At 72.0% G+C, this 55397-nt stretch carries 53 protein-coding genes, 1 tRNA gene and 4 pseudogenes (2 of these 58 running past the window's edge); 33 read left to right on the forward strand and 25 right to left on the reverse strand.

Annotated elements, in window-relative coordinates:
- The 12 genes in view from ABT137_RS19340 to ABT137_RS19395 are tightly spaced (at most 7 nt apart) and all read left to right on the forward strand, a layout consistent with a single transcriptional unit that may run on beyond the window.
- On the forward strand, positions 1-929 hold the 3' portion of the coding sequence (locus ABT137_RS19340; protein ID WP_351710338.1) for an O-antigen ligase domain-containing protein. 307 nt of this gene lie to the left of the window's left edge; 929 of the gene's 1236 nt are visible here — the last part of the coding sequence; the start codon falls outside the window, past its left edge; its stop codon occupies positions 927-929.
- 2 nt (positions 930-931) lie between these two features.
- Entirely contained in the window at positions 932-2173 is a 1242-nt protein-coding gene (locus ABT137_RS19345; protein WP_351710340.1) for a glycosyltransferase, read from the forward strand.
- Positions 2170-3405: a class I SAM-dependent methyltransferase gene (locus ABT137_RS19350; protein WP_351710342.1), complete on the forward strand. Its 1236-nt coding sequence runs from the start codon at positions 2170-2172 to the stop codon at positions 3403-3405. Before ABT137_RS19345 ends, ABT137_RS19350 begins: the two co-directional genes overlap by 4 nt.
- Positions 3402-4196 carry a sugar phosphate nucleotidyltransferase gene (locus tag ABT137_RS19355; RefSeq protein WP_351710344.1) on the forward strand — a complete coding sequence of 265 codons (795 nt, stop codon included), beginning with the start codon at positions 3402-3404 and terminating at the stop codon, positions 4194-4196. The genes ABT137_RS19350 and ABT137_RS19355 overlap by 4 nt, the downstream gene beginning before the upstream one ends.
- The gene (locus ABT137_RS19360; protein WP_351710346.1) at positions 4193-4840 is read left to right on the forward strand and encodes a PIG-L deacetylase family protein; all 648 of its coding nucleotides are present in this window, start codon (positions 4193-4195) and stop codon (positions 4838-4840) included. Before ABT137_RS19355 ends, ABT137_RS19360 begins: the two co-directional genes overlap by 4 nt.
- 3 nt (positions 4841-4843) lie before the next feature.
- Positions 4844-5869 carry an NAD-dependent epimerase/dehydratase family protein gene (locus tag ABT137_RS19365; RefSeq protein WP_351710348.1) on the forward strand — a complete coding sequence of 342 codons (1026 nt, stop codon included), beginning with the start codon at positions 4844-4846 and terminating at the stop codon, positions 5867-5869.
- Entirely contained in the window at positions 5857-7140 is a 1284-nt protein-coding gene (locus ABT137_RS19370; RefSeq protein WP_351710350.1) for a DUF4910 domain-containing protein, read from the forward strand. The genes ABT137_RS19365 and ABT137_RS19370 overlap by 13 nt, the downstream gene beginning before the upstream one ends.
- Positions 7137-8444, forward strand: a complete 1308-nt coding sequence (locus ABT137_RS19375) for a hypothetical protein (RefSeq protein WP_502984539.1) — start codon at positions 7137-7139, stop codon at positions 8442-8444. The genes ABT137_RS19370 and ABT137_RS19375 overlap by 4 nt, the downstream gene beginning before the upstream one ends.
- Positions 8441-9388: a glycosyltransferase family 2 protein gene (locus ABT137_RS19380; RefSeq protein ID WP_351710354.1), complete on the forward strand. Its 948-nt coding sequence runs from the start codon at positions 8441-8443 to the stop codon at positions 9386-9388. The genes ABT137_RS19375 and ABT137_RS19380 overlap by 4 nt, the downstream gene beginning before the upstream one ends.
- Complete coding sequence (locus ABT137_RS19385) at positions 9385-10617, forward strand: polysaccharide pyruvyl transferase family protein (RefSeq protein WP_351710356.1); 1233 nt, start codon at positions 9385-9387, stop codon at positions 10615-10617. The genes ABT137_RS19380 and ABT137_RS19385 overlap by 4 nt, the downstream gene beginning before the upstream one ends.
- Positions 10614-11165: a dTDP-4-dehydrorhamnose 3,5-epimerase gene (rfbC, locus tag ABT137_RS19390; RefSeq protein ID WP_351710358.1), complete on the forward strand. Its 552-nt coding sequence runs from the start codon at positions 10614-10616 to the stop codon at positions 11163-11165. Before ABT137_RS19385 ends, rfbC begins: the two co-directional genes overlap by 4 nt.
- A gap of 7 nt (positions 11166-11172) precedes the next feature.
- A complete protein-coding gene (locus ABT137_RS19395; protein WP_351710360.1) occupies positions 11173-12498 on the forward strand; it encodes a glutamate-1-semialdehyde 2,1-aminomutase in 1326 nt (441 codons plus the stop codon).
- A 7-nt stretch (positions 12499-12505) separates the two neighbouring features.
- Here ABT137_RS19395 and ABT137_RS19400 read toward each other — a convergent pair whose 3' ends face one another.
- From ABT137_RS19400 to ABT137_RS19420, 5 genes are all read right to left on the reverse strand, one after another.
- Positions 12506-13228 (reverse strand): phosphatase PAP2 family protein, encoded by a 723-nt coding sequence (locus ABT137_RS19400; protein ID WP_502984540.1) that lies wholly within the window; start codon positions 13226-13228, stop codon positions 12506-12508.
- A 91-nt stretch (positions 13229-13319) separates the two neighbouring features.
- The gene (locus ABT137_RS19405; RefSeq protein WP_351710362.1) at positions 13320-16535 is read right to left on the reverse strand and encodes an NACHT domain-containing protein; all 3216 of its coding nucleotides are present in this window, start codon (positions 16533-16535) and stop codon (positions 13320-13322) included.
- 85 nt (positions 16536-16620) lie between these two features.
- Entirely contained in the window at positions 16621-17955 is a 1335-nt protein-coding gene (gene dacB / locus ABT137_RS19410) for a D-alanyl-D-alanine carboxypeptidase/D-alanyl-D-alanine endopeptidase (RefSeq protein WP_351710364.1), read from the reverse strand.
- A gap of 219 nt (positions 17956-18174) precedes the next feature.
- Positions 18175-18465, reverse strand: coding sequence for a methylated-DNA--[protein]-cysteine S-methyltransferase (locus tag ABT137_RS19415; RefSeq protein ID WP_351710366.1), 291 nt, complete (start codon positions 18463-18465; stop codon positions 18175-18177).
- A 200-nt stretch (positions 18466-18665) separates the two neighbouring features.
- A complete protein-coding gene (locus ABT137_RS19420; RefSeq protein WP_351710368.1) occupies positions 18666-19037 on the reverse strand; it encodes a MerR family transcriptional regulator in 372 nt (123 codons plus the stop codon).
- Positions 19038-19156: 119 nt separating this feature from the next.
- Between ABT137_RS19420 and ABT137_RS19425 the strand changes: the two genes are divergently transcribed.
- Genes ABT137_RS19425 through ABT137_RS19435 form a run of 3 tightly spaced genes read left to right on the forward strand, consistent with a single transcriptional unit; the run spans position 19157 to position 20600 of the window.
- Positions 19157-20248, forward strand: coding sequence for an alkene reductase (locus tag ABT137_RS19425; protein WP_351710370.1), 1092 nt, complete (start codon positions 19157-19159; stop codon positions 20246-20248).
- Positions 20249-20274: 26 nt separating this feature from the next.
- A complete protein-coding gene (locus ABT137_RS19430) occupies positions 20275-20412 on the forward strand; it encodes a hypothetical protein (RefSeq protein ID WP_351710372.1) in 138 nt (45 codons plus the stop codon).
- Positions 20412-20600, forward strand: coding sequence for an NIPSNAP family protein (locus ABT137_RS19435; protein ID WP_351710374.1), 189 nt, complete (start codon positions 20412-20414; stop codon positions 20598-20600). Before ABT137_RS19430 ends, ABT137_RS19435 begins: the two co-directional genes overlap by 1 nt.
- 60 nt (positions 20601-20660) lie before the next feature.
- On the opposite strand, the gene ABT137_RS51040 is transcribed toward ABT137_RS19435, so the two are convergent.
- Entirely contained in the window at positions 20661-20831 is a 171-nt protein-coding gene (locus ABT137_RS51040) for a hypothetical protein (protein WP_502984541.1), read from the reverse strand.
- A gap of 96 nt (positions 20832-20927) precedes the next feature.
- Here ABT137_RS51040 and ABT137_RS19445 point away from each other — a divergent pair.
- Together ABT137_RS19445 and ABT137_RS19450 are read left to right on the forward strand one after the other, a co-directional pair.
- Positions 20928-21005: transfer RNA gene (locus ABT137_RS19445), tRNA-Met, on the forward strand.
- A gap of 878 nt (positions 21006-21883) precedes the next feature.
- The gene (locus tag ABT137_RS19450; RefSeq protein ID WP_351710376.1) at positions 21884-23743 is read left to right on the forward strand and encodes a GNAT family N-acetyltransferase; all 1860 of its coding nucleotides are present in this window, start codon (positions 21884-21886) and stop codon (positions 23741-23743) included.
- A 15-nt stretch (positions 23744-23758) separates the two neighbouring features.
- Here the strand turns inward: ABT137_RS19450 and ABT137_RS19455 are convergent, their stop codons facing one another.
- Positions 23759-25654, reverse strand: a complete 1896-nt coding sequence (locus tag ABT137_RS19455) for an AMP-binding protein (protein ID WP_351710378.1) — start codon at positions 25652-25654, stop codon at positions 23759-23761.
- Between the two features lie 134 nt (positions 25655-25788).
- Between ABT137_RS19455 and ABT137_RS19460 the strand changes: the two are divergent.
- Together ABT137_RS19460 and ABT137_RS19465 are read left to right on the forward strand one after the other, a co-directional pair.
- Positions 25789-26290 (forward strand): annotated as a pseudogene (locus ABT137_RS19460) (transposase); the annotation flags it as partial.
- Between the two features lie 81 nt (positions 26291-26371).
- Positions 26372-27340 (forward strand): hypothetical protein, encoded by a 969-nt coding sequence (locus tag ABT137_RS19465; protein ID WP_351710380.1) that lies wholly within the window; start codon positions 26372-26374, stop codon positions 27338-27340.
- A 209-nt stretch (positions 27341-27549) separates the two neighbouring features.
- On the opposite strand, the pseudogene ABT137_RS51045 reads toward ABT137_RS19465, so the two are convergent.
- Positions 27550-27705, reverse strand: a pseudogene (locus ABT137_RS51045) (IS701 family transposase); the annotation flags it as partial.
- On the opposite strand from ABT137_RS51045, the gene ABT137_RS19470 reads away from it, so the two are divergent.
- Both ABT137_RS19470 and ABT137_RS19475 read left to right on the forward strand, forming a co-directional pair.
- A complete protein-coding gene (locus ABT137_RS19470; protein WP_351710382.1) occupies positions 27700-28302 on the forward strand; it encodes an alpha/beta hydrolase in 603 nt (200 codons plus the stop codon). The pseudogene ABT137_RS51045 and the gene ABT137_RS19470 sit on opposite strands and share 6 nt — an antisense overlap.
- Before the next feature lie 24 nt (positions 28303-28326).
- Positions 28327-29064 (forward strand): MBL fold metallo-hydrolase, encoded by a 738-nt coding sequence (locus ABT137_RS19475; RefSeq protein WP_351710384.1) that lies wholly within the window; start codon positions 28327-28329, stop codon positions 29062-29064.
- 24 nt (positions 29065-29088) lie between these two features.
- Here ABT137_RS19475 and ABT137_RS19480 read toward each other — a convergent pair whose 3' ends face one another.
- The 10 genes and pseudogenes from ABT137_RS19480 to xylB form a co-directional block, all read right to left on the reverse strand.
- Complete coding sequence (locus tag ABT137_RS19480; RefSeq protein WP_351710558.1) at positions 29089-30177, reverse strand: SAM-dependent methyltransferase; 1089 nt, start codon at positions 30175-30177, stop codon at positions 29089-29091.
- 60 nt (positions 30178-30237) lie between these two features.
- Positions 30238-30708 (reverse strand): annotated as a pseudogene (locus ABT137_RS19485) (ABC transporter substrate-binding protein); the annotation flags it as partial.
- A 461-nt stretch (positions 30709-31169) separates the two neighbouring features.
- Positions 31170-32693, reverse strand: coding sequence for an acetaldehyde dehydrogenase ExaC (gene exaC, locus ABT137_RS19490; RefSeq protein WP_351710386.1), 1524 nt, complete (start codon positions 32691-32693; stop codon positions 31170-31172).
- Between the two features lie 96 nt (positions 32694-32789).
- Entirely contained in the window at positions 32790-34046 is a 1257-nt protein-coding gene (locus ABT137_RS19495) for a GAF domain-containing protein (RefSeq protein ID WP_351710388.1), read from the reverse strand.
- 102 nt (positions 34047-34148) lie between these two features.
- A complete protein-coding gene (locus ABT137_RS19500; protein ID WP_351710390.1) occupies positions 34149-34751 on the reverse strand; it encodes an N-acetylmuramoyl-L-alanine amidase in 603 nt (200 codons plus the stop codon).
- A gap of 52 nt (positions 34752-34803) precedes the next feature.
- On the reverse strand, positions 34804-35817 hold the full coding sequence (locus tag ABT137_RS19505; RefSeq protein WP_351710392.1) for an acetamidase/formamidase family protein: 1014 nt from the start codon (positions 35815-35817) through the stop codon (positions 34804-34806).
- Positions 35814-37301 carry an APC family permease gene (locus ABT137_RS19510; protein ID WP_351710394.1) on the reverse strand — a complete coding sequence of 496 codons (1488 nt, stop codon included), beginning with the start codon at positions 37299-37301 and terminating at the stop codon, positions 35814-35816. Before ABT137_RS19510 ends, ABT137_RS19505 begins: the two co-directional genes overlap by 4 nt.
- A gap of 161 nt (positions 37302-37462) precedes the next feature.
- Positions 37463-37954 carry an NUDIX hydrolase gene (locus ABT137_RS19515; RefSeq protein ID WP_351710396.1) on the reverse strand — a complete coding sequence of 164 codons (492 nt, stop codon included), beginning with the start codon at positions 37952-37954 and terminating at the stop codon, positions 37463-37465.
- Positions 37955-38055: 101 nt separating this feature from the next.
- Positions 38056-39264: an ROK family protein gene (locus tag ABT137_RS19520; protein ID WP_351710398.1), complete on the reverse strand. Its 1209-nt coding sequence runs from the start codon at positions 39262-39264 to the stop codon at positions 38056-38058.
- Between the two features lie 44 nt (positions 39265-39308).
- Entirely contained in the window at positions 39309-40754 is a 1446-nt protein-coding gene (gene xylB / locus ABT137_RS19525) for a xylulokinase (RefSeq protein ID WP_351710400.1), read from the reverse strand.
- A gap of 227 nt (positions 40755-40981) precedes the next feature.
- Here xylB and xylA point away from each other — a divergent pair, with 227 nt between their 5' ends.
- Both xylA and ABT137_RS19535 read left to right on the forward strand, forming a co-directional pair.
- The gene (gene xylA, locus ABT137_RS19530) at positions 40982-42148 is read left to right on the forward strand and encodes a xylose isomerase (protein WP_351710402.1); all 1167 of its coding nucleotides are present in this window, start codon (positions 40982-40984) and stop codon (positions 42146-42148) included.
- Positions 42149-42556: 408 nt separating this feature from the next.
- Positions 42557-42874: a hypothetical protein gene (locus ABT137_RS19535; RefSeq protein ID WP_351710404.1), complete on the forward strand. Its 318-nt coding sequence runs from the start codon at positions 42557-42559 to the stop codon at positions 42872-42874.
- Positions 42875-42892: 18 nt separating this feature from the next.
- Here ABT137_RS19535 and ABT137_RS19540 read toward each other — a convergent pair whose 3' ends face one another.
- Complete coding sequence (locus tag ABT137_RS19540) at positions 42893-44011, reverse strand: alpha/beta hydrolase family protein (protein ID WP_351710406.1); 1119 nt, start codon at positions 44009-44011, stop codon at positions 42893-42895.
- A gap of 40 nt (positions 44012-44051) precedes the next feature.
- Here ABT137_RS19540 and ABT137_RS19545 point away from each other — a divergent pair, with 40 nt between their 5' ends.
- Both ABT137_RS19545 and ABT137_RS19550 read left to right on the forward strand, forming a co-directional pair.
- Positions 44052-44183 carry a hypothetical protein gene (locus tag ABT137_RS19545; protein WP_351710408.1) on the forward strand — a complete coding sequence of 44 codons (132 nt, stop codon included), beginning with the start codon at positions 44052-44054 and terminating at the stop codon, positions 44181-44183.
- Between the two features lie 277 nt (positions 44184-44460).
- On the forward strand, positions 44461-44643 hold the full coding sequence (locus tag ABT137_RS19550) for a tail-anchor membrane protein (RefSeq protein ID WP_181809683.1): 183 nt from the start codon (positions 44461-44463) through the stop codon (positions 44641-44643).
- 64 nt (positions 44644-44707) lie between these two features.
- On the opposite strand, the gene ABT137_RS19555 is transcribed toward ABT137_RS19550, so the two are convergent.
- The 3 genes from ABT137_RS19555 to ABT137_RS19565 all read right to left on the reverse strand — a co-directional run bounded on the left by ABT137_RS19555 (position 44708) and on the right by ABT137_RS19565 (position 46720).
- Positions 44708-45553: a hypothetical protein gene (locus tag ABT137_RS19555; RefSeq protein ID WP_351710410.1), complete on the reverse strand. Its 846-nt coding sequence runs from the start codon at positions 45551-45553 to the stop codon at positions 44708-44710.
- A gap of 161 nt (positions 45554-45714) precedes the next feature.
- On the reverse strand, positions 45715-46026 hold the full coding sequence (locus ABT137_RS19560; protein ID WP_502984542.1) for a hypothetical protein: 312 nt from the start codon (positions 46024-46026) through the stop codon (positions 45715-45717).
- A gap of 118 nt (positions 46027-46144) precedes the next feature.
- On the reverse strand, positions 46145-46720 hold the full coding sequence (locus tag ABT137_RS19565; RefSeq protein WP_351710414.1) for a PadR family transcriptional regulator: 576 nt from the start codon (positions 46718-46720) through the stop codon (positions 46145-46147).
- Positions 46721-46724: 4 nt separating this feature from the next.
- On the opposite strand from ABT137_RS19565, the pseudogene ABT137_RS19570 reads away from it, so the two are divergent.
- Positions 46725-47018, forward strand: a pseudogene (locus tag ABT137_RS19570) (alpha/beta fold hydrolase); the annotation flags it as partial.
- On the opposite strand, the gene ABT137_RS19575 reads toward ABT137_RS19570, so the two are convergent.
- Positions 47015-47614 (reverse strand): class I SAM-dependent methyltransferase, encoded by a 600-nt coding sequence (locus ABT137_RS19575; protein ID WP_351710416.1) that lies wholly within the window; start codon positions 47612-47614, stop codon positions 47015-47017. The pseudogene ABT137_RS19570 and the gene ABT137_RS19575 overlap by 4 nt on opposite strands.
- Before the next feature lie 150 nt (positions 47615-47764).
- Between ABT137_RS19575 and ABT137_RS19580 the strand changes: the two genes are divergently transcribed.
- The 5 genes from ABT137_RS19580 (at position 47765) to ABT137_RS19600 (ending at position 52763) form a co-directional block, all read left to right on the forward strand.
- Positions 47765-48538, forward strand: coding sequence for an MHYT domain-containing protein (locus ABT137_RS19580; protein WP_351710418.1), 774 nt, complete (start codon positions 47765-47767; stop codon positions 48536-48538).
- A 36-nt stretch (positions 48539-48574) separates the two neighbouring features.
- Positions 48575-51103 (forward strand): sensor histidine kinase, encoded by a 2529-nt coding sequence (locus tag ABT137_RS19585; RefSeq protein ID WP_351710420.1) that lies wholly within the window; start codon positions 48575-48577, stop codon positions 51101-51103.
- Entirely contained in the window at positions 51100-51537 is a 438-nt protein-coding gene (locus tag ABT137_RS19590) for a roadblock/LC7 domain-containing protein (protein WP_351710422.1), read from the forward strand. Before ABT137_RS19585 ends, ABT137_RS19590 begins: the two co-directional genes overlap by 4 nt.
- Positions 51538-51555: 18 nt before the next feature.
- Positions 51556-51969, forward strand: a complete 414-nt coding sequence (locus ABT137_RS19595; protein ID WP_351710424.1) for a DUF742 domain-containing protein — start codon at positions 51556-51558, stop codon at positions 51967-51969.
- A gap of 188 nt (positions 51970-52157) precedes the next feature.
- A complete protein-coding gene (locus ABT137_RS19600) occupies positions 52158-52763 on the forward strand; it encodes a GTP-binding protein (protein WP_351710560.1) in 606 nt (201 codons plus the stop codon).
- 3 nt (positions 52764-52766) lie between these two features.
- On the opposite strand, the gene ABT137_RS19605 is transcribed toward ABT137_RS19600, so the two are convergent.
- Positions 52767-53195 carry a PPOX class F420-dependent oxidoreductase gene (locus ABT137_RS19605; protein WP_351710426.1) on the reverse strand — a complete coding sequence of 143 codons (429 nt, stop codon included), beginning with the start codon at positions 53193-53195 and terminating at the stop codon, positions 52767-52769.
- 95 nt (positions 53196-53290) lie between these two features.
- On the opposite strand from ABT137_RS19605, the gene ABT137_RS19610 reads away from it, so the two are divergent.
- On the forward strand, positions 53291-53704 hold the full coding sequence (locus tag ABT137_RS19610) for a roadblock/LC7 domain-containing protein (protein ID WP_351710428.1): 414 nt from the start codon (positions 53291-53293) through the stop codon (positions 53702-53704).
- A gap of 126 nt (positions 53705-53830) precedes the next feature.
- Positions 53831-54703 carry a DUF6397 family protein gene (locus ABT137_RS19615; protein ID WP_351710430.1) on the forward strand — a complete coding sequence of 291 codons (873 nt, stop codon included), beginning with the start codon at positions 53831-53833 and terminating at the stop codon, positions 54701-54703.
- Positions 54704-54749: 46 nt separating this feature from the next.
- Here ABT137_RS19615 and ABT137_RS19620 read toward each other — a convergent pair whose 3' ends face one another.
- A protein-coding gene (locus ABT137_RS19620) for an acyl-CoA thioesterase (RefSeq protein WP_351710432.1) crosses the window boundary here: on the reverse strand, positions 54750-55397 show its 3' portion. It continues 219 nt past the right edge of the window; the window shows 648 of its 867 coding nt (coding positions 220-867); its start codon lies beyond the right edge, outside the window; it ends in the stop codon at positions 54750-54752.

Below are 55397 nucleotides of genomic sequence, written 5' to 3' on the forward strand. Positions count from 1 at the left end.
GCTGCTTCCGGCTGACGCTCTTCGTCGGCACCCTGTGGCTGCTCAGCCGCTGGTGGGACGGCAGCCTGACGTTCGTCCGGTACCACATCCGGGCGTACTTCGCGGTGCTCGGATCGGTGGCCGCCGGCCTCGTCGTCTCACCGGGCGCGGCCCTGCCCGACCTCTACGGCGGCCGCCTGGTCGGCGCGCTGTGGCCGCTCACCCCGCCGCAGATCGGGCAGTACGCGGCGGTCATCATCGGGCTCACCGCGCTGCTCCTGCTGGGCCGCCGGACCGACCGGATGAGCGCCGCGGTGGTCATCGTGCCGTCCTTCGTGCTGCTCGCGCTGACCCATACCCGGACGGCCACGCTCGGCCTGCTCCTCGGGCTGGCACTGGCGATCGGCTCGCTCGTCCTGACCAGCGCGGCCGCCCGCCGGTTCTTCACCTGGGCGGTGCTGGTCGGCGCGGTGGCCGCGGTCGGGTTCGCCTCCGCCCTGCAGACGTGGTTCCTGCGCGGACAGAGCAAGGAGAACTTCTCCAGCCTCACCGGCCGGGCCAAGGTCTGGGACGCCCTGCTTTCCGCGCCCCGGACGACCTCGGAGAAGTTCCTCGGCGTGGGCCTGGGCGACAAGTCGTACGGCGGGCTGCCGATCGACAACAGCTGGCTGGCCGTCTACAACGAGCAGGGTCTGGTCGGCGTCACCCTCGTCGCGGTGATCATCCTCGTGCTGGGCGGCGTCGCGTTGCTGCGGCCGCCGTCGCTGCAGCGGGCCTGCGCGATCTTCCTGATCAGCTACTGCGCCATCGCCTCGTACACCGAGGCCGGTCTCGGCGACGCCTCGCCGTATCTGCTGCACCTGGCCCTGGCCGCCTCGCTGCTGGCGGCACCCGCCGCGGCGACACCCCTCTCGACGCCCGAACTCCCCAGACGATCGGAGGTGACCTGACCATGCACGTCCTCGTGGTGCACAACCGCTACGGCTCCGCACAGCCGAGCGGGGAGAACAAGGTCGTCGACCAGGAGGTGGAGCTGCTGCGCGCGGCCGGTCACCGGGTCGGCGTGTTCGAGCGGCGCAGCGACGACATCGCCGCCCGGTCCCTCCTCGGCAAGGTCGCGGTGCCGCTCCTGGTGCCGTGGAACCCGGCGGTCCGTACCGAACTCGCCGCCCGGCTGCGCACCGAGCGGCCGGACGTGGTGCACGTCCACAACGTCTTCCCGCTCCTGTCGCCCGCGGTCCTCGCCGCGTGCGCCGACGCCGGGGTGCCCGCCGTCGCCACGCTGCACAACTACACGCAGGTCTGCCCGCCCGGCACGCTGCAGCGGGACGGCCGGCCGTGCACCGAGTGCGTCGGCTCCGCACCACTGCCCGCCGTCCGGCACGGCTGCTACCGCAACTCCCGCCTCGCGACGGTGCCGCTCGCGGTCAGCCTGTCGGCCAACCGGCGGCGGTGGTGGTCCGGCGTGGAGCGGTTCCTCTGCATCTCCGCGGCCCAGCGCGACGTGCTGGTGCGGTCCGGCATGCCGGCCGAGCGGCTGGCGGTGAAGCACAACTTCGTTCCCGACCCGGGCAGGTGCCGGGAAGGCGGGGGAGAGCAGGTGCTGTACCTCGGCCGGCTCGCGGAGGCCAAGGGCGTACGGCTGCTCATGGCCGCGTGGGACGAGATCGCCGCGAGCGGCGGTGTGGGCGTACCGCTCGTGATCGCCGGCACGGGCCCGCTGGAGGCGGAGGTGACCGCCTGGGCGGCGGGCCGGGACGACGTGCGCTACGCCGGCCTGCTGGACACGGCGGAGTGCCGGAAGGCCGTCGCGCGGTCGGTCGCCGTGGTGGCGCCCTCGACGTGGCTGGAGGCGTTCGGCCTGGTGGTCGTGGAGGCGATGGCGGCCGGGGTCCCGACCGTCGCCGCCGGTCACGGCGCCTTCGTCGAACTCGTCGAGGACGGGGTCACCGGGCTGCTGCACCGGCCCGGCGAGGCGGGCTCGCTCGCGTCCTGTATACGCCGGATCGCGGCCGAACCGGACCGCAACCGGGAGATGGGCCAGGCGGCCCGCCGCCGCTACGAGCAGGGATTCAGCCCGGCCGTCGGCCTGGAGCGCCTGGAGGAGGAGTACCGCACCGCGATCGCGGGGCGGTCGGCACAGGCTCGCGGCGGGGATACCCGCGCGGGCAGGGGGGATGGGGACAGCACATGACACGATGCCGACTCTGCGGCTCGCAAGCGATGGCGAGCGTCGTCGACCTGGGGGCGACGCCGCCGTGTGAGAGCTTTCTCGCCGCGGACCAACTGGACGATCCGGAGCCGGCGTACCCGCTGCACCTGCGGGTCTGCACCGACTGCTGGCTCGCGCAGATCCCTCCGCTGATCACGCCGGAGGAGACGTTCAAGGAGTACGCGTACTTCTCCTCCTACTCGACCTCCTGGGTGGAGCACGCGCGCACGTTCGTCGCCGACGCCGTACAGCGGCTCCCGCTCGGCCCCGACGCCTTCGTGGTCGAGGTGGCGAGCAACGACGGGTACCTGCTGCGGCACGTGGTGGACCAGGGGATCCGCTGCCTCGGCATCGAACCGTCGGTGAACGTGGGCGGCGCGGCACGGGCGGCGGGCGTGCCCACGCTCACGGAGTTCCTCTCCCCGGAGACCGGCGCGGCCGTCCGGGCCGAGCACGGCCCGGCGGACCTGGTCGTGGCCAACAACGTGTACGCGCACATCCCCGACGTGGTCGGGTTCACCCAGGGGCTGCGCGCCCTGGTCGCCGACGACGGCTGGGTCTCCATCGAGGTGCAGCACCTGCTGACCCTGATCGAGGAGAACCAGTACGACACGATCTACCACGAGCACTTCCAGTACTACACGGTGGCTTCAGCGATCCGAGCCCTTGCGAGCGGCGGACTCGCGCTCGTGGACGTCGAGTTGCTGCCCACGCACGGCGGCTCCATCCGGCTGTGGGCCCGTCCGGCCGAGGCGGCCGGCGAGCCGACGCGGCGGGTGGCCGAGGTCCTGGACCGGGAGAAGGCCGCCGGGCTCCAGGAGCTGTCCGGGTACGCCGAGTTCTCCGCCCGGGTGGCCAAGGTGCGCCGGGACCTGCTGCGGTTCCTCATCGAGGCGGCCGAGCGCGGTGAGACGGTCGTCGGCTACGGCGCCCCGGGCAAGGGCAACACCCTGCTCAACCACTGCGGCATCCGCCCCGACCTGCTCGCCTACACCGTCGACCGCAACCCGTACAAGCACGGCAGGTTCACCCCGGGCACCCGCATCCCCATCCTGCCGCCCGATCGGATAGCCGCCGACAAGCCGGACTTCGTCCTCGTCCTCCCGTGGAACCTGCGGGCCGAACTGGTCGAGCAGCTGTCCTTCGTGCACGAGTGGGGCGGCCGGCTCGTCTTTCCCATCCCGGAACTGAGCATCGTCGAGGTGAAGTCATGAAGGTCGTCCTGTTCTGCGGCGGTTACGGGATGCGGATGCGCAACGGAACCTCCGACGACGTGCCCAAACCGATGGCGATGGTCGGCCCGAGACCGCTGATCTGGCATGTCATGCGCTACTACGCGTACTTCGGGCACAAGGAGTTCATCCTGTGCCTCGGGTACGGGGCCCACCACATCAAGGACTTCTTCCTCAACTACGAGGAGACGACGTCCAACGACTTCGTCCTGCGGGGCGGGCGGACCGAGCTGCTGTCCACCGACATCGCCGACTGGACGATCACGTTCGCGCAGACCGGCATCGAGTCGCCGATCGGGGAGCGGCTGCGCCGGGTGCGGCACCACCTGGACGGCGACGAGATGTTCCTCGCCAACTACGCCGACGTGCTCACCGACGCCCCGCTGCCGGAGATGATCGACCGGTTCGCCGCGCGCGACGCCGGGGCGTCGATGATGGTGGTGCCGCCGCAGTCGTCGTTCCACTGCGTGGAGCTGGGCGAGGACGGCCTGGTGGGAGGCATCACCGCGGTGAGCGAACTGCCGCTGTGGGAGAACGGCGGCTACTTCGTGCTCCGCCAGGAGGTCTTCGACCACATACCGGAGAACGGGGACCTGGTCGCCGACGGGTGCGCCCAACTGGCCAAGCGGGGGCGGCTGGTGGCGCACCAGCACCGCGGCTTCTGGAAGCCGACCGACACCGTGAAGGAGCGTGCCGCGCTCGACGCCGCCTATGTCCGGGGCGACCGTCCGTGGGCCGTGTGGGAGCGGGACACCGCCGGAGCGAGAGCGTGATCCGGCTCGGGGCCGGTCGTCCTGACCGGATCGTCGCGGTGGGCGCGCACTGCGACGACATCGCCATCGGCGCCGGCGGCACGCTGCTGACGCTGTGTCAGGCATGGCCCGGTGTCCGGGTCGACGCGCTGGTGCTCACCGGCGGTGGCAGCGAGCGCGAGCAGGAGGAGCAGGCCGCGCTCGCCGCCTTCTGTCCGGGCGCCGACCTGCGGCTGACCGTGCACAAGCTGCCGGACGGCCGGTTCCCGGCCCACTGGGAGGAGGCCAAGTCCGCGGTCGAGGAGCTGCGCGAGCGGACCGACCCGGACCTGGTCCTCGCGCCGCGCACCGACGACGCCCACCAGGACCACCGCGGCCTGGCCAAGCTGATGACCACCGCGTTCCGTGACCACCTCGTGCTCGGCTACGAGATCGTCAAGTGGGACGGCGACCTCGGCCGGCCGGCGGCCTACCAGCCGCTGGCGACGGAGACCGCCGAGCAGAAGGTGCGGCTGCTGCAGGAGCACTACCCCTCGCAGCGGCACCGGCCCTGGTACGACCGGGAGGCCTTCCTCGGCCTGGCCCGGATCCGCGGCATCGAATGCCACGCGCGCTACGCCGAGGCGTTCGCCGTCGCCAAACTCACGCTCAACCTGGGGGGTTGAACCTTGCGCGTACTACTGACCGGACACCAGGGCTATCTGGGCACCGTGATGGCCCCGGTCCTCGCGGCCGCCGGGCACGAGGTCGTCGGCCTCGACGCCGGCCTGTTCGCCGACTGCGTCCTCGGCCCTCGGCCCGAGGACCCGCCGGGGCACCGGGTGGACCTGCGGGACGTCACGGCCGAGCACGTGGCCGGGGTGGACGCGGTGATCCACCTGGCCGCGCTCTCCAACGACCCGCTCGGCTCACTGGCGCCGGAACTCACCTACGACATCAACCACCACGCGTCCGTGCGCCTTGCCCGGCTGGCCCGCGACGCCGGAGTACGGCGCTTCCTGTACGCGTCGACCTGCTCGGTCTACGGCGCCGCCGGCGGTGACGATCTGGTGGCCGAGGACGCCCCGCTGCGCCCGGTGACGCCGTACGCGGAGTCCAAGGTGCGCGTGGAGGACGACCTGCACGCGCTGGCCGACGACGACTTCACCCCGGTGTACATGCGCAACGCCACCGCCTTCGGCTTCTCGCCCCGGCTGCGCGCCGACATCGTGCTGAACAACCTGGTGGGGCATGCCCTTTTGTCCGGCGAGGTCCTTGTGCTCTCCGACGGCACCCCCTGGCGGCCGCTGGTGCACGCCGCCGACATCGCGCGGGCCTTCACGGCGGCGCTGGCCGCGCCGCGCGAGGCGGTGCACGACCGGGCGTTCAACATCGGCAGCGAGGTCAACAACGTCACGGTCGCCGAGATCGCCGGACAGGTCGCCGAGGCGGTGGCCGGCTCCAAGGTGGTGATCACCGGGGAGACCGGCGCCGACCCGCGGTCCTACCGGGTGGACTTCGCCCGGTTCCGCGCCGCGATTCCCGGCTTCGACTGCGAGTGGACGGTGAAGCGGGGCGCGCTCGAACTCGCCGACGCCTACCGGAAGTTCGACCTGACCCGGGAGGACTTCGAGCAGCGCTACACCCGGCTCGCCGTGCTGCGCGCGGCGTCCGACGCCGGCACCGTCGACGACACCCTCAGGTGGCGCCGGTGACCGACGTGAGCGAGGAGATGTACGCGCTGGTGGAGCGGATGTACCCGCTCTGCCGGAGCATCACCGGCGACGGTGTGCGCGCCACCCTGGACATCGTCGGGGAGTACATCCCGCTGCAGGTGCACGAGGTGCCGACCGGGACGCAGGTGCTCGACTGGACGGTGCCGCAGGAGTGGAACATCCGGGACGCGTACATCGCCGACTCCGCGGGCCGGCGGGTCGTCGACTTCGCCGCGTCCAGCCTGCACGTGCTCGGCTACAGCGTGCCGGTGTCGGCGACCATGCCCCTCGCGGAGCTCCGCGGACACCTGCACACCCTGCCCGACCACCCGTCCTGGGTGCCGTACCGCACCAGCTACTACAAGCCGGACTGGGGGTTCTGCCTGGCCCAGGAGACCCTGGACGCCATGCCGGACGGCGAGTACGAGGTGCGCATCGACTCCACCCTCGCCGACGGCCACCTCACCTACGCCGAGTACGTGGTCCCCGGGCAGGTCCCCGACGAGGTGATCGTCTCCTGCCACGTCTGCCACCCGTCGCTGGCCAACGACAACCTGGCCGGCATCGCGGTGGCGACGTATCTGGCCCGGGCCCTTGCGGAGCAGCCGACGTACTACACCTACCGGTTCCTGTTCGCGCCCGGCACCATCGGGGCGATCACCTGGCTGGGACGCAACGCGGAGCGGGTGGACCGCGTCAAGCACGGCCTTGTGCTGGCCTGCGCCGGGGACCCCGGCCAACTGACGTACAAGCAGAGCAGGCGCGGCGACGCGGAGATCGACCGGGTGCTGCAGCATGTGCTGACCGCGTCCGAACGCCCGCACCGCGTCTCCGAGTTCACTCCGTACGGCTACGACGAGCGGCAGTTCTGCTCACCCGGGTTCAACCTGGGCGTGGGCTCGCTCACCCGGACCCCGTACGCCGGCTACCCCGAGTACCACACCTCGGCGGACAACCTGGACTTCGTCTCCCCGGCGGCGATGGCGGACACCCTCGCCGTCTGCCGGGAGGCGTTCGCCGTCCTCGACCGCAACCGGCGGTACGTGAACCTCAGTCCCTACGGCGAACCGCAGCTGGGCCGGCGCGGGCTGTACGACGCGCTCGGCGGCCGCAGCGACACCAAGCAGGCCCAGATGGCCATGCTCTGGGTGCTCAACCTCTCCGACGGCGAGCACAGCCTGCTGGACGTCGCCGAGCGGTCCGGGCTGCCGTTCGACACCGTCGCCGCCGCGGCCGATGCCCTGCGCGGCGCCGACCTGGTCAAGGAATGACGCCCATGACCACCCAGGGGGAGAATCAGCGGACAACGGCGCCACCGGCCCGGTCCGCCAAGCGGGCCCTCGTCGGCCGGCTGTCCTGGGGGCTGGCCGACCAGGCGGCCTCCAGCATCAGCAACTTCGCGGTGGGCATCTACGTGGCCCGGTCACTGGGGGTCACCGCGTTCGGCGTGTTCAGCCTGGCCTGGGTGACCTACGGCGTGGTGCTCAACGTCTCCCGCGGCCTGGCCACCGACCCGCTCGTGGTGCGCTTCAGCGGCGTGCCGGACGCGTCCTGGCGCGGGGCGGTGGCCCGCTCGACGGGCACCGCCCTCGGCGTCGGCGCGGCCCTCGGCGTGGTGTGCCTGGCGGCCGGGTTCGGCCTCGGCGGCCGGGTCGGGCCCGCGTTCGCCGCCCTGGGTCTCATGCTGCCGGGGCTGCTGCTCCAGGACGCCTGGCGGTTCTCGTTCTTCGCCGCCGGCGCCGGGCGGAAGGCGTTCGTCAACGACGTCGTGTGGGGCATCGCGCTCGTCCCGGCCATGGTGGTGGCGGCCCACGTGGACAGCGTGGCCGCCTTCGTGCTCGCCTGGGGCGCGTCCGCCACGGTGGCGGCGGGATACGGCTACCTCCAGTCCGGCATCCGGCCCCGGATGACCCAGGCGCGCGGCTGGCTGCGCGAACAGCGCGACCTCGGCTACCGGTACCTGGTCGAGAACGTCAGCCTCAGCGGCGCCAGCCAGGTGCGGGCGTACGGGCTCGGCGTGATCGTCGGGGTCGGCGCGGTGGGCGCGGTGCGCGGCGCCGAGCTCCTGCTCGGCCCGTTCCTCGCCGTACTCATGGGACTTTCGCTGGTCACCGTCCCCGAGGCGGCCCGGGTGCTGCGGCAGGCCCCGCACCAACTGGGCAGGTTCTGCCTCCTCCTCGGCGGCGGGCAGGCCGCCGGCGCGCTGCTCTGGGGCTCGGCGCTGCTGCTGATGCCGGACCGGCTCGGCGAACTGGCGCTCGGCGACGTCTGGCGCTCCTCCTCGCACCTCATCGTGCAGATCACCCTCAGCGTCGCGGGAGCGGGCCTCGGCACCGGCGCGGCGGCCGGGCTGCGCGCGCTCGGCGCGGCCCGGCGCAGCCTGCGCTGCCAGCTGTTCGCCTCCGCCTGCTACGTCGGCGGCGGGCTCGGTGGCGCGGCCGTCGCCGGCACGGCCGGCTCCGCCTGGGGTGTCGCCGCCGCGACCCTCAGCGGCTCGGCCGTGTGGTGGCTGCAACTGCGGTCCGCCCTGCGCGAGCGCCACCGCAATCCCATCCCCGAAGTGAGGACCGCATGACCGACCGACCCAGGCTGAGCATCGGCCTGCCCGTGTACAACGGCGAGGAGTACCTGGCCGAGTCGTTCGACGCCCTGCTCGGCCAGACCTACGAGGACTTCGAACTGGTCGTCTCCGACAACGCCTCGACCGACGGGACCGAGGACATCTGCCGCAAGTACGCCGCGCAGGACTCCCGCATCCGCTACCACCGGCTGCCCCGGAACATCGGCGCCACGCCGAACCACAACCATGTGTTCGCCGAATCCCGCGGCGAACTGTTCAAGTGGGCCTCGCACGACGACCTCTACGGCCGCGACCTGCTGCGGCGCTGCGTGGAGGCCCTGGACGAGCGCCCGGAACTGATCCTCGCGCACACCGGCCAGGCGGTCATCGACGGCGACGGCCAGGTGACGGTCCCCTACGAGTACACGCTCGCCACCGACTCGCCGCACGCGCCGGAGCGCTTCCGCAGCCTGCTGTTCGAGCCGGGCGGCGACGACTTCTACGGGGTGATGCGCGCCGACATGCTGCGGCGCGTGAAGCCGATGGACAGCTACCACCACGCGGACCGCACGTTCGTCGCCGAGATCACCCTGCACGGGCCCTTCCACCAGGTCCCGGAACTGCTCTACTTCCGCCGCGACCACCCCACCCGCGCCGAGCGGGCCAACCCCTCCAAGCGCTCCCGGTGCGTCAACCTGGACCCGCGCCGGGCAGGCCTGCTGCACCCGACGCCCCGGCTGCTCGCCGAGTACGTCTGGGGCTTCGCCTCGGCGATCCGGCGGGCGCCGCTGTCCGCGGCCGACCGGCGCGCCTGCTACCGCCACCTGGCCGCCTGGATGACCAGCCGGGTCCGGCCGGGCGCCGGCGAGCGGGTCGAGGACCGCGCCCCGGTCGACCCGGCCCTGCTCACGGTCTCCGTCGACGCCCTCGTCGCCGGCCGTGAGGGGAGGCAGCGATGACGTCCGCGGACGGAACGCCGGTGCGCGTCGGGGTGTTCGGCCTGCTCGGCTCCGGCAACCTCGGCAACGACGGGTCGCTCCAGGCCGTCCTCGGCTACCTTCGTGCCGAGCACCCGGACGCGGCCGTGGACGCGCTGTGCGGCGGGCCCGAGGCCGTGACGGCCCGGTTCGGGATCCCCGCCACCCGGCTGCACTGGAACCGCACGGAGTACCGGACCGCGTCACGCGCGGGCGCGATCGCGGCGAAGGGGCTCGGCAAACTCGTCGACGTCTTCCGCACCGCCGCCTGGGTGCGCCGGCACGACGTGGTGATCGTGCCGGGCATGGGCGTCCTGGAGGCCACCCTGCCGCTGCGGCCCTGGGGCTTCCCGTACTCCCTGTTCCTGCTCTGCGCGAGCGGCCGGCTGCTCGGCACCCGGGTCGCGCTGGTCAGCGTCGGCGCCGCCGAGATCCGCAACCGGCCCACCCGGGCCCTGGTGCGCTGGTCGGCGCGGCTCGCCGCGTACCGGTCCTACCGGGACGCCCAGTCCCGGGACGCGATGCGGGCGATGGGCGTGGACACCGCGCGTGACGAGGTCTACCCGGACCTCGCCTTCTCCCTGCCGACGCCGCCGGTGAGCACGCCGTCGAGCTCGCCGGGCCCGGTCTGCGTCGGTGTCATGGACTTCCACGGCGGCAACGACGACCGCGCCCGGGCGGACGAGATCTACCGGCGCTACCTCGACGGGACGATCCGGTTCGTCCGCGTGCTGGTCGAGGAGGGCAGGCCGGTCCGGCTGCTCACCGGCGACCGGTGCGACGCCACCGTGGTCGAGGCGATCCTCGACGCGGTGGACTCACCGCTGGTCACCGCCGCCGAACCGACGTCACTCGCCGACCTGATGACGGAGATGGCGGCCGCCGACACCGTGGTGGCGGTCCGCTACCACAACCTGATCTGCGCGCTGAAGACCGGAACGCCGGTGCTCGCCCTCAGCTATGCGGCGAAGAGCGACGCGCTCATGGCCGGGATGGGCCTCGGCGCGTACTGCCACCCGGCGCGCGAGGTCGACGCCGACCGGCTCCTCGAACAGTTCCGGACGCTGGAGAAGCGATCGGCCGAACTGCGGGAGACCCTTGTCGAGCGGAACCTGGCCGCCGCCCGCCAACTGGAGGACCAGTTCGGCTCGTTGACCACGGCCGTGTTCCCCGCCACCCACCACACCCATGCCCGGCAGGAGTCTCCATGAAAGCGACCGAAGTCCCGGAGATCGCGGGCGCGTTCCTGTTCGAACCGACGCCGTACGCCGACGAACGCGGCTTCTTCTGCCGCACCTTCGACGCCGACGTGGTCCGCTCGGTGGGCCTCGACCCGAACGCCTTCGTCCAGGACAGCGTGTCCCGCTCGGTCCGGGGTGTGCTGCGCGGCCTGCACCTGCGCTCCGGCGCCGGCGAGGCCAAGCTGGTGCGGTGCTCGTACGGGCGGATCTTCGACGTCGTCGTGGACCTGCGGCCGGATTCTCCGACCTACCGCAATTGGGTTTCCTTTGAACTCACAGGAGAATCACAACCAACTCTTTACATTCCCGCGGGATGCGCGCACGGTTTTCAGGCACTGACCGACACCGCCGACACCTCCTACCGGATCGACCGCCCGCACGATCCGGCCGAGGACGTGACCATCGCCTTCGACGACCCCGAGCTCGCCATCCCCTGGCCGCTGCCGGTCGCCTTGATGTCCCAACGGGACCGGGAGGCGCCGAGCCTCGCCCAGGTCCTGAAGCACAGAGAAAGCTGAGGTCCCCGTGGACACCGAAGTGCTTGACCTGCCCCTGTCGCGGACAGCCAACGAGCGGCTGCACGCCATGATCCCCGGGGGTGCGCACACCTACGCCAAGGGCGACGACCAGTACCCCGAGAACCTGGCCCCGGTCATCAGTCACGGCAGCGGTGCCCACGTGTGGGACGTCGACGGCAACCGGTACATCGAGTACGGGTCCGGCCTGCGGTCGGTCAGCCTCGGCCACGCCCACCCGCGCGTGCTCGAGGCGGTGCGGCGGGAACTCGGCCGCGGCAGCAACTTCGTCCGGCCGTCCATCGTCGAGGTCGAGGCCGCCGAACGCTTCCTGGCCACCGTGCCCACCGCCGACATGGTGAAGTTCGCGAAGAACGGCTCCGACGCCACCACCGCCGCGGTGCGCCTCGCCCGCGCGGTCACCGGACGCCCGCGGGTGGCCCTCTGCGCGGACCACCCGTTCTTCTCCGTCGACGACTGGTTCATCGGCACCACACCGATGAACGCCGGCATCCCGGCGGCGACCACCGAGCTCACCGTGTCCTTCCCCTACGGCGACCTGGCGGCCACGGAGGAGCTGCTCACCCGGTACCCGGACGAGATCGCCTGCCTGATCCTGGAACCCGCCACCCACTCCGAGCCGCCGCCCGGGTACCTCGCCGGCCTGCGCGAGCTGGCCGACCGGCACGGCTGCGTACTGGTCTTCGACGAGATGATCACCGGCTTCCGCTGGTCCGAGGCGGGTGCCCAGGGCCTGTACGGCGTCGTCCCCGACCTCTCCACGTTCGGGAAGGCGCTGGGCAACGGGTTCGCCGTCTCCGCGCTGGCCGGGCGCCGCGACCTGATGGAGCGGGGCGGGCTGCGCGACTCCGGCGACCGGGTGTTCCTGCTGTCCACCACGCACGGTGCGGAGACGCACTCCCTGGCGGCCGCGATGGCCGTGCAGACCACCTACGTCGAGGAGGGCGTCACCGCGCGGCTGCACGCCCTCGGCGAACGGCTCGCCGCCGGGGTCCGCGACGCCGCGGCCGCCATGGGCGTGGGCGACCACGTCGTCGTCCGGGGCCGGGCCAGCAACCTGGTCTTCGCCACCCTCGACGAGCACCTGCAACCGTCGCAGCGGTACCGCACGCTGTTCCTGCGCCGGCTCCTCGCGGGCGGGGTGCTCGCCCCGTCGTTCGTGGTGAGCAGCGCACTCGACGACGCGGACATCGACCGCACCGTCGACGTGGTGGCCGAGGCATGTGCGGTGTACCGGAAGGCACTCGATGCCGCCGACCCCACCGCCTGGCTGGCCGGGCGAGCGGTGAAGCCCGTGTTCCGGCGCCTGGCGTGATCTGACGTCAGCGGGGCGCCCGCTGCGCCACGTCGGACCTCCGCGCGGCCGTCCGGTCGGCCGTCCGGTCGATCAGCCAGGCGGTCGCCGGTACCACCGCCAGCGCGGTGCACCAGCCGCCCAGGGCGTCGGTCGGGTAGTGCGCGCCCAGGCCGACCTCCGCCCAGCCCATGGTGGCGCCGGCGACCAGCGCCGCCATGAGCACGAGTGACGCGCCGGCCGCCCTGCCGAGGCCGAGCCGGCCGGTCGCGAGGAGCGCCGCCATGAGGGCGAGCGCGGTGAAGAAGGCAGTGTGCCCGCTCGGGTAGGACAGGTTGCCGGGGCCGTGGATGGTGCGTCCCACCAGGTGCTTGAGCAGCGTCGTCGTCCCCACGGTCAGACCGGAGCCGACCACGACGAGCGCCGCCGCGCGGGGACGCCGCAGCAGCAGGCAGCCCGCCGCACAGGCCACGATCACCATCGCCGATCCCGCGGGTTCCCCCAGGAAGTCCAGGGCCAGAGCGACGTGCCGCCACGGCGGCCGCACACTGTCCGCCGTCGGCCGGACGATCCACCTGTCCACCCGGCCGGGCTCGCTGTGTCCGGCGTACCGGACCCCGAGTGCGACGACCGCCAGCGCGGCGAGCGCCGCGACCGGGCAGAGCCACGCGCGCAGCGCCCGGGGCAGCAGCACGCCCGCCGCGGATCGGACCGGGCCGGCTTCCGGGGCCGCTCCTGCCAGACGATCCAACGTGAGCCCCCCCCGTCGTGTCCGAACCCCCTTCCGGCGACCATAGCCGCCCCGCGTCAGGCGGATGGCCGGTCCGGGCCGACGGTACAGTTCAAGACCTTTCGGGTGGAGACGGGAAGCGGTCAAGGTGTGTCCAATACCGTTCCATGGCTTCCACGAGCTCCCGCGACAGCCGGTGGCGGAGCTCCCCGGTACGGTCCGGCCACAGCACCCGGAACAGCTGGGGGCCGAGCTCTGGCGGCAGCGCCCTCAGCCTTTCGTGCTGCCTGCCGAGGGCGAGCGGGACCAGGTCCTTCGCCAGGAAGTCCGAGAAACCGTCGACCACGCCGACGGGAAGCCGCTCCTTGTCCCGGCAGAAGGCCGTGACCATCACGTTCACGGCGCGCACCAGGTGCGGTGACGGCGAGTCGAGCAACAGCCGTATGCCGTTGAGGGCGCGCTCGTGCAGCGCGGCGCGGTGGCCGTCGACCGGTCCGTCGTGGTCGGTGAGGAGCAGTTCGAGCAGATCGTGGGCGAGCGAGGAGGCGGAGGCCCCCTCCACCGCGACGAACGTGGTCACGGCCGGGCCCAGCCAGTGGAACACCGGGTCCATGGCATGCCGTATCACCGAGTCGTTGGTACCGGCGGACAGCGACATCTTGTGCCATACCTCGTCCCAGTACGACCGTGACCAACCGGGGCCGCCATGTCCCCGGGGATAGCGGTAGAGCCAGTTCATGTCGAGCGGCTCGGGCGGCCTCGTACCGTCCTCACCGGCACGCAGGGACACGTCCAGGGCTCGCCGGTTCTCGTCCCAGTAGGGGTGGACGTACAGCGAAAGGGCGAAGTCCGTCCACTGGCCCTCGTACATCGCCGAGCGCCACAGCAGACAGTGCCGGTGCCAGGCACTCACCGGGTCCGCGGAGTCCGGGAACAACTCGGCCACCGAGCAGCGCTCCGCGAGCAGAATGATGATCAGGACGAGGTTCGAGCCGTACAGACCGTGCCGCGTCGCGGTGCGCAGGAGCGTGGGACGGTAGCCCGGGTGCTGGTCGCCGGTGCGTGTCTCGTGCTGGGTGAGGACCTGGATGAGACGCCGCGCGAGCCGGCGGCGCTCGGCCATGGGCATCCGTCCCGTCAGCGACCGTGCGAAGCGCAGCATCTGACGGGACGACAGGGAGGCGTACGACAGCAACGCGAAGGCGAGGTCGTCATCGAGGAGGGCACCGCCGAGCGAGAGGGCGGGGCGGGGCCTGAGCAGGTCGCCGAGCACGTGCAGGGCGAGCCGGATCGCCAGGTACTCGCCGAACGTCGCATGGAGGAACTCGTAGCTGGCGAGCACCTGTCCGTCGCGCACCGACTGGGCCCGCTGCACGAAGAAGAAGCGCCCCAGAGCCGTCTCGGCGGCGTTCAGCGGGGTGCGGAAGGCGGCGGCCTGTGTCTGCCGCCGCCCGAGAACCGCCGTGAGGTCTTCCTCCAGCTCTGCGGCCGACACCCACTGGCGGCGCCGGTTGAGCTGGGCGAAGGCCACGAGGGAAAGCCGCTGCAGCTCCTGCTCGATCCGCTCGGCGGTCTCCTCGTCCGGTACGGCATCCAGGGTCGACTTGCGAACCTCGCGCCGCGCGAACGAAGTGAGCAACTGCTCGTAGAGGTCGGCCACGTCCAGGGAGTCACCGGTGGCACGCTGCAGGCCGCCGTCGGTGGCGTCGTACAGCGCGAGCATGGTCAACAGCAGAGGCTGGGCGGCGAGTTCCGCGTGCCGTACGACGTGCTGCCACGTCAGCGGTGCGCGACCGCGGGCACAGAAGCCGGCCGCGTTGGCCGCGTTCCACACCGCCAGCCACTGCCTGATCTGGTCGTCCCGGAACGGCTCCAGGCGCAGCGCCACCAGTCCGTCCGGATAGCGGGCGCGGTCCGCGACGGCGGTACGACTCGTCACCAACGCCAGTACCGGACGGCCTTGCTCGGCCTCCCGCTGCTGGAACTGGGCCACGCGGATCAGGAAGTTGTTCTGGTGAACGCCGGTGGTCTGCAGCAACTCGTCGAAGCCGTCGAGGAGCAGCACGGGGGTGCTGCCGCCCGCCGCTCGCACGAGCTGTGGCCAGCTCACGGTCTCACCGGTGGCCGCGCGGATCGCCTGCTCGATCTGGTCCTGGAGTTCGTCCTCCGCGCGCACGTCCCGCAGCGGCACCCGCACCGGCAGGAAGCCCACGGCCGGCAGGCGCGCGGCGAGTACCCGGGTCAGCGCGGACTTCCCGGCTCCGGGCTGGCCGAGGACCAGCAGCGGTGCCCCGGCCAGCTGGGGAGAGGTGAGCGCCCCGGCCAGGTACCGGGTCAGGTCCTGCCGCACGGGGACGCGCTCCCACCACGACTCGTCGGCCGGCCCGCTCGGTCCGGACACACCGCACACCCGGAAGTCCGGGTCGAGATAGAGCTCCTCGAGGGTGGGGATGAGGATGCCGTCCGGCGCGGACTCGGCATCCAGGATGGTGCGGGCCAGCGCGGCCTCATGGGCGCGTGCGAGCGCGGCGGCCACCTCGACCGGCGGGCGCAGCGCCTGGGCGGTACGGGCGAGGAGTCTCTCCACACCGTCCAGCGCGCGGTGCACCTCGGTGCGGGTCGCCTGGTGCTCCCACTGTGCCGTCCAGAGCCCGAACTCGGGCGCCTGCACGGCAAGTTGCGTGTACAGGTCCCGGTAGCGGGCCTGCGCCGCCCTGGGCAGGACCTCGATGAGCAGGCGGCGGGCCTCCCGCCGGTCGGGCATGTCGAGGCGCTCCCAGACCGCCAACCCCTCGACGAAGGCCAGGAATCTGCCGGCGTACTCGTCGTAGCGACCGAGCAGGGCCGCCGCGACCGCCTCGGACGAGGTGTGCGGGGCAGGGCTCGGCAGATCCGCCGCGACCAGCAGAGCGACGAGATCCGAGACCTGCGGTGCCGGTGCCGGAGCCGCCGAGTCCGCCCGGGCCAGCGCGAGTTGCTCACCCCGCGTCAGATCGACCTCGCCGAGCCCGAACGGCAGGCCCAGCTCCTGCATGGCCTCGAAGAACGCCACGACCACGACCACCGTGTGCGCGGCGCGCAACACGTCGGTCCGCTCGGCCCGGCTGTGCGCCCTTCCGAGACGCGCGCCGATCCCCTGCACCGCGTCGCGGCCGAGTCCGAGGACGCGGCCCCTGGCGTCGGCCATCCCGATCACGGTGCCACTGATCCCGCCGGTCGCCAGGTTGAGCGCGCCGCCCAGAACGCGGTCGAGCGCCGCCAGCCGTGCCGGTTCGGCACCGAGCAGCACCAATGCGTCGCTGAACCTCAGCAGTCTGCGCGCCCCCATGCCCCCCACTCCCCGTCTGCGGCCTCCACTCTGGCATATCAGGCCCCGGCCGGCGGCGCCCGGCGGCGGGGGCGGACCGGGAGCCTTATGCCCAGCAGCCGTTGACCGTGGCCGCCAGTCCGTCGAGGGCGTCCTTGGTGGCGGCCGGGTCGGCGGTGGAGTTGTTCTCGATGAAGGAGAAGATCTTCCAGCGTCCGTCCTCGGCCTTGGTCAGCCCGCTCAGCGCGATCGCACCGGTGAGCGTGCCCGTCTTCGCCTGCACCTTGCCGACGGCGCACTGCGAGTCCGCGGTGTCGAAGCGCCCCCATTCGGGACCCAGGGTGGAGCCGGCCTCTCCCGCGACGGGCAGGCCGTCGATGATGTAGGCGAGGGTCTCGGCGTAACGGGGGTCGTCGGCGACGTCGAGGATGTCGGCGATGGTCTGTGCCGGGATGCGGTTGGCGCGGGACAGGCCGCTGCCGTCGTGGATCTCGTAGTTGTCCAGCGAGACGCCGTACCTGCCGAGTACCTCGCGTACGACGGCCGTGCCGTCCTCGAAGGTCGGCCGGCGGCCGGCACCGATCGCGGTCATCCGCAGCAGGGTCTCGGCGATATCGTTGTCGCTCACCTTGAGCATGTGCTCCACGATGGCGGACAGGTTCGCGGACTGGTGCTGGGCGACCGGCACGTCGCCCGTGCCGGCCGTGCCGTGGGTGACGCCGCCCGTGACGGTGACACCCTGCTGGGCGAGGAACCCGGCGAAGACCTGGCCCGCGTCCAGCGACGTGTCCGTGACGTGCCGGCCGTCGACCACCAGCGCCCGTACCGGTGCCACGGAGTCCGGGTAGTAGCCGTCGTTCCAGCCGGTCGCGAGCGTGGGCTCGGGGAAGAGGCTGTCGTCGACCTGGACCTTGACCGAGGTGAGGCCCGCGCTCCTGAGCCCCGCGACGGCGGTCTTCGCCATCGCGTCGATGTCGGCGCTGGTCAGGGTGCGGTCGCCGCCGCCGACGAGGGTGAGTGTGCCGTTGCCGTAGACGGCCTTGGTGGTGAACCGGTGGTCGGGGCCGAGCACCGTCAACGCGGCGGTGGCGGTGCCGAGTTTGGTGTTGGACGCGGGCATCAGCGCGGTGGTCGCGTCGTGGCCCCAGACGGCCTTGTCGGACGCGCCGTCGATGACGACGCCGCTCAGCGTGGAGCCGAGACGGGTGTCCTGGACGCGGGTGTCGAGATTGTCCGCGATCTTCTGCTCGGCGGGGTCGAGTGCGGTGGCCGTGGTCCCGGAGACGGCCTTGCCGGCGGCGAAGGCGCTCGTGCCGAAGAGGAGTGTCCCGGCGATGGGGGCGGTCACGGCGACGACGGCGACCCGGCGGAGGGCGGGGTGGCGGGTTCCCGCCTTGCCGTGACGGGCGCCCGTACGGACGGGGGATGGGGGGTTGGACATGCGGACCTCGCCGAAGTACTCGTGGGACAAAGGGAGTTGGCAGGAACGTGAGTTCTCAGGAGAGAAAGTTACAGCTGTGATCCTGCTTTTCCGCCACAACACGAGGGCACCCCGCCTCCTGGCGAGGCGGGGTGCCCTTTCGTCCCGTCATGTACCTCTGGAAGAAGCCGGACGAGGACGGGCGCCGGAGTCGGGGGATGTGCTCCGGCGCCCACCGGTTCACAGGGAGGCCGCGGGGGTGCGGCTGTGCTCCAGGTCGAGCAGGAACCGCTTGGCCTCGACACCGCCGGCGTAGCCGGTCAGGCGGCCGCCCGAGCCGACGACCCGGTGACAGGGAAGCACCACGCACAGAGGGTTCGCGCCGAGTGCGGTGCCCACGGCCCGCGCGGCTCGCGGCCGTCCGAGCGCGGCGGCCAGCTCCGCGTAGGTGCCCGTCACTCCGTACGGAAGGAGTGCGTCCAGCCGTTCCACGGTCGTGCGGCTGAACGGTGTGGCCAGGCGAAGGTCCATGGGTACGGTGAACGTCCGGCTGCGGCCACCGAGGTACGCGTCCAGCTGTCGGCCCGCCTCCTCGATGGTTCACGCAGGTCACCACCGAGTTCCTCGCCTGAACACCTTCCGTCACCGCTGCGCTCAGCGCCCTCGCGGTCGCCGGCACCGCCACGCATCTCACCGGCGAGAGACCGGCCGACGAGACCGTCCAGACCTTCTCATGCGGCGGCCCGGCGGCCGTCGCGGTCGGCCCGGGCCGCGGCCATCAGGCCGTCGAGCGAGTCGCGGGTGTGAAGCAGTTCCTCGATGTGGGCGGAGAGCCGGTCGCGCTCCTCGGCCATGCGTTCCAGCGCGGAGTCGGAGTTCTCGTCGCTGGGCGCGTAGCGGCACGGCATCAGTTCGAGGATGGTGCGGCTGGACAGCCCGGCCACGTACAGGCGCTGGATGAAGTCGACCCGATCGATGTCGTCGTCGGTGAAGTGCCGCTGCCCGCCGCTGCTGCGGGTGCTGACGAGAAGCCCCTGCTCCTCGTAGTACCGCAGCGAACGGACACTCACCCCGGTCCGCGCCGCGAGTTCGCCGATCCGCATCTCACCCTCCCGACCGTGACCTCGGCCCAGGACTTGCATCTCACATTGATGTCAGGTTTTAGCGTACCTGTCGGGCCCGCTCTTCCCGGGTCCTCGCCCCCGTACGAAGGAGTTCCGGCATGACCGGCAAGACCAGCACGACCACGTTGTTGGACCGCTACCGCCTCGGGGGTCTGGAGCTGCCCAACCGGGTCGTGATGGCCCCGATGACCCGGGTCCGGGCCGAGACCGGCGGTCTCGCCACCCCGTCCATGGCGGTCTACTACGCCCAGCGGGCCAGCGCCGGGCTGATCGTCACCGAGGGGGTACAGCCCAGCCTGGTGGGGCAGTCCAACCCGGGCACCCCGGGCCTGTACACCGATGAGCAGGTGGCCTCCTGGCGGCCCGTCACCGACGCCGTGCACACCAACGGCGGGCGGATCTTCGCCCAGATCATGCACGGCGGCCGGGTCTCGCATCCCGACACCACCGGCCTCCGGCCGGTCGGACCCTCCGCCGTCGCCGCGGTCGGCGAGGTATTCGCCCCGTCCGGCCCGCAGCCCGCGCCGGTCCCGCGCGCCCTGGACCTCTCCGAGGTGCCCGACCACGCCCGCTCGTACGCGGACGCCGCCCGGCGCGCCGTCGACGCCGGCTTCGACGGCGTCGAACTGCACGGCGCGAACGGCTACTTGATCTCACAGTTCCTGTCGTCCAACGCCAACCTGCGCACCGACTCCTACGGCGGCCCGATCACCCACCGCATCCGCTTCGCCGTCGAAGCGGTCGCCGCCACGGTCGACGCCGTGGGCGCGGCCCGCACCGCGATCAGGCTCTCCCCGGGCGGCACCTTCTGGGGCGTAGAGGAGACCGAGGTGCCGGAAATGTACGCGGCCCTGCTGGCCGAACTCGCCCGCTTCGACCTCGCCTACGTACACCTGGAAGCGACCGTCGAGGAGGAGGTGCTGGTCGGGCTGCGCCGCGCATGGCAGGGCAGCCTGGTCGTCAACCCGGTGCTCCCCATGGGCCCCAAGCAGACCGACCGGGCCGCCGCCGACCACTGGCTCGGCCTGGGCGCCGACCTGATCAGCTTCGGCCGCGCCTTCCTCGCCAACCCCGATCTGGTGGAACGGCTCCGCACCGGCCTGCCGGTCGCGCCCGCCGACCCGGCCACGTTCTACCAGGGCGGCGACACGGGCTATCTCACCTACCCCGCCTACCAGTACACCGCCTGACCCGACACGAAGAACGAGGAACAACGATGAATCCGTCGAACAAGCTCCAGGACGGAGCCCGGACAGCGGTCATCGTCGCCGGCCGGGTGTACGCCCCCGCCGAGGACGTCGAGACGTTCGTCGCCGAGGCACGTACGACGTCGTACCCGCTCGCCGCCGCGTGATGATCTCGTTCTGCGTGGAGGACGCGGCGACCGGAACCGTCACGGTGCTCGAACAGTGGGCGCCCCAGGACGCCCTCGACGGGCACGTGGCCACACCGGAGATCACCGCCCTCCTCACCAAGTGGGGTCCGCGCATACGCAACGAGGTACGCAGGTTCCACGCCGACGGGACGGACCCCCGCACCTGAACCGAGCCCGATCAGTCCTGGCACCAGGCTGTCGGCGCAACGCCGTGAACCCACCGGCGGTCACGTCCCGGCCCAGCGCCATCTCGGCATCCAGAACAGCGAGTTCCAGGACGGGATCGCCGCCGCCGTCGCCACCGCCCCCGTGGTGGTCCGGCTCGACTCCCGACGCTGGAACCGAACGGGGTCGAGGCCGACCTGTCCTCGACGGGGGGCCCGGACGAGGAGCGCCATGTCGCCGTCTCCGGACAAGTCGGTGTGGCCGCTTTGCGCTCCCTCCGGGTAAATCCCTGCCTGGCCGGTCCGCGTGGCGTACGCTGGACATACCGACGCGGGGTGGAGCAGCTCGGTAGCTCGCTGGGCTCATAACCCAGAGGTCGCGTGGTTCAAATCCCGCCCCCGCTACCAACACACCGGCCCCCTCAACCACGTTGAGGGGGCCGGCCGCTTCGACGCCGTTCAGCGCGCCCGGCTGCACCGAGGAGGACGGTTGCGTAGCTGCTCAGAGCGCCGACATGGTGGTGCAAGGTAACTGTCGTGCAGGTCGCCTGGCGGGCAAAGGCTTCTCCACGCAATCGATTTGAGTCCTAGAAGAAGCCGAGTTGGCGCGGCGAGTACGAGACCAGGAGATTCTTCGGCTGCTGGTGGTACACCGTCTGTATGGCTCTGACCAGTGCAAATGCGCGGTGTGAAGGGAAGAGGGCAGAAGTTGGCCCGGGTATGGTCCGGATCTTGAGATGGGGGACTCGACCGGCGGTCTCAGTTGCTCTGTTTTTCCGAGGGCAGGGCCGTGAGAGGTGCCGGATTGCGGCTGGTCCAGTCGTGGCGGTGGCTCCGGCGTCGGGGTCGAGGGGGCGGACGCGGTGGTGCCGACAATCTGTTCCGTCAATCTGTTCCGTTGAGCGGACATGCTCCGCCAAGCAGTTCAGGCCAGTGCCCATGCTGGGCTCCCATCGCGCCGACCTGGGTGCGGCGGTACGGGAACGAGCCGGGTCACGGCTTCCGCCCTCACCGATCACACGCACCGCGACGGCAGTCGGAGGCGGCCGGGCCCGAGTGGTCGCCTCACCGTCGTGCCCTGGGCGGTGCGGGCCCGCGGATGCGGCAGACAGCGGACCGGACTACTGCGCCGTAGTAATCCGGTTGGGGCGGCGGACTCAGCTGTCCGGAAGCGGGCGTCACGCGGGACCCTGGTCCGCCCGTGATCCGGGACACTCCTGGAGCGGCGTTCGGCGAAGATCTGGTCTGATCACGGGATCCGGTATCAAGGAGGTACGGGGGTGGAGGTGCGGATCCGACCCGCGCGTGCCGAAGAGGCGTCGGCGCTGACCGAACTCGTCCTGCGCTCGAAGGCGCACTGGGGGTACGACGCGGAGTTCCTTGAGGCATGCCGTGCGGAACTCACCATCCGGCCCGACGAGATCGACGTCCGCCGGATCGTCGTCGCCGAGGACGCACACCTTGGAGTGCTCGGCGTCGCCTCCCTGGAGGGCACGGCCCCGCAGGGCTGTGTGGGCCTGTGCTTCGTCGAACCCGGTGCCATCGGCCGCGGGGTGGGCCGTCTCCTGTACGCCCATGTGATGGGATCCGCCCGCGAACTCGGGTTCACCCGGATCACCATCGACTCCGACCCGAACGCGGAACCGTTCTACCGCCGGATGGGCGCCCGACCCGTCGGACGTACCCCCTCCGGCTCGATCCCGGGGCGTGAACTGCCCCTCCTCGAAGTGGTTTTCGCGCCCCGGCGCGACAGCTGGACCCACGCGTGGACCGGGGGCCGCCGCGCGGTCCACCTTGGCAACGTCGCCGAGTTCCAGTCCCAGTTCGGCCCCGCCTCCGCCTCTGCCTCCGCCGAGGCCGGGCACTATTCCTGCCTGGCCGCCTTCATCTCTCCGCACCCGGCCGTCCTGATCCTGCCCCGGGCGGTTCCGCGCGACTGGATCGGCATGGTCGCCGGCGTCCTGGGCTGGGGACAGGTGGAGGTGTACGACGGCCTGGCAGAGCCCGGCCCGGCGTCGAGCGCGGATCGGGGCCGCCGTACCGGCCCGGTCCGCCGGCTGCTCCCCGGCACGGCGCCCGCCCCCTCGGCGCCGACGGCGGGGCCGGTGGGGCCGGCCGGCGGTCTCAGCCGCGCCGTCCTCTCCCGCCCCGCACTCGCCGAGCGGCTGAAGTCCCTCGGTCTGCCCCTCGTACCGTGGGGCCACACCCCCGCGTTCGCCGAACTCACCGGTTCGACACCGGGCCCGGACGCTCTGCGCTACGAGTCCAAGCGGGCCGCGCACGAACTGTTCACACAGCTCCAGCCCGCCCACCCGGGGATCAGGGTGCCGCAGCAGTGGCAGACGGCCACCCGACGTGCGGCGGTGCGACTGCTCAGGGCGCGCAGCCGCGCGGGGCGGGCCACCGTGGTGAAGACCGAGCACGGCGCCGGAGGATCCGGTACCTGGGTGATCCGGGACGACAGACTGTGGAAGTACGGACTGTGGAACTACGGATTGAGGTCCCCGCTGCCCCATGGGCCCCTGCTCCTGGAGGAGTTCGTCGTGGGCGAATCCGGGCCCAGGGACCTGACTTTCGACGGCCTCGTGGACACGGAAGGACGGGTGCACGAGGCCGGAGTCGCCGTCATGGACGTCGAGGGCACCGCCTACCAGGGCGCCACCGTCGGCCCCGGAGTCGTCCCGCAATCGCTCGCCGAACTCCTGGCGCGCTTCGGCCGGGCCGTGGGCGAGCGGATCGCCGCAAGCGGTTATCGAGGGTGGTTCGACGTCGACTTCGTGGCCGGCCCCGAGGGCCGCCCGGCGCCCACCGAGATCAACCTCCGGATGACGGGTCCCTCCGTCGCCTTCATGGTCAAGGCACGGCTCGACGAGATCCGAGGGGGCGACCACCTCGTCCGCACCGTCGACCACATCCCGCTCGGCGCCCGGTTGCCTGGCCCCGAACTGTTCGCCCTGCTGCGGGAGACGGCGAAGCGGTGCGCCGGGATCGACGCCGTCCTCGTGCCCTCGATCCCGACCGCCGCCTTCGAACCGGCCCCCCGTCTCGGCGTCGTCCTGGCCGCGCACACCCGTGAACGCCTGGACGCGGCCGAGGCGTTGGTGCGTGCCGCCGCCCAGGACACCGGGCGGATGTTCACTCCCTAGCCCCAGGGCCGGGGTTCACTCCGTTGCCGCGGTGCCCGGACGCCGCGTCACGTACACCGCCACCACCACCGCCGCGATCATCAACGGCACATTGAAGACGTACACCAGTGCCGCCTGCCGCTCCCAGTCCGTCTTCGCGGCGAGCCGGTAGAAGTTGTCCTGCGGCCACCAGGAGACCAACAGCCAGACGATGGCCAGATGGGCCGCCGTCGTCAGGCCGCGTGAGCGACCTTGGCGCCGCATCAGAGGGCGTCCGGCGACCAGGAAGGCGAGGCCCACGCTGAAGGCCAGCAACTCGGCGGCGTACAGACCTCGGAAGAGCCACGACCACGGCGCGGGAACGTAGGTGAGGTCGGTGGAGCCCGGCCAGAACACATCGGTCAAGAACACGGCGAGCGGCAGGGCCACGACCAGCATCACGCACCCCATGCCGTACAGAAACCCTTCCGGGCCGGGGGCCGTCGCGCCACCCGCCTTGCCGTTCACCCCGCCGGACGCGGCACGCTGCGCGGGCAGGGGCAGCAGACGCCGGTCGACCTTCCCGGCCCGGTTGCGCGGCAGCGCCCCCAGGGTCACCACCTGCGCCGGGATCTCCTGATCCGGCACCACACCCGTCAGATGCATACGTATCGCGTCGGCGTCCGGAGAGGCACGGGGAGCCGTCGGTACGACGTAGGCCACCAGCCGATCCTCGTCCACGGCGGTGATCACGGACTCCCGGATTCGAGGGTGGGTGGCCAGCGCGGCTTCGGCGCGGTGCGGATCTACGGTACGGCCGCGGACGCGAACGCGGTGCGCCAGCCGGCCGCCGAACTCCAGCAGCCCGTCCTCCCACAGCGTTCCCGCATCACCGGTGGGGAAGGCACCGTTGTCGTCGGGGCCGCCGGGGGGCGTCAGCCAGATCTCGCCCTTGCGGACCTCGGCCCGGCAGCCTGGAAACGGGCGGCCGAGCAGGCTGACCAGCCCGGGGTCGGCCACCGGACCGGAGAGCTGGTCCGTCTCGAACCAGGTGCCGCAGCCGGTGACCTCCACGGGCCCGTAGACATTGAGCAGTCGCGCCCCCGGCGCCGGCCGCCCCCGCAGCCGTACGTGTTCGTCGAGAGCGAGCCGTTCCCCGCCGACCGCCACCAGCCGCAGCCCCACGGGCACGGAGCCGTCGAGCAGTGAACGGGCCGTCACCGGGTCGGTGTCGAGTACCGTGACGCCTTCGGTGAAGGGCCGACCCCACAGCGCGGGCCCGGTCTCGCCCTCCGGCAGCACCAGCGTGCCCCCGGAGCACAGGGCCCGTATCCAGCCGTAGGTGAAGGCGGCCGTGTCGGCCGGCGCGGTCACCAGATGGACGTCGGAGGGCCCCAGACCGAACACCTCGGCCCAGGACCCGTATACGGCGCGCAGCCGTGCGTGTCCCGCGGGGACGGGCCGGTGCCGCCCCGTGGTCGTGCCCGCGCTGAACAGCACGGCGGCGGTGGCCCCGCAGGGCGCGGCAGGGGGCTCTGGGGAGCATGCGTCAATGACGTCGGCGTCGGTGTCCAGACAGACGACGATCCGGCCGGCACCGTCGTCGACGCTCGGCCGAAACCTCTCATGTGTCAGGACGGTGTTCGCCCCTGCCTCCTCCAGCAACTGCCCGATGTCCCCGGTCGGTTGATGCGGGCCGACCACGGCGTACGCCCCGCCCGCCTTGAGCACACCCAACAAGGCGACCAGCAGATCCGGCACCCGGTCGGTGCACACGACCACGGTCTCCCCAGGCCCGAGCCCCCTCTGCAGCAGATAGCGGGCCAATCGGTTGGCCCGCACCCCCAACTCCCCGTACGTGAGCCGGGCCCGCTCGGTGATGACCGCGGGCCGGTCCGGTGTCTCCCGCACCCACGCCTCGAACAACCCGTGAAGTTCATTCGCCCCGGCCATGACCGGTGATCATCCCAGAGGCGGCACGACGCGGGAAGAGGCCCGACAGATGCCGACCCGGGACGGCGGTGGTGGCCTAGGCGAACCCAGGAGAAGACCACCGGCAGTAACGCCATCGCGCGTCGGGCGAGGCGATATGCCGCCCGGACCCCAAATACCGGGGCGGGCGCCCGAAGACCGTCACCCTTCTGGAACGGCGGGAGATCAAGAAGATCGCCAAGTCCAAGCCCGCCGAGCACAGCCTGCCGTTCTCGACCTGGAGCCTGGTCAAGCTGGCCGACTTCCTGGTCGACAAGGGGGTGGTCGACGACATCAGCCACGAGGGACTGCGCATCCTCGCTCCGCGAGGAAGGCGTCACCTGTCAAAGGGTGAAGACCTGGAAGACCTCGAAAGACCCGGACCACGAGGCCAAAAAGGCCCGGGTCGAACACCTCTACGTCATCGCCGACGGCGAAGTGATACCTGAACCAGGCGAGCCCGAGGTCATCCTCTGCATGGACGAGTTCGGCCCACTCAATCTCCAGCCCCGTCCCGGACGCCAGTGGACTGAACGCGGTGGCAAGGGCAAGGACCCCGGCCGCGAACCTCGACCGCGCCGCCGGGCCACCTACACCCGCCCGCACGGCGTGCGTCACCCCGGCAGCACGGGGCGCCTGGTCGGGAACCGTGGCCGAACCAGGTCGCGTCCCTTTTCCGGAACCGTGGAAGGGACGCCCATGAGCATCGACCCATCCCACCCGACCGTGCGGTCGCCATACGGTGATCCGCCGCCCGCGGGCGACCCGCCGCCACCGTACACGCCGCTGCGGCGACGGCTGCGTGAGGACGAATGGCCGCCGTTGGGTGAGGTGTTGCGGGGGCGGCGGCAGCAGGTGCGCCCCGGGGTGTTGCTGGTGCTGCTCTTCCCGTGCCTGTGGTGGCTGACCGTGCCGCTGCTGGTCGGCTACCAACTGGCCCGTACGGCCCGCCGCATGGCACGCCGGGTCTTCCCCGTACGCCCGGCAGGGCAGGTCGAGGATCCCGAGGTGTCCCGGGTGCAGCGGGTGCGGGCCTGGACGGCCCTCGTCATTTCGGGGGTGCTGCTGGCCGTGTTCGGTAGCTGGCAGGACGTGGCGGGGGCACAGAAGCAGTTCCTGGATCGGCTGTTGTTCGCGCCCTGGCTGGCGCTGTTGAGCGCGGCGGTGGTGGTGGCGCTGCTCTTCTGCGTGGCCACGCCCGGGACGCGGCTGGCCATGCTGACGCGGCTGTGGCCGGCCGGTCGGTCGGCCCTGTGGTACTTCGGCGCCTGGACGCTGGTGCCGCTGCTGTTCATGGCGGCGGCCGAGGGGATGGGGCTGCTGCCCAGCAGCGCCAACGGGATGTTCGGGCTGCTGCTCTGGGTGTCCGTGATGTTCGTCTGCTGGGCGCCGTTCTGGTGGGTGATCTTCTTCCTCTGCTTCGCCTCCGGTCCGGCGCTGCGCCACGCGTTCAACCTTTCCTCCCTGCACGCGGCGCTGCCCGCGCTGGTCACCACCGTCCTGGTCTGGGCGTTCACCTTCCTCGGTCTGTCGTCGGGCGGCCTGCCGCCGGGCCCGGTGCCGCTCGCGGTCTGCGCGTTCCTCGGCGGGCCGGTTTCGGTGACGGCATTGGCCTGGTGGGAGATTTACCGGCTGCGGCAGCGGCACGGGGTGCGGTGGCGGGGGTAGTACTCCAGTTGCACTTCTCCATATGCCCTGGTCGTGGGGCCCTTTCGGAGTCTAGTTGGCTGACTCTGCATCAGGCTGGTGGTGGTTCGTGACTCACTCGATCGGGGCGTGTGCGGCGCTGGTAGTGGCAGCGGCGGGCGATGGCCTGGTGGCGTCGGCGCCAGCAGGACCAGTAGAGCCGCCGCGCGGGCGATCGGTGCTGCGCCGAGGGGGATGGGCAAGGTCCAGGAGCCGTCGCACTTCTGCCACGATGAGGGGAACGAGGCCGCTCGAACCGTTTCTGCGGCCCCGTTTTCGACGGCCGTGACGGCCATCGCCGCCAGGAAGGCGTGCGCGGGCGTGGCCCGGGTGATGTGCCTGTGCCAGAAGCCTACGGGCAGATCCCGCAGCTTCGTGCCGCCCTGGAGGCACGCGGGGCCGGCTATGCGATGGCCGTTGCCTGCTCGACGTGGGTGTGGATCAACCACTACGAACAGGGCAAGCACCGCAACCCGAGCCCCGAGGCGAAACAGCAGCTCCAGGAGCGCTTCACGGACGACGAGCGCGCGCTGATGCGCGGAGCCGAGCCCGAGCGCCAATTCCTGATCAGCAACGACCCGGACGTGCCCTCCGCGTACAAGGACCCGGCGATGGCCGAGTACGAGAACCAGTGGACGCTGTGGGAGAACGCGCGCTACGACCGCAAGGTCACGCTGCGCTCCACGCTCAAGGCGCAGATGTACGACCCCGGGGTGTGGATCGAGCGCATCGCGCCGACACCGCTGCTCATGATCGTCGGCACCCAGGACACGGTGACGCCGACCGACATGGCGCTCGCCGCGTACGAGCGCGCGGGCGAGCCCAAAAAGCTCAGCACCTACGACGGCGGTCACTTCGACGCGTACGTCAAGCACTTCAACGAGACGGCCGTCGGCGCGGGCGAGTGGTTCGTCCAGCACCTCAAGCCGACCAGCACCAACTGACGCAAACCAAAGGACATCAGAGCGATGGCATCCGACCTCCGTTTCCACGTCCACGTCGCCGACCCCACCCCCGAACACGGCACGCCGCCGGTGCCGCACGGCTACCCGGCGGTCGCGTCCCCCATGTCGTCCACGCTCATCACCGGTGAGCGCGACGCCGTTCTGGTCGACACCCCGTGGTCGCACGAGCACCTGTGCGTCCTCCTGGAGTGGCTCGACTCGTTCGACAAGAACCTCACCGCGATCTACATCACCCACGGCCACGGCGACCACTGGTTCGGCGTGCCCAAGGTGCTGGAGCGCTACCCGGACGCGACGGTGTACTCCACCACCGGCACCGCCGCCTACATCGCCAGGCAGCACGCGAACCGCGGCCCGATGTGGGAGCGCCGGTTCCCCGGCCAGGTCTGTGAGGGCGAGATTCACCCGGAGATCATCCCGGCGGACGGCATCGAGCTGGAGGGCAACGTCCTGACGGCGGTCGAGCTCGGCCACACCGACACCGACACCGACACCGACACCGACGACACGACGGGCCTGTGGGTCCCCTCGATCCGCCTCTTCGTGGCCGGCGACTCCGTCTACAACCACTGCCACCAGTACCTCAACGAATCCGCCGACGGCGGCCTCCAGTCGTGGTACCGGGCACTCGACACCATCGAGGCACTCAACCCGAAGTACGCGGTGGCCGGCCACAAGGACAAGACGCAGCCCGACGACGGCGGCGCCGTCCAAAGAACCGCGGATGCCGGGCGGGGCTGATCGGGGGTACGAGGTGAAGTGGGCTCAGCGACTGCCCGTCATCGCTCCGTACGTGAACGGCGGGACCTCACGCCGTGCTTGCATGTCGCCACACCACGCTCGACGTCCGCCAGAGTGGGCCGACGAGGCGCTCCACAGGTCACGCAGGTGCTCGGCCATGGCGAACTCCTGCTTCCGGGGAACCGTGTCTCCGTTTTGTAGCCGGCCTTCAGCATCGTCTGCTCGGAAGCGATCTCGTATGCGGTCGGTGGGGCGGGCGCCGGGGGAGCGGGGGCCATGCCCCGGGTGTAGACCGGTACGGCCGCCTCGTTGGTGAAGGTCTGGGGGAGGGTTAGCGGCCTGGCTTGTAGGCCGGCCCGGCAAGCGCCCCTGCCGCTCGGGGGGGGCGAGAGCGGCGTAGGGATGGTCCTGATGCCAGTGGTGCGTAGGCGCGAGTCCAGGCGGTTCCAGGGGCCAGCTGCCGAACAACGCTTTGACGGCAACGGCGCTTCGCGGTTTGAAGGTCAGCCTCGCCTTGTGGAACGCCTCGGTGAACCGTGACACCGGGTTCTCGTTGCCGAGGTCGGCGGCATGAGTGATGGACAGGGCGCTTCCCGGCGGCAACTGCTCACGGAGCATCGCCATGGCTGTCGTCACGGTTGCCTCGTCCTCGATACAGGGCAAGACGTCGTGCAGCAGCACTCCGATCGGGCGAGTCCAATCGAGCAGGCATCGCACCCGACCCGAGATGAGGAACTGCTTCATGTGCCGGATGTCGCCGATCACCCAGTCCAGCGCGAGGGGGTGTTCCTCAAGCCCGAACCGGGCACTCCCGAAGAGGTTTTTGTCGTAGTAGGCGTAGACCACTCGAGGTTTGCGCCCGTCCAGGGCTACGACGTCGTACAGCGAAGGATAGGGCCGGCTGAATCGACGATCAGACTGCGGGAGTCCGCACCCCAGGTCGAGGTACTGATCGATCCCCCGGGCGACGAGTCGCGCGGCAACGGCTGGCAGGTGGAAGCGGTTGATCATGGCGACGGTGGCGAGGTCCTCTCGATCGGCCCGGTCCAGCGAGCTGACGAAGTCCCTGTCGGTCGAGTAGGCGTCGTCGCCACCGAGGAGCACGTCGTAGATCCGACCCGCGTATCCCGGTCACACCGCTCCCGGAGATCCCGACAGCACCCACCGCGGGAAGTCCGCGATGACCGCCATGGTGAACGTCTTCACCTTCGGCGCGCCGTCCCAGTGGGTGGGGTTGGCCTTGAAGGTGAGCTTCTTGCCCTTGTGCCACCCGGCGAGGACGTGCGGGCCGGTGCCGACCTGCTTGGTTTTGAAGGAGCCGGTGTTGGGGTCCTGCTTCCCGGCGACGTGTTCGGGGACGATCGGCGGTACTGTGCGCCCGGCGAAGGGCGCGTACGGGTACTTCAGCGTGAAGACGCCCTTGTCGTCACCGCTCGCCCGGACCTCCTTGACGGCGTCCAGCTCGCTCCTGGACGTGTTGTTCGTCTTCGTGTCGAGGATGGTCCGGTAGGTGAAGACCACGTCCGCGGCCGTCAGCGGTTCGCCGTCGCTGAACTTCACCCCGTCCCGCAGGGTGTAGGTGGAGAGCCTGACAGCAGCCAGTGCCCGTGCCTCCCGCTGGAGCGAAGCCGTCCTCCTCGCCATCCGCAACCGCGTCAAACGCTGATCGACCGCGCTCGCCGCCGCGCTGACCGCGGTCCAGGCCGCATCCGCGGCGACCGCGTGCGCCAGCTGGTGGCGCGCGACGCAGCTGGTGGCGCGCGACGCAGCGGGTGGCGTGCGGCGGCGAGCGCGGTCGGTCCGGCGGTGGCCGCCATGGGTATCCCGGTCCGCTGGTGGGAGAGGTCCACCGGTTCCGTCGTCCGTTTACCGTGAGCGCGTGCGCGATGCGTGCCCAGAGACTTGAGGAAGGTCGACCTGCGACTGCGCCGGACACGGCCCTCGGTAGGGCTTCCGCAGGGGCGCCGTTTGGCCCGCGGTTGGCCCGGGGCGGATTCACTTGGAGTCCGTACAGTGGCGCAAGGTGCCAGGTTGATCGCGGAGCGTGTCTGCCGTGTCGGGTTGCCTGGAGCGCAACGATGCCTCCAGGCAACCGACTTCAGGCTCTAGAAGAAGCCAAGTTTCTGAGGGCTGTAAGAACAAAGAATGTTCTTCGTCTGCTGGTAGTGGTCCAGCATCATCTTGTGCGTCTCGCGGCCGATCCCCGACTGCTTGTAGCCGCCGAACGCGGCGTGTGCCGGGTACGCGTGGTAGCAGTTGGTCCACACCCGGCCGGCCTGGATCGAACGGCCCGCGCGGTACGCGGTGTTGATGTCGCGGGTCCAGACGCCCGCGCCGAGGCCGTACAGGGTGTCGTTGGCCATCTTGATCGCGTCGTCGAAGTCGTCGAAGGACGTCACCGAGACGACCGGGCCGAAGATCTCCTCCTGGAAGATCCGCATCCGGTTGTCGCCCTCGAAGATGGTCGGCTGGACGTAGTAGCCGCCCTTCAACTCGCCGTCGTGGTCGATGCGTTCGCCGCCAGTGAGGATCTTCGCGCCCTCCTGCCGGCCGATGTCCAGGTAGGAGAGGATCTTCTCCAGCTGGTCGTTGGAGGCCTGGGCGCCGATCATCGTGTCGGTGTCGAGCGGGTGCCCCGGCTTGATCTGGCGGGTGCGGGCGACCGCCGCCTCCATGAACTCGGCGTAGTGGCCGCGCTGGACGAGGGCCCGGGACGGGCAGGTGCAGACCTCGCCCTGGTTGAGCGCGAACATCGTGAAGCCTTCGAGGGCCTTGTCACGGAAGTCGTCGTCGTGCGCCCAGACGTCGTCGAAGAAGATGTTCGGGGACTTGCCGCCGAGTTCGAGCGTGACCGGTTTGATGTTCTCCGAGGCGTACTGCATGATCAGGCGCCCGGTGGTGGTCTCGCCGGTGAAGGCGACCTTCGCCACCCGCGGGCTGGATGCCAGCGGCTTGCCCGCCTCCACGCCGAAGCCGTTGACGATGTTCACCACGCCCGGCGGCAGCAGGTCCGCGATCAGGCTCATCCAGTAGTGGATGGAGGCCGGGGTCTGCTCGGCGGGCTTGATGACGACCGCGTTGCCGGCCGCGAGGGCCGGTGCGAGCTTCCAGGTGGCCATCAGGATGGGGAAGTTCCAGGGGATGATCTGCGCGACGACCCCGAGCGGCTCGTGGAAGTGGTACGCCACCGTGTCGTTGTCGACCTCGCCCAGCGAACCCTCCTGCGCACGGATTGCCCCCGCGAAGTACCGGAAGTGGTCGATGGCGAGAGGGATGTCCGCGGCCAGGGTCTCGCGCACCGGCTTGCCGTTCTCCCAGCTCTCGGCGACCGCGAGCGGTTCGAGGTGGGCCTCCATCCGGTCGGCGATCTTGAGCAGGATGTTGGAGCGCTCCGTCACCGACGTACGGCCCCAGCCCGGCGCGGCCGCGTGCGCCGCGTCCAGCGCCCGCTCCACGTCCTCTGCGGTACCCCGCGCCACCTCGGTGAACGGCTGCCCGTTCACCGGCGACGGGTTCTCGAAGTACTGCCCCCGGGCCGGCGGCACCCACTCGCCGCCGATGAAGTGGTCGTAGCGCGCCTGGTAGGAGACGATCGCGCCCTCGGTGCCGGGCGCCGCGAAACGGGTCATGGTGGCCTGCCTCCTTGCAGATGCGCTGCCCGCCGTTGGGCAGCTCCCGGCGCGGAGGCTAGGGGAGCGGACGTTGCGAACACGTTGCGCCGCAGGTCAGCACACGGTTACGGCGAGCTCCGCCTCCAGTGCTGCCAGCCGGGACCGTACGACCGCCGTCGGTCGCACCGCCGCGAGCGCCCGCCACACCTCGACGTCGTCCTCGCCCCACGGCGCGTGCGCCCAGTCCGCCAGCAGGTCGGGGTCCTGGCCCGCGATCAGCGCGGCCCGCAGCCCGTCCGCCAGCCGCTGCCTGAGCCGTACGACCGCGGGTGCCTGCGAGCCCGGCAGCAACGGGCCGGTGTACGCCCCCGCGGCGGCCGTCACCGCGCCCGCCTCCAGCCGCCGCTCCACCACGGTCGCGTCCGACTCGACCGGCGCGGCCAGCCGGTACGGCCGGGAGGCGAGCAGCCCCGGGCCCAGCAGCCGGCGCAGCCGGACCAGTTCCGCCCGCAGCGTCACGGGCGTCACCGACTCGTCCTCGTACAGCGCGCACAGCAGTTCGTCACCGGTCAGCCCCTCCGGGTGGCGGGACAGCAGCACCAGCAGCTCGCTGTGCCGGCGGCCGAGCCGGATCCGGCGGCCGTCCAGCCGGAGTTCGGCCTCGTCCCGGCCGAGCGCCGTCAGCGCGGGCGCCTCGTCGGCGGGCACCGGCGGATCGAGCAGCGCCAGCTGCGACTCGGCGGCCCGCGCCACCGCCTGCACGAAGCCCAGGCTGTGCGGATGCGCCAGCCGGTCGCCGCCGGTGATGTCGACGGCACCCAGCACCCGCCCGGTGCGCGGATCGTGCACCGGTGCCGCCGCGCACGTCCACGGCTGCACCCGGCGGATGAAGTGCTCCGCCGCGAACACCTGCACCGGCCGGTCCACGGCCACCGCCGTCCCCGGCGCGTTGGTCCCGACCGCGCTCTCCGACCAACGGGCGCCCGGCACGAAGTTCATCCGGTCCGCCCGGCGCCGGGTCGCCGGATGCCCCTCGACCCACAGCAGCCTGCCGTCCGCGTCGCACACCGCCAGCAGATGCTCGCCGTCCGCCGCGAACGTGCCCATCAGCTCCCGGAACAGCGGCATCACCCGGGCCAGCGGATGCTCCGCCCGGTACACCCCGAGGTCTCCGTCCGTCAGCTCGACGCGCGCCGCGCCGTCCGGCCCCACCCCGGCCCGCGCGGAACGCCGCCACGACTCGGCCACCACCGACCGCACCGGGCGCGGCACGGTGCCCGCCGTGGTGAACGTCTCGTGTGCCCGGCGCAGCACCCGGACGCGCTCGGCAGGGTCGGCCCCCGGCTCCAGGGCCACCCAGGGATCGGTCAACTCGGCCTCCCGACGGCGATGCGGCTGGGGACATCGTCACGCGGGGTGTTCGCGCCGACAACCGTTTCGACCGGCCTCCCTCCGAGGACCCGCCGAGCGGCCTCACTCCGACTGGCCCACCAGCCTCATGTAGCGGACCCAGTCCCAGTGCTTGCCCGGATCGGTGTGGTCGGTCCCCGGCACCTCGACATGGCCGATGACGTGCTCCCGGTCCTTCGGAATGCCGTACCTGTCGCAGATCGACGCCGTCAGCCGTGCCGACTCCTTGTACAGGGCGTCGGTGAAGTACTCCGGCTTGTCCACCCAGCCCTCGTGCTCGATGCCGATGCTCCGCGTGTTGTAGTCCCAGTTCCCCGCGTGCCAGGCCACGTCGGTCTCCCGCACGCACTGCGCGACATGCCCGTCCGCCGAGCGGACCAGGTAGTGCGCGGACACCCGCTTCTTCGGGTTCTGGAAGATGGACAGCGTGCCGGCGTACGACTGCTGCGTGACATGGATGATCACTCGGTCGATCGCGTACTCGTCGGGCCGCTGGGATGGTGTCCGGTTCTCGCTGCTCGCCGCCTGCCACTCGGCCGACGGGTAGTCGACGACCCCGGTCTGCGCGCCCGCCCGGCCCGCGGGGAGCAGCGCGTACGGGACGACGGCGAGGGCCGCGCCCTTCAGGAGCCGTCGCCTGCTGGGGAGCGGTCGTGCCCGGTCCATGGATGGAGTGCCTTTCGGAAGCGTGCTCGAAGCACGGGGAAGTCGAGGGCGGTCAGCGGCGCAGGGCCGCCGCCGTCTCGCGCAGTCGCGCATGCAGTCCGCGGTAAGTCTCGCGCGCGGGCAGCCACTCCTTGCGGAGCTTGGCCACACACGTGTAGTTGGTGTCGCACACGTTGGCCAACGGCGATTCCACCGTCTGGGTTGCGTACTGGTACGCGTCGAGTTCGCCGAACCCGTAGTCGCGCACCAGCCACTGCACCAGGTCGAGCTGCGATATCCGGAAGGCGTCCTCCAGCGGACGCGCCGAGCCCGTCGACACGATGTGCGTGTCCGACTCCAGCCGGGGCCACGGCGTCGCGATCCCCTTGAGGAGCTCGACGATCACCATGGTGTTCATCGCGCACTCCACGGCCACCCCGCAGGTCTCGCCCTCGCCCTGCCGGGCGTGCCCGTCGCCGAGGCTGAGCAGCGCGCCCTCGACGTTGACCCCTAGGTAGCAGGTGACGCCGGCCCGCATCTCGGGCGTGTCCATGTTCCCGCCGTGCGCGTCCGGCACCAGCGCCGAGCGCACTTCCAGGTTCGCGGGGGCCACACCGACCGTGCCGTGCATCGGGTCCAGCGGCAGCTCCAGCTCGATGTCGCCCTCGTGCGCGCGGAACAGAGCCGTGCGACGGGTGCGGTCCAGCTGCCAGATCCAGACCGTCTCCGGCAGCGGCGGCTGAAGGGTGGCCGTGGTGTGCGTCGAGGTGAGCGCGCCGAACAGGGGGACCGTCGTCGACGCCGCCCAGTCCCGGGCCGGTTCGATCGACACGAAGTGCACGGCGACGGTGTCGCCCGGCTCCGCGCCCTCGACGTGGAAGGGCCCGGTCTGCGGGTTGAGGAACGGGAACTCGCACACCTCGGACACCAGGTCCTTCTCGGACCGCACCCGGCCGGCGAAACAGTCCTCCGTGTACAGGTCGAGGACCGTGCCGGGCGCGATCCTCGCCACCGGCGGCGCCCCGCCGAACGTCCAGGCGTACTCGTCCGGTCCGGGCCGGACGGTGAGGATCCGGGGGTCGGTCATCGCGGTGGTGCTCCGTTCTGTGCGGCGACGACGCCAGGGGTGTCGTCTTCGAGGTGGACCCGTGCGGTCTCGGCTATGCGCTCGGGGTGACGCCGGATCAGCACCAGGAGGACGACCGCTCCGACAGCCATCCACACCCCGACCACCGGACCGGCGTACGACACCGGGGCGGTCAGCTTCGTCACGAAGTCGAAGACGGGCAGCCCGGCCGCGGTGAGCAGGGCGGGTACGAAGGCCACGATGCCCAGCAACGGGAGGAGCAGGTGCCGTACGGGCTTGAGGGACGGGCGGCCGCGGCGCAGGAAGTAGCCGGCGCAGGCGAGGTTGACGACGATGTAGACGCCGATGACGACCGTGACGATCACCGTGGCCAGCAGCAGGAACGCGGTCACCGGGTCGTAGCCGAAACCCAGCCCCAGTACGGCGCCGACCGCCACGACCGTCTGGGCCGCTATGCCGGCGACGGGAGAGCGGTACCGGGGGTGGAGCGTGGCGAGGACACGTGGGAGGACCCGGATGCGGGCCAGCGCGAAGGCCGTCCGCGTGGAGACGTTGGCGCAGGCGTTGGCGTTGGCGATCGTCGAGTTCACGACCGCCAGGAACACCAGCACCCAGAAGAGCCCGAAGGAGGTTCGGGCGACCCCCTGCCAGGACGCCTCGCCCGCCGCACCGAAGGAGGCGAACTTGCCGGGGCCGAAGTACACGGTCATCGCATAGGTCGTCACCACGTAGAACAGGCCGATCCCCAGGGCCGCGCCGAGCACCGCGCGGCGCATCGTGCGGCGCGGGTCGCGGGTCTCCTCGGCGAGCGGCGCGGCCGCCTCGAAGCCCGCGAACGCCAGTACGGTGTAGACGGAACCGGCGAAGACCCCGCTGACCCCTCCGTAGCCGTCCGCCGTGTGCGAAGTCCCGAACACGGACAGGGTGTTGTGGCCGCCGGCCCGGATGATCAGCCAGCCGGCGAAGACGAGGAACACCGCGATCTCGAAGATCCCGAGGACCGTCCCGAAACGGGCCGAGGCGCGCACCCCCAGATACCCGGAGGCGGCGATGACGGCCGCGCCGGCCAGCGCCCACGGCCACCACAGGTCGGCCGGGTAGGAGGCCCACTCGTCATGCAGGGTCCCCGCCGCGGTGAACCCGAGCTGGAGCAGCAGCAACGGCGGTACCAGCGCCTCCACGAACACGTAGCCCCAGCCGACCAGGAACCCCACGGCCGGATGCAGCCCCTGTGCCGCGTAGGTGGCCACGGAGCCGGCGGCGGGCAACTCGCGCGCCAGCTCGGCCACGCACGACGCGGTGAACAGACAGGCCACCAGAGCGATCAGCACCGCCAGCGGCAGGCTGCCTCCGGCGAACGCCGCCCCCGCCGGAATGGACGCGGCGACAGCGGCGGCAGGCGCCATCGCCGTGACGCTCTGGAACAGCACCTCCCGCAACCCCACCGCGTCCCGCCGCAGTCCCGCGGCCGCCTCTCCCGACATACGTCCCCCCGACGTGCGTGTTCCCCTCGATCAAGCGGATGCCTCGCGTGAATCACGGTACGGCGCTTGCGGGTTGGGCAGAAGAGCGCCCGGGGGTTCCGTGGACGGAGCGGCGACTGTGGACAACCTCGTCACCCGGACGGGTGAAGGGAGGGCGAGCCTCATACGGGCTCGCCCTCCCGCAGACAGACGCATGCCCCCGAACTCGCCGCCGAATGGAGCGCGACGAGGGCCGAGAGCGGCGCGACGAGCGGCGTCGCCGCCAACTCCCGCAGGGAGAACAGCGCATGCCGGTCGTGCTCGTCGCTGAGCCGTACCGCCGCCTCGTCGGCGAGGATCCCGCCGTCGAAGAAGCAGTCCAGCACGGGGCCGGTGCCGTCCACATCGGCCCGATGGTCGATACCGAGCAGCCTGAGCGCCGGACCGAGAACGATGCCGGTCTCCTCCTGCATTTCCCGCCGGGCCGCGGTCAGGGGATCCTCGCCGTGGTCGAGCATCCCGCCCGGCAGCCACCACTCGCCCGCCACCGGCTGGCCGGGGCCGTAGCGCAACAGCAGGACCCGGTCACGTTCGTCCCTCATGAACACGCACGAGGCGATGAGAGCCTGGGGCTGGGTCCTGATCCACTCCTCGCGGGGAACCCACTCGGCCACGCCGACCTCCCGGAGTCCGAAGGAACTTCAGGGTGACTCCCCACGGCGTGGCCGCCCCGAACCATCGGGCACGAAGGCGGAGACTTCCGGCCGCGTCTCGGTCAGACCCGCTCAGCGACGGTCGCCGGATCGTCCAGGACGGCCCGGATCACCGAGTGGGCCGCGCCCAGGAGCGGGCCGTCGGATCCCAGCCGGGACACGGAGACCGGGCAGGCCGGGCCCGTTGTGCGGTCGGCCAGCTCGGCTTCCAGGGACGGCAGGAGCCAGGGCGCGAGACCGGCCAGAGCCCCGCCCAGGACCACGGACTCGGGGTCGAGGAGGTTGACGGCGCCGGTCAGGGCGATGCCCAGGGCCGTACCGGCGTCCTCCAGGGCACGTCGTACGCCCTCGTGGTCCGCGTCCGCCCGCTGCGCGAGCAGTCCTACCGCGTCCTCGCGGGATTCGAGGCCGGCCGCGCGCAGCACCGCCTCCTCGCCGGCGTACTGCTCCAGGCACCCGCGCCCGCCACAGGCGCAGCGCGGCCCGTCGGGGTGGACCGGCACATGGCCGAGCTCGCCCGCGAAACCGCGTTTCCCGCGCAGCAGCTGTCCGTCCACCACGACGGCGGCGCCGATGCCGATCTCCGCCGACACGTGCAGGAAGTCGTGGGGTGTCGCGTCCCCGAGCCACAGCTCGGCCAGGGCGCCGAAGTTGGCTTCGTTGTCCACCGTCGGCGGGAGGTCGGCGGGCAGCAGCGCGGCGAGGTCGGTGTCGTGCCAGTCGAGGTTCGGGGCGTGGACGACCGTGTGCCCGTCGCGGGCCACTAGGCCGGGGACGGCGACCGCGAGACCGGCGGGCCACAGACCGTCCCGTTCCGCGTCCGCCACGACCCGCCGGACCAGCCCGGTCAGCTCCGCCACCACCGGGCGCGGATCCCGGCCCCGGTTGGCGCCGTGCCGCACGGCACGCGCGCGTACCTCGCCGCGCAGGTCCACCGCGCACACCGCGAGATGGTCGACCCCGACCTCCGCCCCGAGACCGGCCGGACCGTGCCCGCTCACCGCGAGCGCCGAACCCGGCCGCCCGACGCGGCTGGGCCGCTCGGGTCCCAGTTCCTCCAGGAGTCCCCAGCGGATCAGCTCGTCGACGAGGGTCGACACGGCCGCTCTGGTGAGGCCGATGCGTGAGGCGACCGCGGCCCGCGACAGCGAGCCCTCCGCGCTGACCGCGTGCATCACGCGCGCGAGGTTGCGCCGGCGCATGCCCTGCTGGGTGTCCGGCAGGGCACGGCCGGTCGCCGTCGGGCGGGCCTCGTGCAGCGGTGCGGTCATGCCTCCATCAACCCTCTGGGATCCTCTGGACGGTCCCCTGCCGATCAGCGGTTCTCCGGCGCCCGCTCCAGCAGCGGCGCCGCGTCGGAGAGTACCCCGGAGATCCTGGCCAGCGTCGCGGCGTCCCGCTCCACCGCGTCCAGCACCGGCCCCGCGGCTGTGTTCCAGCGCCGTGCCACCGATGCCGGGTCCTCGCCGGTGAGCAGCCCCGCCGCCTGCGCGGCGGCGCCGAGGGCCACCAGCTCCTTCGCCTCGGGCACCTGCACCGGTCGGCCCGACAGCCGCCGTACCGTCTCCTGCCAGGCCCGGCCCCGGGCGCCGCCGCCGATCAGCAGCAACGGGGTGGTCCGGTCGGCGTCCTCGTCGAGCACCAGGTCCAGAGCGCCCAGCAGGGCGTGCACGGCGCCGTCGTAGGCGGCCTGGAGGAGCTGGCCCGCGGTGGTGTCGTGACGCAGGCCGTGCAACAGGCCGGAGGCGTTCGGCAGGTTCGGGGTGCGCTCGCCGTCCAGGTACGGCAGCAGGGTCACCGAGGTGCCGGGCTCGACGGCCTCTCGGTCCAGGCCGAGGAGCGCCGCGACCCGGTCGACCGCGAGCGTGCAGTTCAGGGTGCAGGCGAGCGGCAGCCAGTCGCCGTGCGCGTCGGCGAAGCCCGCCACCGTACCGGTCGGGTCCGCGGGGCGGTGCCTGGAGACCGCGTACACCGTGCCCGAGGTGCCGAGGCTCAGCACGGGGGTGCCCGGACGCAGTCCGAGCCCCAGCGCGGCCGCCGCGTTGTCACCGGTGCCGGGCGCCACCAGGGTGCCCTTGGAGAACGGCAGGTCGTGACTGTCCCGGACGGTGCCGGCGACCTCGCCGGGCCGGACCACCCGGGGCAGGAACACCGGGTCCAGGCCCACATGGGCCAGGGTCTCCTCGTCGTACGCCTCGGTCGCCGACGCCCACCATCCGGTGCCGGAGGCGTCACCGCGGTCGGTCGTGCCCTGCCCGGTCAGGCGCTCGGTGAGGTAGTCGTGGGGGAGTCGTACGGCCCTGGTCGCCCGGACCGCCTCCGGCTCGTGCTCCGCCAGCCAGGCCCACTTGGTGACCGTGAACGACGCGCCCGGCACACTCCCGGTGCGCTCCGCCCAGGCCTTCGGGCCACCCAGCTCCTCGATCAGCCGCTGCGCCTGCGGCGCCGAACGGACGTCGTTCCAGAGCAGTGCGGGCCGCACCGGCTCGCCGTGCTCGTCCAGGGTGACCAGACCGTGCTGCTGCCCGCCGATCGACACGGCCGCCGCCTCGTGCGCGGCGTCCCCGCACTGGCGCAGCGCCTCGCACAGCGCGTCCCACCACTGGCGCGGATCACTCTCCCGGCCCGCGCCGGTGGTCACGGTGTGCGGTGCCTGGCCGCTCGCCACGACCTCGCCGGTGGACGCGTCGACGACCAGCGCCTTGGTGGACTGGGTGGACGTGTCCACGCCGACGACGAGCGGACCCTCGGCTGCTGACATCGGGCTCTCCCTTTTTCCGCGGCTCGCGGTGTACCTGACCTGCAATTTTCCCGGTTCGTCGGGGTGTCGCGACCCGGTTTTCGTCCTTCGGGGACAGGGTGACCCTTCCCAGGGACGCGTCGGCATACTAATTTGTAAACCGCGATGACGAAATAGTCGGCACGACAGTCATCCATCGGTCATCCACCGCAGTCATCGAGCACAGCCCCCGAGCAAGGAGCCGCGGCATGAGCTTCCAGCCCACCCCCGAGGACAGGTTCACCTTCGGCCTGTGGACCGTCGGCTGGCAGGGAAGGGACCCGTTCGGCGACGCCACCCGCCGCGCCCTCGACCCCGTCGAGACGGTCCAGCGCCTGTCCGAACTGGGCGCCCACGGTGTGACGTTCCACGACGACGACCTGATCCCCTTCGGGTCCTCCGACAGCGAGCGCGAGTCGCACATCAAGCGCTTCCGCCAGGCCCTCGACGCCACCGGCATGAAGGTGCCGATGGCCACCACCAACCTCTTCACCCACCCGGTCTTCAAGGACGGCGCGTTCACCGCGAACGACCGTGAGGTGCGCCGTTACGCGCTGCGCAAGACCATCCGCAACATCGACCTGGCCGTCGAACTGGGCGCCGAGACGTATGTCGCCTGGGGAGGCCGCGAGGGCGCCGAGTCCGGTGCCGCCAAGGACGTGCGGGTCGCCCTCGACCGCATGAAGGAGGCCTTCGACCTCCTCGGCGAGTACGTCACCTCCCAGGGCTACGACCTGCGCTTCGCCATCGAGCCCAAGCCGAACGAGCCGCGCGGCGACATCCTGCTCCCCACCGTCGGTCATGCCCTCGCCTTCATCGAGCGCCTGGAGCGCCCCGAGCTGTACGGCGTGAACCCCGAGGTGGGCCACGAGCAGATGGCCGGCCTGAACTTCCCGCACGGCATCGCGCAGGCCCTGTGGGCGGGCAAGCTCTTCCACATCGACCTCAACGGCCAGTCCGGCATCAAGTACGACCAGGACCTGCGCTTCGGCGCCGGTGACCTGCGCGCCGCCTTCTGGCTGGTCGACCTCCTCGAGAGCGCCGGCTACGCGGGTCCGAAGCACTTCGACTTCAAGCCGCCGCGGACCGAGGACCTCGACGGCGTGTGGGCGTCGGCCGCCGGCTGCATGCGCAACTACCTGATCCTCAAGGAGCGCGCGGCCGCCTTCCGTGCGGACCCGGAGGTCCAGGAGGCCCTGCGCGCCTCCCGGCTCGACCAGCTGGCCCAGCCGACCGCCGCGGACGGCCTCCAGGCCCTCCTCGCGGACCGCACGGCCTTCGAGGAGTTCCACGCGGACGCGACCGCCGCACGCGGGATGGCCTTCGAGCGGCTCGACCAGCTGGCGATGGACCACCTGCTGGGCGCCCGGGGCTGAACACGCACGCGCGCGTGAAGGCCGTTTCCCCAGTGACGGCCTCACGCGCGCGTGTCGTTCTCCGTGCCCGGACTCCGTGCGCGGCTTCTGTGCCCGGATTCTGTGCCCGCACGGCCGGTTCGCACCGGAAATGCTCCGGAATCGTCCGGTCCACGGCATGAGTCCGTGCCAACTCCCGCGCCGGGCTCGCGTGCTGACCGGAACGCGGTGACTCTTGACGGTATGGCCATGCCGCCCGTACCGCCACGACCGCCCGGCCCGCCACATGGCACTCCGCCGCCCGGCGGAGGCTACGACCCGCCTCCGCACGGGGGTTACGACCCCCCGTACGAAGGTTTCGCACCGCCCCCGCACGCGGGCTTCGGTGCCCCACCCGGCGACCAGGACCCGCCCACCACCGTCGGGTGGATGCCACCACGCCCCCCGGAGCCGCCCCGCCGGCGCAGGGGTCCGTTGTTCGCCGTCCTGGCCCTGCTGGTGGTCGCGGTGGCCGTCGCCGCCATCGTCCTGATGGCGTCGGGTGGCGACGGCTCGACCGACGACAAGCCCGGCGCCGGCAGCCCGAGCCCCTCCGGCCCGGCCCGGCCTTCGCTCAGCCTCCCGACCGCGCTGCCCAGCAGCCTGCCGTCGGGCCTGCCGAGCGAACTCCCTTCGCAGTGGCCCTCGGGGCTGCCCAGCGAGCTGCCGAGCGGTCTGGATTCCCTGCTGCCCTCACTGCTCGGGTAGTCACAGCCTCTGGCGCGCCTACCGGAGTGTCCGGAACCACCGCACCACGGCGGCGGTTCCCGCCTGCTGGGAACCCAGATGGCGGGAACCGCCGTAGTCCGGGGTGCCGAGGTCGACCAGCGGGGCGTCGACGCCGTGGGCGCGCAGGTCGGCGTGGCAGTGAGCCGTGTTCGCGTTGACGGCCTGCTCGTCCCCGTCCGCGTAATAGAGCCTGACCGGAGCCCGCGGCACCCAGTCGGTGCACACGCTGTCCGTGGTCCGCAGGGCCGCCGCCAGCCCACCGGTGGGGTGGGCCAGCATCGCCCGGCCGTGGGCGGTGAGCAGCGCGTCGAGGGAGTCCGGGGTGCCGGCCACGACCTCCTGACCGGTGTGTGTGCCGTCCAGCAGGTCCTCGACCGTGCGGTCGTACGGCGCCCGGAACACCTGGGCCGGCGTGTCGTACAGGTGGTACAGACGGTTGAACGCGACCAGGGCCAGCGCCGTGTAGATCACGCTCGCCTTCGGGTCCGTCTGCCCGGCCAGCAGCGATGGAATCGCCGCGTCCCGGAACGCGTAGGCGCCGCTGACGGGTGCCACCGCGCGGAGCCGGAACCAGCCGTCGGCCCCCTCCTGCAGCGACCGGGCCAGTCCTAGCGCTGCCGACGCGCCCTGGGAGAAGCCGGTGACCAGTACGCCCCGGCGCATCTCCCGGCCCTTCTGCGCCGCGACGGTGCGGGACGCCCGCAGCATGTCCAGCGCGGCCGTCGTCTCCGACGGCACGTCCATCCAGGGGTGGGGGCCGGGGCCCAGGCCCAGCCCGAGGTAGTCGGGGAGCACCGCGGCGAACCCGGCGGACGCGTAGGTCAGGGCAGGCGCCTGGTCCCAGACCTCGGCCGAGACCGAGGCGACGTCGCCCTTGAACAGTTCCGTGCCGTGCGTGAACGACACTGCTTGCAGCCGCCGTTCACCGTTGCGCGGCAAGGCCAGCAGCCCGCTGGCGGTGGTGGGCCGGCCATGCGGATCCACCGTGCGGTACACGATCCTGAAGGTGTCCAGGCCGTACCGCACGGTCCCGGTGTCCCAGGCCCCCTCCTCGTCGCCCGCCAGCTCGGCCGCGGCCTGCCGGGCGGTCAGTGTCCGCAGGTGCTCGACGGACACCAACGTGCCCCGCGACACATGTGCCCCCACCGGGGAGGCTGTGGCAGTCACCGGTGCACGCGACGCCTGCGCGACCACGGCCGTCGCGCTGCTCGCCGTCAGCGCCACCGCCACCGCCGAAATCACCAGTATTCTGCTGATTCGCTTCGTACCCGTTCGCTTCATACCGTGACCGTACGAACCCCCGCAGCCACCGACCATCCGGCCAACCGGCCTGTACGGGTGGGGTTTTCCGCAGGACCGAGTCGCCCCTGGACGTCCGGCGCGGCAACCGACCGGGAGTGGTTACGCTGGGAGCAGGGCTGCTTCACAATCTGTTCGAGTCGGTACTCGGGGGCCAGTAGGGGTGGCTCGTCAGGGATGTCTCAGGGTCGTGGTCCGGAACCGCGGGAAGCGCGGGCCCGTTTTCAGATCAGAGAGCGGCAAGGGCCGCGAAGGAGGCGACGCTGATGTCGAAGAACGCGAAGATCGCCGCAGGAGGTGTGGCGGTCGGGCTCATCCTGCTGATATGGCTGCCCTGGTGGGTGACGTTCCTGATCGTGGTGGGCGTCCCGGTGGCCGCGTACCTCACCCTCGACCCCTCGCAGCGGCGCAGGCTGCGCCGGGTCACGCGCAAGGAGATCGGCCGCTGAGCCACCTGCCCGGGACCGCGCCCCGCCCCTGACGGGCCTGGCGGCGGGATGCGGCCCGGGAGGCTCACAGGGGCCGTACGGCCATCTTGTCGAGGGCTTCCAGGAGGCCGGGGAGCTCGGGACCCCGGCCGACCGGCAGGACCTCGCCGGGTTCCTCGTCGAGGAGCACGAAGGCGATGTCGTCGGTCCGGGCCACGAGCGACCAGCCGGGACCGTCGGCGCGCAGGGTACGGGCGTCGCCCGGGGCGAACGAGGAGCGGACCCGGCCCAGCGGCGGAGGCGTGTCCACGTAGGCCCACGCCTCGGCCAGGACCCGCCGGACTCCGACGTGCCCCGTCGGGGCCGCCTCGGCCTCCGGCGGAGCCCCCTCGGGGGCTTCTGGGGCCTCGGCGGCCGCCGCCGGTGCCGGGAAGAGGTCGTCGCCGATCTGTTCCCGCCAGATCGCCCACTGCAGGGCGATCTCGTCCGCGCCCAGCCGCCGCTGCGCCGCACCCCAGGTGCTGGTGTCCGGCGGGGTCAGCGGTGCCTGGTCCGCCACCTCCGGGCCGGGGTCGTGCGGCGCGGGCACGTTGGGAGCCGCCACGGCGACCGCCAGCGGCCAGCCGGGCAGGGCGGCGACCACCGTGCGTTCGTCCGGCGACAGGTCGTACTCCATGCCGCAGTCCCAGGACGCGATCGCGACGGCGACCAGCGAGACGTCGTCGATGACGACCGTCCAGCGCGCCCCTTCGCCGTCCTGGCCGAGCACCAGGCCGTACCCGTCGGCGCGCGGTGCCAGCTCCAGCGCCGCGCACGCCTCCGGATAGTCGTCGCCCAGCACACTCGGAAACTTCGCGGGCGTCAGCAGCACCGCCGTGAGCACATACAGTGCTTCGTCCGCGGCGACGGCCTCCTCGTCGGTCCCGGCCATCCCTGCCTCCCCAGTGGTTCGTCCAACGGCGCGCACCCTAGTGCGACGGGGAGGCCGTTGTCACGACCGGCCTCCACACGCGAGCTGCAGGTTTCCACCGGGACGGGACGAAACGACCTCGCGGGGCACGGAAGACCCACGACCGCGGCGGTACTGGAGGGTCAGGCCACCGGGAGCCCGAGAAGGTCGCGAGCCACCGTCGCCGGCGACTCGTCGCGCTCCCGGGCCAGGGTGACCACGGCCCGGCACGCCAGCTCGCTCACCCCGAACGACAGCGCCTCCGGCGACACCCAGCCCGCCGCCTCCTCGATCAGGTCCTGGTCGTCCTCCGCCCGGGCCGCGACATAGGCGGCCGCGGCCTCGAACAAGTTGTGCGTGCGTCGCTCACGGCTGGCACGCCGTTCCGGCACCGCTCCCGCTCCGCCCTCGGCGCCACGCCATCTGCTTACGTACCTGCGGATCCGGTCGAACACGCGGGCCCCCTTCCCTTTGTCGGCCTTCGCCTGCGAACATCTGCCTTCCTCCGTCGAACGTAGGGTTGAAGCTCCGGCAACAGAAGAGGGCGTGGCGAAGAGGAGCAGCCCTGAGGTCTCAGCCGGCCCCTGCCCCGGCTTGGCCCTCGGTCTCGGTTTCGGTCCCGGCCTCGGCTTCGAGCGAGGCGATGGTGGCGCGCAGCCAGGCGAGTTCGGCGTGGCTCGTGGCGCGCGCGATGGTCAGGATGCCCCGGCGGAACGGGTCGTCGACCTCCTCGGCGTGCAGCGGCCGGTCGCCCTCGTAGAAGAAGCTCGCGGGCTCCTCCAGGAAGGCCAGCCGCCGGCGCAGGACGGCCGCCTGGGCGGCAGGGGCGTCCAGGTGCCGGAGGAAGGCCAGCACCGTGAACCAGCGGTTCTCGTCGGTGATGTCGCGCCCGGCCGGTTCGGTGAGTCGGCGGTGCAGCTCCCGCCTGCCCTCCTCGGTGAGCGTGAGCACATGGCGCGGCGCGGCCACGGAGCCGGGCTCGGTGGCCCGGGCCAGCAGGCCCGCTTTCTCCAGCCGCTTGATCGCCGGATACAGCGTGCCCTCGGCGACGGGCCGCACGTGCCCGGTCAGCGCGGCGATGTGCTTGCGCAGGACATAGCCGTGCAAGGGGGCGTCGTACAGGAAACCGAGGATGGCGAGCTCCAGCATGCGGGCGCGCGTGCTTGATCAGGTCGGGCCGGTCTGGGCGGCGACCATGCGGCTGGCCGACCCGCGGGCACTGCACCGCAGCGCCGTGGGCCTGCGGCGCGGCTCGGATCCCGTCATGCGCACGCTCCTGGAAGGGCTGACCGTCGACCGCGTCTACCTCCAGGGCGAACTCAGCGGCGAACTCGCCGGGCAGGAGGCACTGGAGGCGTCGGGGGTGCGGGTGGTGACGGTGCCGGGCGCCGGGTACAACGTCATGTTCGACCGTCCCGACGCCTTCGCCGCGGCGGTCGCCGGCTAACGTCCGCGGACCGCCAGCGCCAGGAACCGGGCGTCCTCGTCCACGTACGACGTCATGCGCCAGCCCGAACCGGCCAGCAACGGGCCGAGGTTGCCCTCCGCACGCAGGTCGTCCGGCGTGATCTGCCGTCCCTGGCGCGCCGCCAGGGCGGACCGGCCGATCGGGTGGAACAGGGCGAGGGCACCGCCGGGGCGGACCACGCGCGACAGCTCCCGCAGGTTCTCTTCCGGACGGGGCAGATGGGCGATCAGGCCCGCGGCGAACACGGCGTCGAGGGACTCCGACCGCACCGGCAGCGCGGCGACGTCGGCGAGCAGCAACCACCCGTCACGGTCCCGGCCGGCCCGCCGGGCGGCCTGGAGCATCGCCGGCGTGAGGTCGATCCCGAGGACCGTGCCGGTGGGTCCCACGGCCCGGCGGAGCGGCGGCAGGGCGCGCCCGGTGCCGCACCCCGCGTCGAGGACCCGGTCACCCGCACGCAGACCCAGATCGGTGACGGCGGCCGCGTACGCGGGACCGTCGTCGGGGAACCGGCTGTCCCAGTCGGCCGCCCGTGCGGCGAAGAACTCCCGGACATGTGTGTGGTCATCGCTCATGGTCCGCATGATCCCTCACCGTCACGGAGGACGACCCTGCGCGCATGTTCGAGCGGGACGCGATCGTTCCGGCACATCTCTGAGTCATATTGCAACACCTTTCGAAATGCGCCCCCTTTGTGCGCCCGTGCCCCCTAGCGTCCCTGGGCCATGGGACATCTGCACCACGCCACCTTCGGCTGGCTGACCCCCGTGCTGTCGTACGTCATGGCCTGCATAGGCGCCGCACTGGGGCTGCGCTGCACCGTCCGCGCGCTCGGCAGCACCGGCCGCTCGCGCCGCAACTGGCTGCTCACCGCGGCGTCCGCGCTCGGCACCGGCATCTGGACCATGCACTTCGTGGCCATGCTCGGCTTCAGCGTCAGCGGCACTGACATCCGCTACGACGTGCCGCTGACCATCCTCAGCCTGCTCGTCGCCGTGGTCGTCGTCAGCGCCGGCGTCTTCGCCGTCGGCTACAGCCGCGACCGTAACCGGGCACTCCTGCTCGGCGGACTCACCACCGGGCTGGGCGTCGCCAGCATGCACTACCTCGGCATGGCGGCCGTCCGGCTGCACGGCGCCGTGCACTACGACCCGATGCTCGTCGGGCTCTCCGTCCTCATCGCCGTGGTCGCCGCGACCGCGGCCCTGTGGGCGGCGCTCAACATCAGGTCGCCCGTCGCGGTCACCGTCGCCTCCCTGGTCATGGGAGCGGCCGTCAGCAGCATGCACTACACCGGCATGTTCGCGGTGAGCGTGCACGTCACGCCCTCCGGCAGCCCCCTGCCCGGAGCCACGGCGATGCAGTTCATCTTCCCCCTCGCCGTCGGCCTCGGGTCCTATCTGTTCCTCACCTCGGCCTTCGTCGCGCTCTCGCCCACGGCCGGGGAGCGCGAGGCGTCCGCCTCGGCCCAGCGGCCCGTCGCGGGCGCCGCGCGCTGACCCGGTGCCGCCCCATCTTTCCCGAGCGAGGAGGCCATGCGTACACCCCGTAGGACCCCGACAGCACGTCCGGAGACACCGTCACCGCGGCCGGTGCGCGGCCGTCGCGCGCACGCCGGACCGCCCGCCGACGAACCGGCCGACGACGTCGTCGGCACCACGGCGGACAACTCGGCCGACCGGCCCGGAGGCTGGCGGATCCGCCCGCGGACCGTGCGGGCCAAGGTCGTCTGCCTGCTCATGGTGCCGGTGATGTCCCTGCTCGCCCTGTGGGCGTACGCCACGGTCACCACGGCACAGGACGTCTCCCGGCTGCGGCAGTCCCAGCGCGTCGACGCAGCGCTGCGCACCCCGGTCGCCACCGCCGTCGCCGCGCTCCAGGCCGAGCGGGCCGCCGCGGTCCGGTACGCGACCGACCCCACCGCCGAACAGACCGCGGACCTCAAGAGGCTGGGCGCCGGCACCGATCGGGCCGTGGCCGCGCTACGGCTCGGCAAGGACAGCACCGTCGCCGAAGGCGAGGAGCTGCCCTCCGGCGTCGCCGAGCGACTGAAGGCCTTCGTCACCGGCGCCGAGCAGCTGCGCACCCTGCGCCGAGCGGTGCAGAACCGCGGCGCCGGCTGGGACGCGGCCTACGGGCAGTACACCCAGGCCATCGCCTCGGCCTTCGCAGTGGACGGCGCCCTCACCGGCATCCAGGCCGACGACATGGGCTCCGACGCGCGCGTGCTGCTCGAGTTCTCCCGGGCGGGCGAGGCGCTGGCCCAGGAGGACGCGGTCCTCGGCGGTGCCCGGCTGGCCGGCGGCCTCGACGGCGAGCGGCTGCGGCTGTTCACCGGCGCCGTCGACACCCGCCGGGTCCTCACCGACGCGGCCGTCGCCGATCTGCCCGGTGCCCAGCGCACCGCCTGGCACCGGCTCGCCGACGGCGACGACTACACCGCGCTGGGCGCCGCCGAGGACAGGATCCTCGCGAGCCCACCCGGATCCAAGGCGGTCGGCGCGGCCCCGGAAACCACCTGGAACACCGCGCACACGCGCGTGCAGGACGGCATGCGGACCATCCAGGCCGGCACGGCACGCGCGGTGGCCGGCCGGGCCGATCCGTTCACACGCGGCCTGCTCACCCCGGCCGGCGCCGCAGTCCTGCTCGGTCTGCTCGCCGTGGTCGCCTCGCTCGTCATCTCCGTACGCATCGGACGCGGCCTCGTCGTCGAGCTGGTGAGCCTGCGCAACAGCGCCCTGGAGATCGCCCGCCGCAAACTCCCGGAGGCGATGCGCAGGCTGCGGGCCGGCGAGGAGATCGACGTCCGTGCCGAGGCACCCCCGGGGCCGCCCGCGGAGGACGAGACCGGACAGGTCGCCGAGGCCCTCGGCACCGTGCACCGCGCCGCCCTGCGCGCCGCCGTGGAACGCGCCGAACTCGCCAGCGGCATCTCGGGAGTCTTCGTCAACCTCGCCCGCCGCAGCCAGATCCTGGTCCACCGTCAGCTGAGCCTGCTGGACAGCATGGAACGCCGCTCCGACGACCCCAGCGAACTGAGCGACCTCTTCCGCCTCGACCATCTCACCACCCGCATGCGCCGCCACGCGGAGAGCCTGATCATCCTCTCCGGAGCGGCCCCCGGCAGGGCATGGCGGATGCCCGTGTCCCTGACCAACGTCGTACGGGCCGCCGTGTCCGAGGTCGAGGACTACGCGCGCGTGGAGGTACGGCAGCTCCCCGAGGCGGCCGTCGTCGGCGCCGCCGTGGCCGACCTCACGCACCTGCTCGCCGAGGTCGTGGAGAACGCCGCCCAGTTCTCGCCGCCGCACACGCGCGTGCGCGTCACCGGAGAGCCCGTCGGCAACGGCTACGCCCTGGAGGTCGAGGACCGCGGGCTCGGCATGGGCCAGGAGACCCTCGCCGAGGCCAACCGGCGCATCGAGCAGTCCGAGGCCCTCGACCTGTTCGACAGCGACCGGCTCGGTCTCTTCGTGGTCAGCAGGCTCGCGGCCCGCCACGGCATCAAGGTGCATCTGCGCACGTCACCGTACGGCGGCACCACCGCGGTGGTCCTGCTGCCGAAGGTCCTGCTGCACGGCGGTCCGGCGGAACGCTCCGTCCGTCCGGCGGCCGACACCGAACAGGCACCGGCACGCGCCTACGCGCGCGTGCCTGACGCCGCGCTCCGGGAGTCCGCCCCCGCCGCCCTCCCGGAGCCCGCCCCCGCCGGCCGGCCCGCCCTCGCCGCCACCCACACCTCACCGCGCCCCGCGCCCGAACCACCGCCCCCCGGAGTCACCACCTTGAGGCCGCACCGCCCACCGCACGACTCCGAGCCCTCCGACGACGACCTGCCACGCCGGGTACGGCAGGCGAGCCTCGCCCCCCAACTGCGCGATCCCCGCGCCGAGGAACCCGCGCCCGCCCGCGGCCGGGACGAGCGCACCCCCGAACTCGTCCGCGACCGCATGGCCGCCTACCGCGACGGCTGGGCGCGCGGCGGCGGCAGACGACCCGGCCGCGGAGCCGCCCCGGAACCCGAATCGGGCACCGACCGCACCGAAGGAGACCGCTCATGATCCAGGACCCGAGCCCGAGGACGGACCGGCGCTCCGGCGAACTCGACTGGCTCCTCGACGACATGGTGCTGCGTGTCACCGAGGTACGGCACGCCGTCGTGCTCTCCAACGACGGCCTCGCCGTCGGCGCCTCGACCGGCCTCAAACGAGAGGACGCCGAGCATCTCGCCGCCGTGGCCTCCGGTTTCAACAGCCTCGCCAAGGGCGCCGGACGGCACTTCGGGGCGGGCGGGGTGCGCCAGACCATGGTCGAGATGGACGACGCCTTCCTCTTCGTGGCCGCCGCGGGCGACGGCTCCTGTCTCGCCCTGCTCACCGACGTGACCGCCGACATCGGCCTGGTCGCCTACGAGATGGCCCGCCTGGTCAAGCGCGTCGGCGAGCACCTCTACACCGCGCCGCGCGTCGCCGCCCGGCCGCCCGCCGCCGGCTGAGCCGGAAGACCGCCACCGATGACCGAGTACATGACCGGCGCCCCGCACGAGCCGGGCAGCCAGTGGTACGACAGCGAGGCCGGGCCCCTGGTTCGCCCCTACGCCATGACCGGGGGCCGCACCGAACCCGGCCCCACCGGGGTGAAGTTCGACCTGATCGCCCTGGTCACGCTCGACCCGGGCAGGTCCGGCACCGACGACGACACCCCGCTCGGCCCCGAACACCGTGCGCTGGTCGACCTGTGCCGGCTGGAGACGCAGTCCGTCGCCGAACTCGCTGCCGGCGCCGACCTCCCCGTCGGCGTGGTCCGAGTGCTCCTGGGCGATCTGCTGGAACTGGGCCGCGTCACCGTGAGCCGCCCGGTGCCACCGGCCCAGCTGCCCGACGAACGGATTCTGCGCGAGGTCATCGAGGGATTGCGGGCACTGTAGATGAGCATCCGGAACCAACCGGGCCCGAGCCGGTCAGAACAGACGCGTTCCGGTCCAATCGTCCGTGACGGGGCCGTAGTTGTCATGATGCTGGCTTCGCATCGTCCCGTGCCGCTCAGTCCGTGTCCCGACGTCCGTCGCAGCAGATCCTCCAGGCCCTCCAGCAGGCCCTCCCGAGAGAAGTGATCATGGTCTCCGAGCATCCCGAGTCCACCCCCGACGACACGTCGGCCATGGCGCTCAAGATACTGGTCGCCGGCGGCTTCGGCGTCGGGAAGACGACCCTGGTCGGCGCCGTCAGTGAGATCCGGCCCTTGCGCACCGAGGAGATGCTCAGCGAAGCGGGCCAGCTGGTGGACGACACGGACGGCGTGGACCAGAAGGTCACCACCACCGTCGCCATGGACTTCGGACGGATCACCATCCGCTCCGGCCTCTCCCTGTACCTCTTCGGCACCCCGGGTCAGGACCGCTTCTGGTTCCTCTGGGACGAACTGTCGCAGGGAGCACTCGGCGCCGTCGTCCTCGCCGACACCCGCCGCCTGGAGGACTGCTTCCCGGCGGTCGACTACTTCGAGCACCGGCACATCCCGTTCGTCGTCGCCGTCAACTGCTTCACCGGTGCCCGCTCCTACGGTCCCCACGACGTCTCCCGCGCCCTCGACCTGGACCAGGGAACGCCCGTGGTCCTGTGCGACGCCCGGGACCGGGACTCCGGCAAGGAGGTGCTGATCCGGCTCGTGGAGTACGCCGGGCGGATGCACACCGCCCGGCTCCTCGACTCGGTGGGCTGAGCCTCAGCCCGTGAGGTCCTTGAGCGCCACCACCTTCTCCACGGTGACCCGGACCAGCAACTCGCCGGGGACACCGTTGCGGGCGCCGAACTCCTCCGCGCGCTCCGCCCCCATGTAACGAGCCGCGATCCGGGTGGCCGAATCACGCAGTTCGCCCAGATCCTCCGACAGCCGGGCGCGTCCGTTCAGCACCACGAAGTGGAAGGGGGGCCGGTCGTCGTCCACACAGAGGGCGACACGCCCGTCACGGGATAGATTGCGCCCTTTCGCGGTGTCCTTGCCGGTGTTGAAGACCAGCTCGTCCCCGTCCAGCAGGAACCAGATGGGCGCCACATGGGGGCTGCCGTCTGCGTTTACCGTGGACAGCTTGCCGGTGCGGGTGCCGTGCGAGACGAACGCCCGCCATTCCTCGTCGGTCATCTTCTCTGCCATGCCCCCATCCTCCTTGCCCGGACGCCGGTGGTGGGGAAGGCTGGCGGGGAGATCCTCCAGCCAGGGGGAGACGGCACACGGGGAGACGCTACGACATGGCGCAGAACCAGGGACTCGGCTGGCTGCTCGACGACCTGACCGAGCGCGTGGAGCACGTACGGCACGCGCTGGTCCTGTCGAACGACGGGCTGGTCACGGGAGCGAGCACCGGCCTTCGCCGGGAGGACGCGGAGCATCTGGCCGCCGTCGCCTCCGGGCTGCACAGCCTCGCCAAGGGCTCGGGACGGCACTTCGGGGCGGGGCAGGTCCGCCAGACGATGATCGAGTACGACGAGGCGGTCCTGTTCGTCACCGCGGCCGGGACCGGCAGCTGCCTGTGCGTGCTCAGCGGTGCGGAGGCCGACATCGGCCAGATCGCCTACGAGATGACCCTGCTGGTCAACCGCGTCGGCGAACACCTCGCAGTGGACGCCCGGCAGCCGGAGCGCTCCTCCGCGATAGACCTCTGACCTGCGGATTCACCCCCTGCCGCGGAGTTATCCACAGGCCCGCCACGAGTCTCGCCGAACCGGCTACGGTTTTTCCACGGCGAGCGCACCCGGCGCCGGCCACCCGCTCCACGGGGGAGAACGACCATGTCAGGTACCACCCTTGCCCAGAACCGCCCGCTCACCTGCGCGCCGAGCCGCGCCGCCCGCGAACTGGGCCTCAAGCGGGGAGAGTTCGACCTCGCGGTACACCTCGGACGGATCCGCACCGTGCCCGACGAGGGAGGCGGTGGAGGCCGCCGTGTGCCACGGACCGAGATCGACCGGCTCCGAGGCCGGTCCGCATCCCTCAGCGAGAGCGTGCAGGTCGTGGGGACGACCGAGGGCGCGGCCCTGATGGGGATCCCGGCGGGCAGGTTCACCCGCGTCGCCAAACTCGGCCTGGTGACTCCGGTGAAGTGGTACCCGAATCGCTACCGGGCCGTGGTCTGGCTCTACCTTGCCGAGGAGCTGCGGCGGTTCGCGGCCGACGAGAAGAACACGCGGCTGCTCACCGGCCGCACGCCCGCGGAGCTGAGCGACCGGCTGAGGGCGGGCGCGGACCAGCGGGCCCGGAACTGGCGCGGACGTCACTGCGGTTTCCTGCTCAGGCAGGCCGACGGGCCGTGGGAGCGGGCGGGGGTGGTGGCCGGCTTCCTGGACCCCGGTGAGATCGACGACGTGCTCCCCGACCCGCACGAGCGCGCCCACGTGACGGCCTTGCGGCCGGCCCCGCCCGCCCACGGCGCACCGGGTTCGCCGGCCGCGCAGCTCGCCGAGGACATCATGACGGCGGCCGACCCGGACGAGATCGACTGGTTCAGGCACGACCTGGCGCGGGAAGCGGCGCAGGCCCGCTCACACCGGCCGGCGCCCCGCCCCGCCGCACCACCGTCTCGGCACCCCGCGCCCGACCTGCCGGCACACGCCCGAGGCCTGCGCGGCTGGCTGCTGCGCAGAAGCCCCCGGCCCGCCCACTGACCGGCGGCCCGGACCGCGCCCGCGCCGGCATCCGCTTCTGCTTCCGCTAGAGCGCGCGGAACAGCCCCTCCTGGACGACCGACACCAGCAGCCGCCCTTCGAGGTCGTAGACCCGCCCGCGGGCCAGGCCGAGGCCGCCCGTGGCGATGGGGGACTCCTGCTCGTACAGGAACCACTCGTCCGCGCGGAACGGCCGGTGGAACCACATGGCGTGGTCCAGCGAGGCGATGTCGAAGTTCCGCGGCCCCCACAGCGGTTCGACGGGGACACGGACCGCGTCCAGGAGCGTCATGTCGCTGGCGTAGGTCAGCGCGCAGGTGTGCACCAGCGGATCGTCGCCCAGCGGGCCGACCGCGCGCATCCACACGGCGCTGCGCGGCTCGGAGCCGGTTATCTCCTCGGGGTGCCAGCGCAGCCGGTCGACGTAGCGGATGTCGAAGGGCTGGCGGCGCGCCATCCGCTCCAGCTGCTCGGGCAGCTCGCCCAGATGCTTGCGGATCTCCTCCGCGAGCGTCGGCAGCGACTCCGGGTGCGGCACCTCGCGAAAAGGCGGCAGCTGGTGTTCAAAAGCACCCACCTCAGGCTTGTGGAAGGAGGCGGTCAGATTGAAGATCGTGCGGCCCTGCTGCACGGCGGTCACCCGGCGCGTCGTGAACGACCGCCCGTCCCGGACCCGTTCGACCTGGTACACGAT

The organism is Streptomyces sp. NPDC001980, assembly GCF_040296885.1.
Classification (GTDB): domain Bacteria; phylum Actinomycetota; class Actinomycetes; order Streptomycetales; family Streptomycetaceae; genus Streptomyces.

Excerpts from the sequence above, each read along its gene's own strand:
- ABT137_RS19605 (WP_351710426.1), bottom strand. The coding sequence starts at position 53,195 with ATGGCAGAGAAGATGACCGACGAGGAATGGCGGGCGTTCGTCTCGCAC.
- ABT137_RS19420 (WP_351710368.1), bottom strand. The coding sequence starts at position 19,037 with ATGCGGATCGGCGAACTCGCGGCGCGGACCGGGGTGAGTGTCCGTTCG.
- ABT137_RS19415 (WP_351710366.1), bottom strand. The coding sequence starts at position 18,465 with ATGGACCTTCGCCTGGCCACACCGTTCAGCCGCACGACCGTGGAACGG.
- xylA (WP_351710402.1), top strand. The coding sequence starts at position 40,982 with ATGAGCTTCCAGCCCACCCCCGAGGACAGGTTCACCTTCGGCCTGTGG.
- ABT137_RS19600 (WP_351710560.1), top strand. The coding sequence starts at position 52,158 with ATGGTCTCCGAGCATCCCGAGTCCACCCCCGACGACACGTCGGCCATG.
- ABT137_RS19355 (WP_351710344.1), top strand. The coding sequence starts at position 3,402 with ATGAAGGTCGTCCTGTTCTGCGGCGGTTACGGGATGCGGATGCGCAAC.
- ABT137_RS19535 (WP_351710404.1), top strand. The coding sequence starts at position 42,557 with ATGCCACCACGCCCCCCGGAGCCGCCCCGCCGGCGCAGGGGTCCGTTG.
- ABT137_RS19510 (WP_351710394.1), bottom strand. The coding sequence starts at position 37,301 with ATGTCGGGAGAGGCGGCCGCGGGACTGCGGCGGGACGCGGTGGGGTTG.
- ABT137_RS19615 (WP_351710430.1), top strand. The coding sequence starts at position 53,831 with ATGTCAGGTACCACCCTTGCCCAGAACCGCCCGCTCACCTGCGCGCCG.
- ABT137_RS19585 (WP_351710420.1), top strand. The coding sequence starts at position 48,575 with ATGCGTACACCCCGTAGGACCCCGACAGCACGTCCGGAGACACCGTCA.
- ABT137_RS19345 (WP_351710340.1), top strand. The coding sequence starts at position 932 with ATGCACGTCCTCGTGGTGCACAACCGCTACGGCTCCGCACAGCCGAGC.
- xylB (WP_351710400.1), bottom strand. The coding sequence starts at position 40,754 with ATGTCAGCAGCCGAGGGTCCGCTCGTCGTCGGCGTGGACACGTCCACC.
- ABT137_RS19555 (WP_351710410.1), bottom strand. The coding sequence starts at position 45,553 with ATGGCCGGGACCGACGAGGAGGCCGTCGCCGCGGACGAAGCACTGTAT.
- ABT137_RS19475 (WP_351710384.1), top strand. The coding sequence starts at position 28,327 with ATGGCATCCGACCTCCGTTTCCACGTCCACGTCGCCGACCCCACCCCC.
- ABT137_RS19375 (WP_502984539.1), top strand. The coding sequence starts at position 7,137 with ATGACGCCCATGACCACCCAGGGGGAGAATCAGCGGACAACGGCGCCA.
- ABT137_RS19380 (WP_351710354.1), top strand. The coding sequence starts at position 8,441 with ATGACCGACCGACCCAGGCTGAGCATCGGCCTGCCCGTGTACAACGGC.
- ABT137_RS19405 (WP_351710362.1), bottom strand. The coding sequence starts at position 16,535 with ATGGGGGCGCGCAGACTGCTGAGGTTCAGCGACGCATTGGTGCTGCTC.
- ABT137_RS19590 (WP_351710422.1), top strand. The coding sequence starts at position 51,100 with ATGATCCAGGACCCGAGCCCGAGGACGGACCGGCGCTCCGGCGAACTC.
- ABT137_RS19455 (WP_351710378.1), bottom strand. The coding sequence starts at position 25,654 with ATGGCCGGGGCGAATGAACTTCACGGGTTGTTCGAGGCGTGGGTGCGG.
- ABT137_RS19565 (WP_351710414.1), bottom strand. The coding sequence starts at position 46,720 with ATGCTGGAGCTCGCCATCCTCGGTTTCCTGTACGACGCCCCCTTGCAC.
- ABT137_RS51040 (WP_502984541.1), bottom strand. The coding sequence starts at position 20,831 with ATGGCGCTCCTCGTCCGGGCCCCCCGTCGAGGACAGGTCGGCCTCGAC.
- ABT137_RS19595 (WP_351710424.1), top strand. The coding sequence starts at position 51,556 with ATGACCGAGTACATGACCGGCGCCCCGCACGAGCCGGGCAGCCAGTGG.
- ABT137_RS19425 (WP_351710370.1), top strand. The coding sequence starts at position 19,157 with ATGACCGGCAAGACCAGCACGACCACGTTGTTGGACCGCTACCGCCTC.
- ABT137_RS19350 (WP_351710342.1), top strand. The coding sequence starts at position 2,170 with ATGACACGATGCCGACTCTGCGGCTCGCAAGCGATGGCGAGCGTCGTC.
- ABT137_RS19500 (WP_351710390.1), bottom strand. The coding sequence starts at position 34,751 with ATGGACCGGGCACGACCGCTCCCCAGCAGGCGACGGCTCCTGAAGGGC.
- ABT137_RS19435 (WP_351710374.1), top strand. The coding sequence starts at position 20,412 with ATGATCTCGTTCTGCGTGGAGGACGCGGCGACCGGAACCGTCACGGTG.
- ABT137_RS19505 (WP_351710392.1), bottom strand. The coding sequence starts at position 35,817 with ATGACCGACCCCCGGATCCTCACCGTCCGGCCCGGACCGGACGAGTAC.
- ABT137_RS19465 (WP_351710380.1), top strand. The coding sequence starts at position 26,372 with ATGAGCATCGACCCATCCCACCCGACCGTGCGGTCGCCATACGGTGAT.
- exaC (WP_351710386.1), bottom strand. The coding sequence starts at position 32,693 with ATGACCCGTTTCGCGGCGCCCGGCACCGAGGGCGCGATCGTCTCCTAC.
- ABT137_RS19575 (WP_351710416.1), bottom strand. The coding sequence starts at position 47,614 with ATGAGCGATGACCACACACATGTCCGGGAGTTCTTCGCCGCACGGGCG.
- ABT137_RS19385 (WP_351710356.1), top strand. The coding sequence starts at position 9,385 with ATGACGTCCGCGGACGGAACGCCGGTGCGCGTCGGGGTGTTCGGCCTG.
- ABT137_RS19580 (WP_351710418.1), top strand. The coding sequence starts at position 47,765 with ATGGGACATCTGCACCACGCCACCTTCGGCTGGCTGACCCCCGTGCTG.
- dacB (WP_351710364.1), bottom strand. The coding sequence starts at position 17,955 with ATGTCCAACCCCCCATCCCCCGTCCGTACGGGCGCCCGTCACGGCAAG.
- ABT137_RS19520 (WP_351710398.1), bottom strand. The coding sequence starts at position 39,264 with ATGACCGCACCGCTGCACGAGGCCCGCCCGACGGCGACCGGCCGTGCC.
- rfbC (WP_351710358.1), top strand. The coding sequence starts at position 10,614 with ATGAAAGCGACCGAAGTCCCGGAGATCGCGGGCGCGTTCCTGTTCGAA.
- ABT137_RS19550 (WP_181809683.1), top strand. The coding sequence starts at position 44,461 with ATGTCGAAGAACGCGAAGATCGCCGCAGGAGGTGTGGCGGTCGGGCTC.
- ABT137_RS19430 (WP_351710372.1), top strand. The coding sequence starts at position 20,275 with ATGAATCCGTCGAACAAGCTCCAGGACGGAGCCCGGACAGCGGTCATC.
- ABT137_RS19610 (WP_351710428.1), top strand. The coding sequence starts at position 53,291 with ATGGCGCAGAACCAGGGACTCGGCTGGCTGCTCGACGACCTGACCGAG.